Origin of the sequence: Inquilinus sp., from assembly GCF_039594555.1 — a bacterium.
In the GTDB taxonomy this organism is placed as follows: domain Bacteria; phylum Pseudomonadota; class Alphaproteobacteria; order DSM-16000; family Inquilinaceae; genus Inquilinus.
The window spans coordinates 1-49,537 of sequence record NZ_JBCNNF010000002.1 but is presented as its reverse complement, the minus strand read 5'-3'; the positions used below and the strand labels follow the sequence as shown (position 1 = coordinate 49,537).

At 71.3% G+C, this 49,537-nt stretch carries 53 protein-coding genes and 1 pseudogene; 25 read left to right on the top strand and 29 right to left on the bottom strand.

Annotation, left to right across the window (positions count from 1 at the left end; translation table 11 throughout):
* Positions 1-813: pseudogene (locus tag ABDW35_RS00525) on the bottom strand (hypothetical protein); the annotation flags it as partial.
* Positions 814-946: 133 nt separating this feature from the next.
* Here ABDW35_RS00525 and ABDW35_RS00520 point away from each other — a divergent pair.
* Positions 947-1,603 carry a sulfite oxidase-like oxidoreductase gene (locus tag ABDW35_RS00520; protein ID WP_343711880.1) on the top strand — a complete coding sequence of 219 codons (657 nt, stop codon included), beginning with the start codon at positions 947-949 and terminating at the stop codon, positions 1,601-1,603.
* A 122-nt stretch (positions 1,604-1,725) separates the two neighbouring features.
* Here ABDW35_RS00520 and ABDW35_RS00515 read toward each other — a convergent pair whose 3' ends face one another.
* From ABDW35_RS00515 to ABDW35_RS00500, 4 genes are all read right to left on the bottom strand, one after another.
* The gene (locus tag ABDW35_RS00515; RefSeq protein ID WP_343711879.1) at positions 1,726-2,421 is read right to left on the bottom strand and encodes a lipid-binding SYLF domain-containing protein; all 696 of its coding nucleotides are present in this window, start codon (positions 2,419-2,421) and stop codon (positions 1,726-1,728) included.
* Between the two features lie 54 nt (positions 2,422-2,475).
* A complete protein-coding gene (locus ABDW35_RS00510) occupies positions 2,476-3,105 on the bottom strand; it encodes a histidine phosphatase family protein (RefSeq protein ID WP_343711878.1) in 630 nt (209 codons plus the stop codon).
* Positions 3,102-3,854 carry an adenosylcobinamide-GDP ribazoletransferase gene (cobS, locus tag ABDW35_RS00505; RefSeq protein WP_343711877.1) on the bottom strand — a complete coding sequence of 251 codons (753 nt, stop codon included), beginning with the start codon at positions 3,852-3,854 and terminating at the stop codon, positions 3,102-3,104. The genes ABDW35_RS00510 and cobS overlap by 4 nt, the downstream gene beginning before the upstream one ends.
* A gap of 161 nt (positions 3,855-4,015) precedes the next feature.
* The gene (locus tag ABDW35_RS00500; RefSeq protein ID WP_343711876.1) at positions 4,016-5,419 is read right to left on the bottom strand and encodes an MATE family efflux transporter; all 1,404 of its coding nucleotides are present in this window, start codon (positions 5,417-5,419) and stop codon (positions 4,016-4,018) included.
* Between the two features lie 160 nt (positions 5,420-5,579).
* Here ABDW35_RS00500 and ABDW35_RS00495 point away from each other — a divergent pair, with 160 nt between their 5' ends.
* Positions 5,580-6,197, top strand: a complete 618-nt coding sequence (locus ABDW35_RS00495; RefSeq protein ID WP_343711875.1) for a helix-turn-helix domain-containing protein — start codon at positions 5,580-5,582, stop codon at positions 6,195-6,197.
* A gap of 147 nt (positions 6,198-6,344) precedes the next feature.
* On the opposite strand, the gene ABDW35_RS00490 is transcribed toward ABDW35_RS00495, so the two are convergent.
* Both ABDW35_RS00490 and ABDW35_RS00485 read right to left on the bottom strand, forming a co-directional pair.
* Positions 6,345-7,184, bottom strand: a complete 840-nt coding sequence (locus ABDW35_RS00490) for a carbon-nitrogen hydrolase family protein (RefSeq protein ID WP_343711874.1) — start codon at positions 7,182-7,184, stop codon at positions 6,345-6,347.
* A 4-nt stretch (positions 7,185-7,188) separates the two neighbouring features.
* Complete coding sequence (locus ABDW35_RS00485; protein ID WP_343711873.1) at positions 7,189-8,862, bottom strand: Na/Pi cotransporter family protein; 1,674 nt, start codon at positions 8,860-8,862, stop codon at positions 7,189-7,191.
* Positions 8,863-9,011: 149 nt separating this feature from the next.
* Here ABDW35_RS00485 and ABDW35_RS00480 point away from each other — a divergent pair, with 149 nt between their 5' ends.
* The 4 genes from ABDW35_RS00480 (at position 9,012) to ABDW35_RS00465 (ending at position 13,031) form a co-directional block, all read left to right on the top strand.
* Positions 9,012-9,464, top strand: coding sequence for an NUDIX hydrolase (locus ABDW35_RS00480; RefSeq protein ID WP_343711872.1), 453 nt, complete (start codon positions 9,012-9,014; stop codon positions 9,462-9,464).
* Between the two features lie 76 nt (positions 9,465-9,540).
* Complete coding sequence (gene cobT, locus ABDW35_RS00475) at positions 9,541-10,575, top strand: nicotinate-nucleotide--dimethylbenzimidazole phosphoribosyltransferase (protein WP_343711871.1); 1,035 nt, start codon at positions 9,541-9,543, stop codon at positions 10,573-10,575.
* 282 nt (positions 10,576-10,857) lie between these two features.
* Positions 10,858-12,621: a tetratricopeptide repeat protein gene (locus tag ABDW35_RS00470; RefSeq protein ID WP_343711870.1), complete on the top strand. Its 1,764-nt coding sequence runs from the start codon at positions 10,858-10,860 to the stop codon at positions 12,619-12,621.
* A gap of 59 nt (positions 12,622-12,680) precedes the next feature.
* Positions 12,681-13,031: a YciI family protein gene (locus ABDW35_RS00465; protein WP_343711869.1), complete on the top strand. Its 351-nt coding sequence runs from the start codon at positions 12,681-12,683 to the stop codon at positions 13,029-13,031.
* 26 nt (positions 13,032-13,057) lie between these two features.
* Here ABDW35_RS00465 and ABDW35_RS00460 read toward each other — a convergent pair whose 3' ends face one another.
* Both ABDW35_RS00460 and ABDW35_RS00455 read right to left on the bottom strand, forming a co-directional pair.
* Positions 13,058-13,519: a GNAT family N-acetyltransferase gene (locus ABDW35_RS00460; protein WP_343711881.1), complete on the bottom strand. Its 462-nt coding sequence runs from the start codon at positions 13,517-13,519 to the stop codon at positions 13,058-13,060.
* A gap of 2 nt (positions 13,520-13,521) precedes the next feature.
* A complete protein-coding gene (locus ABDW35_RS00455; protein ID WP_343711868.1) occupies positions 13,522-14,043 on the bottom strand; it encodes a cupin domain-containing protein in 522 nt (173 codons plus the stop codon).
* A 97-nt stretch (positions 14,044-14,140) separates the two neighbouring features.
* Here ABDW35_RS00455 and ABDW35_RS00450 point away from each other — a divergent pair, with 97 nt between their 5' ends.
* Entirely contained in the window at positions 14,141-14,626 is a 486-nt protein-coding gene (locus tag ABDW35_RS00450) for an LEA type 2 family protein (RefSeq protein ID WP_343711867.1), read from the top strand.
* Positions 14,627-14,777: 151 nt separating this feature from the next.
* Here ABDW35_RS00450 and ABDW35_RS00445 read toward each other — a convergent pair whose 3' ends face one another.
* Positions 14,778-16,139, bottom strand: coding sequence for a PLP-dependent aminotransferase family protein (locus ABDW35_RS00445; protein ID WP_343711866.1), 1,362 nt, complete (start codon positions 16,137-16,139; stop codon positions 14,778-14,780).
* 89 nt (positions 16,140-16,228) lie between these two features.
* Here ABDW35_RS00445 and ABDW35_RS00440 point away from each other — a divergent pair, with 89 nt between their 5' ends.
* Positions 16,229-17,185: a threonine dehydratase gene (locus ABDW35_RS00440; protein ID WP_343711865.1), complete on the top strand. Its 957-nt coding sequence runs from the start codon at positions 16,229-16,231 to the stop codon at positions 17,183-17,185.
* Here ABDW35_RS00440 and ABDW35_RS00435 read toward each other — a convergent pair.
* Together ABDW35_RS00435 and ABDW35_RS00430 are read right to left on the bottom strand one after the other, a co-directional pair.
* A complete protein-coding gene (locus tag ABDW35_RS00435) occupies positions 17,182-17,442 on the bottom strand; it encodes a hypothetical protein (protein ID WP_343711864.1) in 261 nt (86 codons plus the stop codon). The genes ABDW35_RS00440 and ABDW35_RS00435 overlap by 4 nt on opposite strands.
* Before the next feature lie 20 nt (positions 17,443-17,462).
* Positions 17,463-17,708 (bottom strand): hypothetical protein, encoded by a 246-nt coding sequence (locus ABDW35_RS00430; protein WP_343711863.1) that lies wholly within the window; start codon positions 17,706-17,708, stop codon positions 17,463-17,465.
* A gap of 337 nt (positions 17,709-18,045) precedes the next feature.
* On the opposite strand from ABDW35_RS00430, the gene ABDW35_RS00425 reads away from it, so the two are divergent.
* A complete protein-coding gene (locus tag ABDW35_RS00425) occupies positions 18,046-18,291 on the top strand; it encodes a hypothetical protein (RefSeq protein WP_343711862.1) in 246 nt (81 codons plus the stop codon).
* A 3-nt stretch (positions 18,292-18,294) separates the two neighbouring features.
* A complete protein-coding gene (locus ABDW35_RS00420) occupies positions 18,295-18,603 on the top strand; it encodes a YkgJ family cysteine cluster protein (RefSeq protein WP_343711861.1) in 309 nt (102 codons plus the stop codon).
* 45 nt (positions 18,604-18,648) lie between these two features.
* Here the strand turns inward: ABDW35_RS00420 and ABDW35_RS00415 are convergent, their stop codons facing one another.
* Positions 18,649-20,781, bottom strand: coding sequence for a tetratricopeptide repeat protein (locus tag ABDW35_RS00415; protein ID WP_343711860.1), 2,133 nt, complete (start codon positions 20,779-20,781; stop codon positions 18,649-18,651).
* A 233-nt stretch (positions 20,782-21,014) separates the two neighbouring features.
* Between ABDW35_RS00415 and ABDW35_RS00410 the strand changes: the two genes are divergently transcribed.
* The gene (locus ABDW35_RS00410) at positions 21,015-21,848 is read left to right on the top strand and encodes a winged helix-turn-helix domain-containing protein (RefSeq protein ID WP_343711859.1); all 834 of its coding nucleotides are present in this window, start codon (positions 21,015-21,017) and stop codon (positions 21,846-21,848) included.
* Between the two features lie 103 nt (positions 21,849-21,951).
* Here ABDW35_RS00410 and ABDW35_RS00405 read toward each other — a convergent pair whose 3' ends face one another.
* The 4 genes from ABDW35_RS00405 to ABDW35_RS00390 are packed head-to-tail and all read right to left on the bottom strand — an operon-like array spanning position 21,952 to position 24,151.
* Positions 21,952-22,233, bottom strand: a complete 282-nt coding sequence (locus tag ABDW35_RS00405; protein ID WP_343711858.1) for a type II toxin-antitoxin system RelE/ParE family toxin — start codon at positions 22,231-22,233, stop codon at positions 21,952-21,954.
* Positions 22,230-22,520 (bottom strand): hypothetical protein, encoded by a 291-nt coding sequence (locus tag ABDW35_RS00400; RefSeq protein WP_343711857.1) that lies wholly within the window; start codon positions 22,518-22,520, stop codon positions 22,230-22,232. The genes ABDW35_RS00405 and ABDW35_RS00400 overlap by 4 nt, the downstream gene beginning before the upstream one ends.
* Before the next feature lie 42 nt (positions 22,521-22,562).
* Entirely contained in the window at positions 22,563-23,393 is an 831-nt protein-coding gene (locus ABDW35_RS00395; RefSeq protein WP_343711856.1) for an ABC transporter permease, read from the bottom strand.
* Entirely contained in the window at positions 23,390-24,151 is a 762-nt protein-coding gene (locus tag ABDW35_RS00390; protein ID WP_343711855.1) for an ABC transporter ATP-binding protein, read from the bottom strand. Before ABDW35_RS00390 ends, ABDW35_RS00395 begins: the two co-directional genes overlap by 4 nt.
* A 9-nt stretch (positions 24,152-24,160) precedes the next feature.
* Between ABDW35_RS00390 and ABDW35_RS00385 the strand changes: the two genes are divergently transcribed.
* Positions 24,161-25,537, top strand: a complete 1,377-nt coding sequence (locus ABDW35_RS00385; RefSeq protein WP_343711854.1) for an ActS/PrrB/RegB family redox-sensitive histidine kinase — start codon at positions 24,161-24,163, stop codon at positions 25,535-25,537.
* Positions 25,534-26,121 carry an ActR/PrrA/RegA family redox response regulator transcription factor gene (locus ABDW35_RS00380; protein WP_343711853.1) on the top strand — a complete coding sequence of 196 codons (588 nt, stop codon included), beginning with the start codon at positions 25,534-25,536 and terminating at the stop codon, positions 26,119-26,121. The genes ABDW35_RS00385 and ABDW35_RS00380 overlap by 4 nt, the downstream gene beginning before the upstream one ends.
* 106 nt (positions 26,122-26,227) lie before the next feature.
* Here ABDW35_RS00380 and ABDW35_RS00375 read toward each other — a convergent pair whose 3' ends face one another.
* From ABDW35_RS00375 to ABDW35_RS00365, 3 genes are all read right to left on the bottom strand, one after another.
* Positions 26,228-27,364 (bottom strand): phosphotransferase, encoded by a 1,137-nt coding sequence (locus tag ABDW35_RS00375; RefSeq protein WP_343711852.1) that lies wholly within the window; start codon positions 27,362-27,364, stop codon positions 26,228-26,230.
* 174 nt (positions 27,365-27,538) lie between these two features.
* On the bottom strand, positions 27,539-27,937 hold the full coding sequence (locus ABDW35_RS00370; RefSeq protein WP_343711851.1) for a RidA family protein: 399 nt from the start codon (positions 27,935-27,937) through the stop codon (positions 27,539-27,541).
* A gap of 21 nt (positions 27,938-27,958) precedes the next feature.
* A complete protein-coding gene (locus tag ABDW35_RS00365) occupies positions 27,959-28,843 on the bottom strand; it encodes a PhzF family phenazine biosynthesis protein (protein WP_343711850.1) in 885 nt (294 codons plus the stop codon).
* A gap of 102 nt (positions 28,844-28,945) precedes the next feature.
* Between ABDW35_RS00365 and ABDW35_RS00360 the strand changes: the two genes are divergently transcribed.
* Positions 28,946-29,824 (top strand): LysR substrate-binding domain-containing protein, encoded by an 879-nt coding sequence (locus ABDW35_RS00360; RefSeq protein ID WP_343711849.1) that lies wholly within the window; start codon positions 28,946-28,948, stop codon positions 29,822-29,824.
* Here the strand turns inward: ABDW35_RS00360 and ABDW35_RS00355 are convergent, their stop codons facing one another.
* Both ABDW35_RS00355 and ABDW35_RS00350 read right to left on the bottom strand, forming a co-directional pair.
* On the bottom strand, positions 29,825-31,297 hold the full coding sequence (locus ABDW35_RS00355) for an FAD-dependent monooxygenase (protein WP_343711848.1): 1,473 nt from the start codon (positions 31,295-31,297) through the stop codon (positions 29,825-29,827). It abuts the gene before it with no gap.
* 361 nt (positions 31,298-31,658) lie between these two features.
* A complete protein-coding gene (locus ABDW35_RS00350) occupies positions 31,659-32,567 on the bottom strand; it encodes a LysR substrate-binding domain-containing protein (RefSeq protein ID WP_343711847.1) in 909 nt (302 codons plus the stop codon).
* Positions 32,568-32,666: 99 nt separating this feature from the next.
* Here ABDW35_RS00350 and pyrF point away from each other — a divergent pair, with 99 nt between their 5' ends.
* On the top strand, positions 32,667-33,506 hold the full coding sequence (pyrF, locus tag ABDW35_RS00345; protein WP_343711846.1) for an orotidine-5'-phosphate decarboxylase: 840 nt from the start codon (positions 32,667-32,669) through the stop codon (positions 33,504-33,506).
* A 15-nt stretch (positions 33,507-33,521) separates the two neighbouring features.
* Here the strand turns inward: pyrF and ABDW35_RS00340 are convergent, their stop codons facing one another.
* The 3 genes from ABDW35_RS00340 to ABDW35_RS00330 all read right to left on the bottom strand — a co-directional run bounded on the left by ABDW35_RS00340 (position 33,522) and on the right by ABDW35_RS00330 (position 35,299).
* Entirely contained in the window at positions 33,522-34,253 is a 732-nt protein-coding gene (locus tag ABDW35_RS00340) for an SDR family oxidoreductase (RefSeq protein ID WP_343711845.1), read from the bottom strand.
* Between the two features lie 71 nt (positions 34,254-34,324).
* Complete coding sequence (locus ABDW35_RS00335) at positions 34,325-34,861, bottom strand: TetR/AcrR family transcriptional regulator (RefSeq protein WP_343711844.1); 537 nt, start codon at positions 34,859-34,861, stop codon at positions 34,325-34,327.
* A gap of 102 nt (positions 34,862-34,963) precedes the next feature.
* Positions 34,964-35,299, bottom strand: coding sequence for a cupin domain-containing protein (locus tag ABDW35_RS00330; protein WP_343711843.1), 336 nt, complete (start codon positions 35,297-35,299; stop codon positions 34,964-34,966).
* Positions 35,300-35,464: 165 nt separating this feature from the next.
* Here ABDW35_RS00330 and ABDW35_RS00325 point away from each other — a divergent pair, with 165 nt between their 5' ends.
* The 4 genes from ABDW35_RS00325 (at position 35,465) to ABDW35_RS00310 (ending at position 39,156) form a co-directional block, all read left to right on the top strand.
* Positions 35,465-36,037, top strand: a complete 573-nt coding sequence (locus ABDW35_RS00325) for a MarR family transcriptional regulator (RefSeq protein WP_343711842.1) — start codon at positions 35,465-35,467, stop codon at positions 36,035-36,037.
* Positions 36,038-36,199: 162 nt separating this feature from the next.
* A complete protein-coding gene (locus tag ABDW35_RS00320) occupies positions 36,200-37,696 on the top strand; it encodes an amino acid permease (RefSeq protein WP_343711841.1) in 1,497 nt (498 codons plus the stop codon).
* Positions 37,697-37,837: 141 nt separating this feature from the next.
* Positions 37,838-38,254 (top strand): Cu(I)-responsive transcriptional regulator, encoded by a 417-nt coding sequence (gene cueR / locus ABDW35_RS00315; protein ID WP_343711840.1) that lies wholly within the window; start codon positions 37,838-37,840, stop codon positions 38,252-38,254.
* On the top strand, positions 38,251-39,156 hold the full coding sequence (locus tag ABDW35_RS00310; protein ID WP_343711839.1) for a lipid kinase: 906 nt from the start codon (positions 38,251-38,253) through the stop codon (positions 39,154-39,156). The genes cueR and ABDW35_RS00310 overlap by 4 nt, the downstream gene beginning before the upstream one ends.
* On the opposite strand, the gene nhaA is transcribed toward ABDW35_RS00310, so the two are convergent.
* The gene (gene nhaA, locus ABDW35_RS00305) at positions 39,122-40,342 is read right to left on the bottom strand and encodes a Na+/H+ antiporter NhaA (RefSeq protein ID WP_343711838.1); all 1,221 of its coding nucleotides are present in this window, start codon (positions 40,340-40,342) and stop codon (positions 39,122-39,124) included. The genes ABDW35_RS00310 and nhaA overlap by 35 nt on opposite strands.
* Before the next feature lie 208 nt (positions 40,343-40,550).
* On the opposite strand from nhaA, the gene ABDW35_RS00300 reads away from it, so the two are divergent.
* From ABDW35_RS00300 to ABDW35_RS00275, 6 genes are all read left to right on the top strand, one after another.
* Entirely contained in the window at positions 40,551-41,114 is a 564-nt protein-coding gene (locus ABDW35_RS00300; RefSeq protein ID WP_343711837.1) for a RecX family transcriptional regulator, read from the top strand.
* Positions 41,115-41,204: 90 nt separating this feature from the next.
* Positions 41,205-42,698, top strand: a complete 1,494-nt coding sequence (gene glpK, locus ABDW35_RS00295) for a glycerol kinase GlpK (protein ID WP_343711836.1) — start codon at positions 41,205-41,207, stop codon at positions 42,696-42,698.
* A gap of 140 nt (positions 42,699-42,838) precedes the next feature.
* Positions 42,839-44,140 carry a sn-glycerol-3-phosphate ABC transporter substrate-binding protein UgpB gene (gene ugpB, locus ABDW35_RS00290; protein ID WP_343711835.1) on the top strand — a complete coding sequence of 434 codons (1,302 nt, stop codon included), beginning with the start codon at positions 42,839-42,841 and terminating at the stop codon, positions 44,138-44,140.
* 149 nt (positions 44,141-44,289) lie between these two features.
* Entirely contained in the window at positions 44,290-45,174 is an 885-nt protein-coding gene (gene ugpA, locus ABDW35_RS00285; RefSeq protein ID WP_343711834.1) for a sn-glycerol-3-phosphate ABC transporter permease UgpA, read from the top strand.
* Positions 45,171-46,019, top strand: coding sequence for a sn-glycerol-3-phosphate ABC transporter permease UgpE (ugpE, locus tag ABDW35_RS00280; protein WP_343711833.1), 849 nt, complete (start codon positions 45,171-45,173; stop codon positions 46,017-46,019). Before ugpA ends, ugpE begins: the two co-directional genes overlap by 4 nt.
* A complete protein-coding gene (locus ABDW35_RS00275) occupies positions 46,019-47,101 on the top strand; it encodes a sn-glycerol-3-phosphate import ATP-binding protein UgpC (protein WP_343711832.1) in 1,083 nt (360 codons plus the stop codon). The genes ugpE and ABDW35_RS00275 overlap by 1 nt, the downstream gene beginning before the upstream one ends.
* A 202-nt stretch (positions 47,102-47,303) precedes the next feature.
* On the opposite strand, the gene ABDW35_RS00270 is transcribed toward ABDW35_RS00275, so the two are convergent.
* The 3 genes from ABDW35_RS00270 to ABDW35_RS00260 all read right to left on the bottom strand — a co-directional run.
* Positions 47,304-48,230, bottom strand: coding sequence for a M28 family peptidase (locus ABDW35_RS00270; protein ID WP_343711831.1), 927 nt, complete (start codon positions 48,228-48,230; stop codon positions 47,304-47,306).
* Positions 48,227-48,898: a PA domain-containing protein gene (locus tag ABDW35_RS00265; protein WP_343711830.1), complete on the bottom strand. Its 672-nt coding sequence runs from the start codon at positions 48,896-48,898 to the stop codon at positions 48,227-48,229. Before ABDW35_RS00265 ends, ABDW35_RS00270 begins: the two co-directional genes overlap by 4 nt.
* Positions 48,899-49,206: 308 nt before the next feature.
* A partial coding sequence (locus ABDW35_RS00260; RefSeq protein ID WP_343711829.1) for a M28 family peptidase occupies positions 49,207-49,537 on the bottom strand: 331 nt, incomplete at its 5' end.

Here is a 49,537-nt window from a genome sequence, read left to right as displayed (position 1 = left end):
GAACACCAGCAGGTAGATCAGCCGCTTGGCCCAGACATAGAGGTAGCCGGCGGTCTCGTCGCCCACCGGCAGCAGCCGCAGATGCGGATGCTCCGGCGTCAGCACCAGCCGGATCAGCATCAGGGTGACGCCGCTGATGATCGCCGCGTTGACCAGCGCCAGCACCACGGTGCGGACGAACCAGGGCGGGTCCAGCACCACCGCCATGGCATAGGCGCCGAGGACGAAGGCGATCAGCGGCAGGAAATCCAGCACCGCCTGGGCCAGCAGCAGCGGGATCTTGCCCCAGATCGAGGCCGGGGTCCTGCCGTCCAGCGCCGCGAAGGGCCGGCGCAGCAGCAGCCGCATCAGCCAGCCGGCGGCGATGCCGGCAAGGATCACGCCGAGGACGTTGAGCAGGACCGTCGCCCAGCGCTGCCGGGCGGCCGGGTCGGACAGCTGGTCTCGGGCCCAGACGGCCAGCTCCGGCAGCCGCGCCAGCGTGGCGCCGATCTCGGCGACGGCGCCGGTGACGTCGCGCACCTTGTCCGAGACCACGACCAGGGCTTGGCTGCCCACCGTCTCCAGCGCGCTGCGCTCCTCCTGCTGCTGCGCCTGGGCCTGCAGCAGCAGCTGCAGCCGGGCGATCAGCTCGGCCCGCTGCTTGTCGTCCTGCAGCGTGGCGATCAGCGCCTTGACCCGCTCGGGGTCGGCCGGCTGGTCGGCCGCGGCGGTTGGCGTCGATGACGCGGATACACCCGGCACCTGGCCGGCGGCGAGGCCGGGCGCGAGCAGGACCAGGAGCAGCAGCAGCGGGCGGAGCAGTCGGATCATCGGCTCGGTCGGGCTGTGGACGGGCGGTGTTCCGGATCGCCCCCCATCCTTCCCCGCCCTGCCCTCTGGATCAACCCGTCCGTCGGGGCCATCTTTGGGGCCTGACAGGAAGCAGCGAGGGAAGGCAGCGGCGATGGCGGATGATCTCGGCTCGGTCCGGCCGAAGCTGGTCGAGAGCAAGAAGCGCTGGGCGCGCGAAGGCCGGCTGCTGACTGGCGATACGGCGGATCCGGAGCGGGACCGGCTGCCGCCGGGTCAGCGCCTGGTGGAGAACTGGCCGGTGCTCGACCTCGGCGTGCAGCCGGAGATCCCGCTCGACAAATGGCGGCTGACCATCGACGGGCTGGTCGAGGCCCCGGCGGTGTGGCGCTGGGATGACATCCTGGCCCAGCCGGAGTTCGAGGACGTCTCGGACATCCATTGCGTCACGTCCTGGTCGCGCTACGACAACCGCTGGCGCGGCGTGTCGGCCCGGCACCTGCTGTCGGTGGTGCGGCCGAAGCCCGAGGCCAGGCACGTCGTCTTCCACAGCTACGACACCTACACCACCAACGTCGCCCTCGACGCCTTCGCCGAGGAGGATGTGCTGCTGGCGACCCATCACGACGGCGAGGCGATCCCGGTCGAGCATGGCGGGCCGCTGCGCGTGATCATGCCCCGCTGGTACTTCTGGAAGAGCGCCAAATGGGTGAAGCGGATCGAGTTCGTCGCCGCCGACCGCCCGGGCTTCTGGGAGGAGCGCGGCTATCACAACGAAGGCGACCCCTGGCAGGAGCAGCGCTACGGCTGAGGCCCCGGGCCATGCCTTCCCTTGTCATTGCCGGGCTTGACCCGGCAATCCAGAAGGCGTCGACGCTCTCTGGATGCCCGGGTCAAGCCCGGGCATGACAGATGGGGAGCAGGGCCAAGTCCCTACCTCGGCATCAGGTTGCGCAGCGGGTCCGCGCCCGGGTTGCTCTTCTGGCCCAGGAAGATGGTCCGGGCGGCGGTGCCGAAGCCGTAATAGGCATCGTTCCGGCCCTGGTCCTCGCTGATCACCGTGCCGTCCAGCGTGCCGCCGGCGAACAGGCCCTTGTTCTGCGAGAAGGCGTACATGTCGGCGTTGGTGTTGAGGCCGGTCGAGGCGCCGACGCCGGCGCCCAGGGTGAACAGCGCGCCGGTCAGGTCGGCGCCGACGGTGAAACTGCTCTGCTCCACGGCCCGCAGGCCCTTGTCGGTCATGATGGTCAGCACGAGCTGCGACACCTGCCCGCCGATCTGCAGGCCGAAGGAGCCGCCGCCGACGCCGTAGAAGGCCGGGTAGCTCCAGTTGCCGTCCGGCAGCCGCACCAGCATCACGGCATTGCCGCCGCGGCCGCCGAAGATGAAACCCCCGCGCAGCAGCTCCGGCGCGATCAGCACCGCCTTGGCACCCCGGATGTAGCGCGGCAGCTGCGTCAGCTCCGGTGAGGCCAGCAGCGTCTGCAGCGCGCCGCGGCTCTCATCGACCAGGAGCTGCGCGTCGCTCGGCGTGGAGGTGTTGGAGCCACAGGCGGAAAGGGTGCCCGACAAGGCCAGCCCTGCGGCCGACGCGCCTGTCAGGCGAAAGAAGTTGCGGCGGTCGATCATGGGCGGGCCCTTCTTCAGATTCCACATGAAGAATCGTGGTGTAGCGCTAAACGATCAATACATCTTTTCCGTTCCAAATGGCAGATTCAGGGCGACGACTCGCCAGCTTTCGGGGCCGGAGCGCGACCGGATGAAGTCCATCCGGGTCAGCGACAGCGTGTCCACTACCAAGCGCAGCGCCCGTTCGCCGTCGAGGTCCAGCGCCAGCGCCGCCGCGGCGCGGATGGTGCCGGCATGGGCGACGGCGACGATGTCGCGGCCGACATGGGCGCCGGACAGGGCCTGGACCGCCGGCTGCACCCGGCGCATCACCGTGTCGAAGCTCTCGCCACCGGGTGCGGCATGGGCGGAGGGGTGCGACCAGAACGGGTCGTGGCGCGGCAGCGCGTCATAGACCTCGCGGCTCGGCCGGCCCTGCCAGGCGCCGAAATCCTGCTCGATCAGCGCCGGCTCGACCACCGGCATGGCGGCCTCGCCCATCGCCGCCAGCAGCGCCGCCGCGGTCTCGGCCGTGCGGCGCAGCGGCGACTGCAGCCACATGGCGCCGCGCGGCAGCTTGGCGGCGAGCGCCGCGACCGCAGCCGCGTCGGAGGTGTCGGCCGCAAGGTCGAGCCGGCCGTAGAGCAGCTTGTCCGGGTTGATCGCCGGGGCATGGCGGACCCACCACCAGCGGGTCGTGCTCATGATGCCGCCGCGGCGCACAGCACCGCGACCTCCGCCAGCTGCTGGGCGGCGCCGAGCACGTCGCCGGTCTGCCCGCCGATGCGCCGCCGCGCCAGCCCGGCCAAGGCCCAGGCGGCGAGCGCCGCCAGCGCCAGCGCCGCCAGCCCGTGCCGCAGCCCGAGCAGCAGCAGGGCAAGGCAGAGGGCGAGACCGAGCGCGGTGAACACGGCCTCGGACCGCGGCCGGCCGGCGCCGGCGCCCAGCCCGTCGGGCCGCGCCGGAGGCAGCCAGGCCAACAGCGCCGGGCAGGTCGCCCGCGACACCGCGCCGGCGGCGGCCAGGGCGGCGACCCCGGTCCGTGGATCCCAGGCCAGCGCCGCCAGGGCCGCGGCGCGCAGCCCGACCGACAGCACCAGGGTCAGGGTGCCGTAGCTGCCGATGCGGCTGTCGCGCATGATCTCCAGCGCCCGCTCGCGGCTGCGGCCGCCGCCGAAGCCGTCGGCGACATCGGCCAGCCCGTCCTCGTGCAGCGCCCCGGTCAAGAGCGCCTGCGCCGCCAGCGCCAGCAGCGCCGCGACCAAGGCCGGGGCGCCGAGCCACAGCGCCAGCGCCCAGACCAGCCCGGCGGCGAGGCCGATGCCGGCCCCGGCCAGCGGGAACAGCCGCATCGACCGCGCCAGCGCATCGGCCGGCGCGTCCGGCGGCCAGGGCACCGGCAGCCGGGTCAGGAAACAGGCGGCGACGCGCAGATCGCGCAGCAGGTCGTCCATGGCACCCCGGTTAGTCGATCAGAGACCGTTTGGAAATGCGCTGGCGTGAGTCGGCTGGCGGTGGTTTCGAGAACCGGAGCGCAGCGGACGTTAAGTCCGTGAGCACCGGAAGCGGAGAAACCGCCGTCAGACGGCCACACCAGTAGCATTACCAAATGGTCTCAGATCATCCGGCGGATCGCGCGCTTGCGCCACACCAGCCGGTAGAAGGCGATCTGGCCCAGCGCCATGACGATGAAGGCGACCGGATAGGCGATCCAGATGCCGTCGATGCCGATCTGGCGGCTGAGCAGCCAGGCCACCGGCACCTCGACGCCGAGAATGGCGCAGAGCGAGATTGCGGTCGGCGCCAGCACCGTGCCGCTGGCCCGCATCACCGCCGCGACCACGCCGGCGATGCCGAAGACGATGTAGCTCCACAGCGTGATGTGCAGCAGGTCCTGCGCCAGCTCGATCACCGGCTCGCTGGTCAGGAACAGGCCCATCAGCGTGCGCGACAGCAGGGTGCAGATCGCCACCAGCCCGCCGGTGACGGCGAGGTTGAGCAGGATGCCGGTGCGGGTGATGGCGCCCAGCCGGTCGACATGTCCTGCGCCGATCGCCTGGGCGCCGAAGATCGAGGCGGTGATGGCGATCGAGATCGCCGGGAACTGGACGTAGCTGATCACCTGGTTGACCGCGCCATAGGCGGCGGTGGCATCCGAGCCGAAGCCGTTGACGAAGGACAGCACCGCCACCTCGGCCAACGACACCAGGACGAGCTGAACGCCGGAGGGCAGGCCGATGCGCAGCACCGAGCGGAGGATGCGCGGGTCGATCCGGAGATAGCGCAGCAGCACGGCATCCGGCGCCAGGGCATGGCCGCGGCGGCGCAGATGGAAGGCCAGCCACACCAGGGCGGCGAGGAAGGAGACGATCGCGGCGTAGGCGCCGCTGAGCACGCCCATCTGCGGCAGCCCGCCCCAGCCGCGGATCAGCGCCGGGGTCAGCACCAGGCCGATCGCAGTCTGGAACGCCAGCACCAGCAGCGGCGTCACCGTGTCGCCGACGCCGCGCATCATCGAGGTCACCAGGATGAAGACGAACAGCCCCGGCATGGCGATCAGCATGATCCGGGCATATTCGGTGGCATCGGCGAGGATGTCGGGCGGGGTGCCGACGGCGGCCAGAAGCGGCCGGGTGAAGGCGCCGCCGAACAGGGCGACGACGATGCCGGCCAGGATCGTGACCGTCAGCGTGGTGCCGGCCACCGCCTTGACCTTGTCCGGCTCGCGCGCCCCCCAGGCCTGGCCGATCAGCACCGCCGAGCCGGCGCCGAGGCCGATGATGAAGGAGATGAAGAAGAACAGGATCGGGAAGAAGGCAGACACCGCGGCCACCGCACCGACGCCGATCATCTGGCCGAGATAGATGTTGTTGACCGTGCCGGACAGCGCCTGCAGCACGTTGCTGAGCATCATCGGCCCGAGGAACAGCAGGAACGCCTTCCACAGCGCCGGCGCGGCCGGCGCCGATCCCGCGGTGGCCGGCGACGCGGCCGCGTCCCGGTCGGTCGCGTCCGACATGGTGTTCCTCCCCTCTGGCGATCGGCAGGGACGTTATCCTAGACGCCCCTGCCCGTCCGCCCCCGATTTCTCGGGGTCGGCGCTGCGCCGCCGGCACGCAACCCCGGGCCTCGATGCGTGTTATATAAACGGCTGTTCATTTACAGCCGATGGCGAGACCGTGCCACGCCCCCGCACCATCCCCGACGAAGCCCTGCTGGACGGCGCCCTGGCGGTGATGCGCCGGGCGGGGCCGCAGGGCATCACCTTCGCCGCGGTGGCGGCCGAGACCGGGCTGTCTGCGGCGACGCTGGTGCAGCGCTTCGGCGGCAAGGCGGCGCTGATGCAGGCGGCGCTGTTGCGGGCCTGGGACCTGCTGGACGCGCGCACGGCGGAGGCCGACGCCGCGGCTCCGCCGGGACCGGCCGGGGCGGTGGCGCTGCTGGTCGCGCTGTCCGGCGACTATGACGCCGCGGCGGACTATGCCGAGGGGCTGCTGGTGCTGCGCGAGGACATGCGCGACCCGGCGCTGCGCGCCCGCGGCGCCGCCTGGGGCGAGACGCTGGCGGCGGCGCTGGGCCGGCGCCTGGCCGATGCCGCCGGCCCGCGGCCCGATCTCGGCCGGCTGATGGCGGCGCAATGGCAGGGCGCCGTGCTGTGGTGGGGCTTCGAGCGCGGCCGCCCGCTGCGCGACGCCGTGACCGCCGGTCTGGAAGAATTCTGCCGGGCGATCGGGATGTCGGTGGACATCGAGCCGGACCGGATGGGCCGGAGCCGCCCCCTCACCCGAAATCGCTGACGCGATTTCGACCTCTCCCCAAGGAGAGGTAAAGGGGCCGCGGCTCGGATTCCCCTCTCCCTGGGGGAGAGGGAGGGGCCCGCCGCTTGCGGCGGGAGGGTGAGGGGGCTTCGGACCGGGCCGTCGAGACGCTCCATCCGACCGCGGTCAGAACGCCGTCCGGTCGCGGCTGCGGGAATCGTCGACCCGGCGCGAGACGTAGATCTCGCCCAGCCTCGCGGTCCGGCGCCAGGGCCGCGCCTTCTCCAGCGCGATCTCGAAGGCCGGGTCGCCGCGGTCGAGCGTGGCGAAGACCAGATCGGACTCGCCGTCCCGATTGCCCTCGGCCAGCACCATACCGTCCGGCCCGACAAGGCAGCTCGGCTGTCCCGGGCTGCACTGCGCCGGGTTGGCCAGACCGATCCACAGGCAGGTCGCCGCCGCATGGCCGCGCGCCAGGACGCCGAAGACCGGGTCGCGGGAATAGGCAGAGACCAGCACGGCGTCGACGCCCAGCGCCTCGTACTCGGCGAACAGCTCGGGGAACACGATCTCGATGCAGATGGAGCAGCCGAAGGTGAAGCCGTCCACGCTGAAGGTCAGCGGCGCCTCGCCGGGCGAATACCAGCCGGTGATCTCGGTGTGGGAGCAGCGCCGCTTGTCATAGCGCCCAGCCAGGGCGCCGGCGTCCGAGATCAGGTAGAGGCTGTTGTGCGGCCGGTGCGGCGCGGTCAGCGGATGGGCGCTGCCCAGCACCACCCACAGGCCGAGGCTGCCGGCCAGGGCCGCCGTCTCTTCCAGCTCCTCGCGCAGCGCCGGCCAGTCGACCTCGTCCCAGCCGGTGAGCTCCGACTTGGCGTAGCCGGAGGCGGCGCCTTCCGGGAACTGCACCAGCCGCGCCCCGCCGGCGGCGGCACGGCGCATCAGCCCGCGGATCTCGCGGCCATTGGCGCGCACGTCGCGATCGACCCGGCTCTGGGCGATGGCGATCCGCAAGGTCCCGGCCATGGTCTCAGCCCTGTCCGTTCGTCTCGCCCTCGGTGACCCGGCTGGGCAGCAGCTCGCCCGAACGCTCGAGCACCGGATAGGCGGCGGCCGCGACGATGTGGCCGTTCACCCGCTTCATGTCGCGCAGCAGGTCGAGATGCAGGGCGCTGGTCTCCGCCGTGTCGCGGCGGCCGGCGCGCAGCCGGTCGAAATGCGACTGGGTGGCGGCCGCCTCGAGGTCGCGGAAGGTCACCTTCTCGTCCACCAGCAGCCGCGCGGCGCGGCGGTCGTCGGTCATGAACAGCGACGCGGCGGTGCGCAGGTTGGTGACCAGCCGGTCCATCATCGCCAGCAGCTCGGCCTCGCCCTCCTTCGAGAACTCCAGCCCGCGCTTCATCCGCTTGGCGCAATGCGGCAGCAGGTTGCGGTCCACGACATCGCCCGCCTGCTCCATGTTCATGGCGAAGTTCAGGATCTCGCCCAGCCGGCGGTGATCCGCGTCGCTGAGCGATTCGGGGTCGAGCGAGGTCAGGTAGGTCTTGATCGCGGTGTTGAGGTGGTCGAGCACGTCGTCCATCCGCCGCGTCTCGGCGATCACCTTGCGGTCGCCCTTGTGCAGCGCGTCGCGGGCGCCGTGCAGCATCGTCTCCAGCACATCGGCCAATCGCATCGCCTCCCGCGCGGCGCCGCCGAGGGCGACGATCGGCGTCTCCCGCGCCGCGGCGTCGAGATACAGCGGCCGCGACGGGTCGGCCGGGTCCACCCGGCGCGGCAGCAGGCGCTGCAGCAGCCTGGAATAGGGCGCCAGCAGCGGGAAGAACACCACCGCCAGCACGACGTTGAACAGGGTATGGAAATCGGCCACCGCGCGGGCATTGTCGGAGTCGATCGTCACCATCCACTCGCCGATCGGCTCCAGCGCCGCCAGCACCAGGACCACGCCGATCGCGCGGGCCAGCAGGTTGCCGACCGGCAGCCGCCGGTTGGCCGGATCGTCGCCCGACGCGCCCTCCAGCACCGGGTTGATGGCGGTGCCGAGATTGGCGCCCAGAACAAGGGCGAAGGCGCTTTCCGGCGGCACCACGCCATTGGCGGCCAGCGACATCACCAGCAGCACGACCGCAACGCTAGAATGCACCGCCCAGGTGAAGGCCGCGGCCAGCACCGCCGCCAGCACCGGGGTGGTGGCGACGGCGCCCAGCATCAGGCGCAGGCTGGGCGCGTCCTCATACGGCACCATCAGCTGCAGCAGCTGGTGCAGCGCCATCAGCATCAGGCCAAGGCCGATGAAGACCCGGCCGAGATCGTGCGTCTGGGTGGTGGTGTCGCGCCGGAACAGCACGAAGCCGATCAGGATCAGGGCCGGCGCCGCGGCCGCGACGTCGAAAGACAGCACCTGGACGATCAGCGTGGTGCCGACATTGGCGCCGAGCATCACCGCCAGGGCCGGCACCAGCTCGACCAGCCCGCCGGCGGCGAATCCCGCGACCATCAGCCCGGTGGCCGTGCTGCTCTGCAGCACCGCGGTGACGCCGATGCCGGCCAGCACGGCCAGGAACCGGTTCCGCAGCGCGCCGCCCAGCACGGCGCGCAGCTTCGGCCCGAAGGTGCGCTGGATGCCGGTCTGCACCATATGCGTGCCCCACAGCAGCAGGGCGACGTAGCCGGCGAGGTCGATCAGGGTGATGGAAAAGCTCATTCTCGATTCCGAAAGGCAATCGCCTCCGCCCCCGTCTTCCCATAGGCTTGGAGTCCAACCGGGTGGGCCGGAACGACAATGCCGTCGCGATCGTTCCCGATTTACCCGGGGTGATCAAGGCCGAGGGAGAGAGGGGTAAAAGGCGGGACATGCCGGGCAAGACCAAGGCCGTCCGGGTGCAGCACGGCGCCCTGCCCTACCGCATCCGGCCGGATGGCGGTGTGGAGGTCCTGCTGGTCACGACGCGCGGGACGCGGCGCTGGATCATGCCCAAGGGCTGGCCGATCAAGGGGCTGAAGCCGGCGAAATCGGCGGCGCGCGAGGCCTTTGAGGAGGCCGGGGTGCGGGGCGCCGTCGGCTCCAAGTCGGTCGGCAGCTACACCTACGACAAATGGCTGGAGGAAGGCGTCAGCGTGCCCTGCGAGGTCAGCGTCTTCCCGCTGCAGGTCGAGCGGCAGCACAAGACCTGGCCGGAGGCGCATGAGCGCGAGACCCGGTGGGCCGACCCGGAAGAGGCGCTGGACCTGCTGGACGATGCGGGCCTGCGCGACGTGGTCGCCGCCTTCGTCCAGCGGCTGGAGGGCCGCAAGGCGGCGGAATGAAGGCGGGCCCGCGCCGGTTTTGACGCCGCCCCGCTTTGATGGCAGGGTCCGCGCTTCCGCAACCGGACGCGCTGCCATGGCCCAGACCCAGACGCCCTTGCCCGACACCCTCGACGAGATCCGCGCCCTGCTGCGCCACCTGCCGGGCCCCGATTTGGAGGCCGGGACGGCGGTGCGCGAGCGCGACCGGCAGCTGACCAAGCCGCCCGGGTCGCTGGGCCGGCTGGAGGATCTGGCGGAGTGGATGGCGGTGTGGCAGGGCCGGCACCCGCCGCAGCTGCGCCGGCCGCGCGTCGCCGTCTTCGCCGGCAATCACGGCGTCGCCGTGGCCCAGGGCGTCTCGGCCTATCCGGTGGCGGTGACGGCGCAGATGGTGAAGAACTTCGTCGCCGGCGGCGCCGCGGTGAACCAGCTGTGCCAGGCCGCCGACAGCGACCTGCGCGTCTATGAGCTGGACCTGGAGCACCCGACCGCCGACTTCACCATCGCCCCGGCGATGACCGAGGCGGAATGCGTCCGCGCCATGGCCTACGGCATGATGGCGGTGGAACCGGGCATCGACCTGCTGTGCCTGGGCGAGATGGGCATCGGCAACACCACATCCGGCGCAGCGCTGGCGACGGCGCTGTTCGGCGGCGGCGCGGCCGACTGGGTCGGCCCCGGCACCGGCGTGGATGCCGCGGGCGTCAAGCGCAAGGCCGAGGTGGTGGCCAAGGGCATCGCCGCCCACAAGGCCGCGATGACCGACCCGCTGGAGGTGCTGCGCCATCTCGGTGGGCAGGAGCTGGCGGCGATCGTCGGCGCGGTGCTGGCGGCGCGGATGGCGCGCATCCCGGTGCTGCTGGACGGCTACACCTGCACCGCCGCCGCCGCGGTGCTGTGGGCCGTGGACCGGCACGCGCTGGACCATTGCCAGGTCGCCCATGTCTCGGCCGAGCCGGGGCATCGCCGCCTGCTGGACAAGCTGGGCCGCACGGCGCTGCTGGACCTCGGCATGCGCCTCGGCGAGGGCTCCGGCGCCGCCCTGGCCATCGGCCTGGTCCGCGGCGCCCTGGCCTGCCACGAGGGCATGGCCACCTTCGCCCAGGCCGGCGTCAGCGACAAGGACTGAGGCTGCGCGGACCCGAAGCACGAACGCGTTGCCTCTCCCGCTTGCGAGACCTCTTCAAAACGGCCTCCCAATCCTTTTTGTCATTCCCGCGAAAGCGGGAATCTCTTTCCGGTCAGAGCGTTGCGAGATCCCCGCTTTCGCGGGGATGACGGGTTTGGGGCTTCTGAAAAGGTCCCGCTTGCGGGAGAGGCCACGCTGATGGCCATCGAGGGCCGCGACGGGGTGGCGGATTAGCTAACCGGGCGGTAAGGTTCCGGCGGCGCGCAACAGGCTGGAGCCCCCGTGAGCACCGACCGCGTGACCCGCCGGCTGGCCGCGATCCTGGCGATCGACATGGTGGGCTATTCCCGCCATGTCGAGGCCGACGAGGCCGGCACCATCGCCCGGCAGAAGGCGCATCGCCGCGACCTGATCGAGCCGGCGCTGCACGGCCATGGCGGCCGCGTCGTGAAGACCACCGGCGACGGCATGCTGGTCGAGTTCGGCAGCGTGGTCGACGCGCTGGACGCGGCCGTGCGGATCCAGCGCGCGGTGGCGGAGGCCGAGGCCGGGCAGCCGCCCGACCGGCGCATCCAGTACCGCGCCGGCATCAATCTCGGCGACATCGTCATCGACGGCGACGACATCCTGGGCGACGGCGTCAACATCGCCGCCCGGCTGGAGGGCATGGCCGAGCCGGGCGGCATCTCGGTCACCGCCAGCGTGTTCGACCAGGTGATCGGCAAGCTGGATCTGGGCTTCGACGATCTCGGCCAGCAGCAGCTGAAGAACATCCGCAAGCCGGTGCGGGTGTACCGGGTGCGGTTGGAGCCCGCCGGCGGCGCCGAGCCGGCGCCTGGCACCGCCGCGGCGCCGGCCAGACCGTCGATCGCGGTGCTGCCGTTCCAGGACATGAGCGCGGAGAAGGACCAGGAGTATTTCGCCGACGGCATCGCCGAGGACATCATCACCGGCCTGTCGAAGCACAACGGCTTCCTGGTGATCGCCCGCAACTCCTCCTTCACCTACAAGGGCCGGCCGGTCGACATCAAGCAGGCGGGGGCCGAGCTGGGCGTGCGCTATGTGCTGGAGGGCAGCGTGCGGCGCGGCGGCGACCGGGTGCGGATCACCGGCCAGCTGATCGACGCGGCGACCGGCGCCCATGTGTGGGCCGAGCGCTACGACCGCCGGATCGACGACCTGTTCGCGGTGCAGGACGAGATCACCGACAGCATCGTCGGCGTGGTGGCGCCGGAGCTGCTGGGCGCCGAGATGCGCCGCGCCCGGCGGCTGGACCCAGCCGGGATGGACGCTTGGGACTGCGTCATGCGCGCCGGCTGGCACGCCTGGCGCCTGACGCCGGAGGACGGCGCCCAGGCCCGCACCTTCGCCGCCCAGGCGATGGCGCTGGACCCCGGCCTGGCCCGCGCCCGCGTGGTGCACGCCATGTGCGACGTCTGGGACGTGCTGTTCGGGCGCAGCGCCGACCCCGCCCGGTCCCTGGCCTCGGCCGACGCCATGGCCCGCCAGGCGGTGGACCTGGACCCGCGCGACGCCGAGGCGCAGACGGTGCTGGGCATGGTCGCCCTGTTCCTGCGCCGCTTCGACGAATCCGGCCGGCGGCTGGACACGGCGCTGGCGATCAACCCGAACCTGGCCTTCGCCCATATGCTGGGCGGCGGCTACCACGCCCTGTCGGGCCAGGCCGGAGAGGCGCGAGAGATGCTGGAGACGGCGCTGCGGCTGAGCCCGCGCGATCCCGCCAACCACTGGTGCCACGCCTTCCTGGGCCTCGCCGCCTTCGCCGAGGGCGACGATGCAGCGGCGGCCGAGGCGGCGCGCCGGGCGATCCACCTGTACCCGGCCTTCCCGGTGGCGCACCGGCTGCTGGCGGCGGCGCTGTCGGCGGCGGGCCAGGTGGAGAAGGCCAAAGCGGCGCTGGCCGGCCTGCTGGCGGTGGCGCCCGGCGCCACCATCGCCAACACCCGCGCCGGCGTGCCCTGGAAACAACCCGAGGTGATGGAGCGCTACCTCGACGCCCTGCGCCGCGCGGGGCTGCCGGAATAGATGACTGTCGAATCCGGCGCCGGCCGGACGACCAGGGGCGGAACCGAAGGAGGCCCGCGATGCGCTATCTGCTGATCGTCCATGTCGACCGCGCCCTAACCGGGCGGCTGTCGCCCGAGGAGAGCCGCGACCTGACGCTCCGCTGCATGGTCGAGGACGACGCGCTGCGCCGCAGCGGTCATCTCGTCGCCTGCGGCCCGGTGGCGGAGCCGGAGACGGCCCGGATCGTGCGCCGCCGCGGCGATGCGACCTCGGTCACCGACGGGCCTTATGCCGAGACCAAGGAGCATCTCGGCGGCTTCGTCCTGATCGAGGCGCGCGACATGGAGGAGGCGGTGGCGATCGCCGCCCGGTCGCCGATGGCGGCGATGGGCGCGATCGAGGTGCGCGAGCAGCCGCCGCTGGAATGAGGACAGGCACCGCCGACGGGCTCGGCTCAGGGCGCACGCGGCGGCAGATCCTTGAAGTGGAAGCCGCTGATGCGGTAGCCCTGGCGGAAGTAGAAGCGGTGGGCGCGCTCGCGCTGGCAGGAGGAGTTCAGCCCGACGCCCGGACAGCCCAGCGCCAGCGCCCGCCGTTCCAGCCAGTCGAGCAGCGTGCGGCCATGCCCGCGCGACCGGCGGGCCTCGTCGGTCACCAGATCGTCGACCTCGAAGCGCCGGCCGCCATAGGTGGTGGGATAAGTGCGCCAGACCGCGATCGCCGCCACCGCGCCGTCATCGACCAGCTGGGCCATGGCGACGCCCTCGGCGAACATCCGCTCGATCGTGCCGGCATAATCCGCCGGCAGCTTCGGGCGCAGCTGGCGGTGCAGCGCCTCCCCCGCCAGCAGCCAGGCGCGGCGGTCGGGCGGCGGCGGCAGCTCCGCCCCCGCGGCATCGATCCGCTGCAGCGCCATGGTCACGCCTTTCCGGTCCGGCGGGCGCGCACCTGGTCCGGCAGGCCGTCATGGTCGCCCATCGGCCGCGCCGGCACGTCGTCCCACCAGTCGGTCCGCATCGGCTTCCGCTCCGGGTTGCGCGGATAGTAGATCCGGTTGTCGGCGCGCGGCGTCTCGCCCACCACCAGCAGCCGGACCTCCGAATCCGTGTTGTTGAGGAAGCTGTGGCACTGGCCGGTGCCGGCCGGGAAGCCGACCGAGTCGCCCGGCTTCAGCCGGTGCAGCACCCCGTCCAGCCAGACATCCGGCGTGCCCTCGATGACATAGACGAACTCCTCCTCCGTGCTCTCGGCATGCGGGTAGGAGGTGCGGCGGCCGGGCAGCAGCCGCTCGTGATGGATGCCGATGCGCGTCAGCCCGAAATGCCGGCCGAGCGGCGCGCCGATGCTCATCAGCTCGTCATCGCCCTTGTAGTGACTGTCGTCCGGCCCCTCGATCTCGGTCCAATGCGCGATGCAGGACGGGCGGTCCGTCGGTGCCATGCTCGTCTCCCCGGGCGGCGTCGTGGCCGGGGAGGCTAGCCGAGCGCCGCTGCCGACGCCATGTCGCTGACAGATTTGCCACCGAGCCTCGGGGACCATGAGCCGACCACCGATCGACCGCCGCCGCCTCCTCGCTTTGCTGCCCGCCGGCTTGCTCGCCGCCTGCGCCGGGTCGTTCGGGCCGCCCCCGCCGCGGGTCCGCATCGTCGACCTGCGGCCGCTGGACGCCACCATGTTCGAGCAACGCTGGGAGGTGCTGCTGCGGGTCGAGGAGCAGGCCGGCATCGGGCTGCAGGTCGACGCCATGACCGCCGCGATCGAGCTGAACGGCCGGGAGTTCGGCACCGGCCGCATTGACCGGCCATTCCTGCTGCCGGCCCGTGGCGAGCAGCAGCTGTCGATGCCGCTGCGCGGCTCCGGCCTCGGCCTGGTCGACCAGCTGGCGACGATCGGCCGCCGCGGCGAGCTGAAATGGCGGATCGAGGGCGTGTTCCTGAGCGCCGGCCGCCAGATCCCCTATCAGGACGAGGGCACGGTGTTCTCGCTGCGGGATACGCTGAGGGACTCTTTGCTCCCATTCTGAGCCTGTTGGAGACTGTCTCCCGATCGCTGTCATCCCGTGCGCGCTGCGGCGCGCAGTGCCGCTGCGCAGACACGGGATCCCGCACCATCCGGCGACAGATCCCGGGTCTGCAGCGCACCACTTCGTGCTGCGCCGCACCCGGGATGACGAGTCAGGTGCTGGCGTGAGAACCGACCAGCACGCCGCGCAGCCGGGCCAGCGCCTCGGCCAGCTCGGCCCGGCTGCTGGCGGCGGCGAGACTGAGGCGCAGGCCCTGCGGCGCCTCCCGCGTCACCGCGAACAAGTCGCCGGCCACCACCTCCACCCCGGCGGCCCGGCAGCGGGCGGCCAGCGCGTCCGCATCGCCGTCCCGCGGCAGCCAGAGATGCGGGCTGGCCGGCTGGCCCGGGGCCACCAACCCGGGCAAGGCGCGGCGGGCCTGGGCGTGGCGGGCCGCGATCTCCGCCCGCTGCCAGGCCAGGCGCCGGGCGGCGGTGCCGTCCTCGATCCAGCGGCAGGCGACCTCGGCCAGCAGCGGCGCCATCGGCCAGCTGGTGGCGTGGATCTGCCCCGCCAGCTCGCGCACCGGGGCGCAGGCGCCGGCGACCAGGGCGAAGCGCAGCCCCGCCGCCACGGTCTTGGACAGGCTGGTGACCAGCACGCCGCGCTCCGGCACCAGCGCCGCCAGCGGCGGCCGGTCGGTCAGCGCGCCATAGACGTCGTCCTCGACCAGCCACAGACCGTGGCGGCGGAGGACATCTGCGACCTCGGCCTGCCGCGCCGGCCCCATCACCGCGCCGGTCGGGTTCTGCAGGTTCGGCACCAGCACCGCGACCCGGGCGCCGGTGGCACGGACGGCGCGGTCCAGCGCCTCGGGCAGCACGCCCTCGCCGTCCATGGCGACGCCGTGCAGCGGCAGGCGCAGCCAGCGCGCCGCCGCCTTCAGGCCGGGAAAGGCCAGGTCCTCGACCAGCACCGGCTCGCCGGGGGCGCAGAGCTGGACCAGCACCGCGGTCAGCGCCGCCTGGGCCCCGGCGCAGGGCACCAAATCGGCGGGGCGAAGATGCAGGCGCCGCGCCGCCAGCCAGGCGGCCCCGGCGATGCCCGCCCGCCGCAGCAGCGCCGGCGAATGATAGGCCAGGGCCGCGTCGACCCGGCCCTCGGCGGCGACCGCGGCCAGGGTGGCGGCGAGGTCGGCGGCCTCGGGATCCACCGCCGGGACGTTGGTCGACAGGTCGATCGGGGCCGCCCCCCCGTCCGGCGCCGCCTTGAGACCGAACAGCGCCGCCTCGCGGCTGGCGGCCAGGACATAGGTGCCGCGCCCGACCTCGCCGGAGACCAGGTGCCGCCGCGCCGCCTCGCGATAGGCCTGGGTCACGGTGCTGACGTTCAGCCCCAGCCGCCAGGCCAGGTCGCGATGGGTCGGCAGCCGCTCGCCCGGCCGCAGGTCGCCGGCGGCGATGGCGTCGGCCAGCGCCTCGACGATGGCGAGGTAGCGCACCGGGCTGCGCCCGTCGAGGCTCGGGACCCACATTCTTGTCTGCCAGACAATATCTTCGTTGACCCACACAATCCGCGCCGCCGATGCTGGGGTCAACACCATCCAGACCCGGACCGCCGACCATGTTCGACCTGACCGCCCTCGAGGACGCCGCCCGCACCGTGCACGCCGCCATGGCGCCGACCCCGCTGCTGGCCTGGCCGCTGCTGGCCGCGCGCACCGGCTGCGAGGCCTGGGTGAAGCACGAGAACCACACCCCGATCGGCGCCTACAAGGCGCGCAACGGCATCGTCTTCATCGACGCGCTGCGCCGACGCCGGCCGGAGCTGCGCGGCATCGTCACCGCCACCCGTGGCAATCACGGCCAGAGCCTGCCCTTCGCCGCGCGCGGCACAGGCCTGGCCGTCACGGTGGTGGTGCCCGAGGGCAATTCGGTGGAGAAGAACGCCGCCATGCGCGCCTTCGGGGCCGAACTGGTGGAGCATGGCGCCGATTTCGACGAGGCCTATGCCCATGCCCGGCACCTCTCGGAAGAGCGCGGGCTGGAGATGGCGCCCGCCTTCCATCCCGATCTGATGCGCGGCGCCGCCACCTATGCGCTGGAGCTGTTCCGGGCGCGGCCCGACCTCGACACCGTCTATGTGCCGATCGGCATGGGGTCGGGCATCTGCGGCCTGATCCGCACCCGCGACCTGCTGGGGCTGAGGACGAAGATCGTCGGCGTGGTCTCGACCGAGGCGCCGGCGATGGCGCTGTCCTTCGAGGCCGGGCGGGTGGTGACGACCGAGACCGCCCGCACCTTCGCCGACGGCATGGCCTGCCGGGTGCCGGACCCGGAGGCCTTCGCCATCATCCGGGCAGGCGTCGACCGGATCGTGCGGGTGACCGACGACGAGATCGCCGCCGCCCTGCGCGCCTATTGGACCGACACGCACAACCTGGCCGAGGGCGCCGGCGCGGCCGGCCTGGCAGCGTTGCTGCAGGAGCGGGAGCGGATGCGGGGCAAGCGCGTCGGCCTGGTCCTGACCGGCGGCAACATCGACCTGCCGGTGGCCCGGCGGGTGCTGGCCGAGGGCTAGGAGGGCGGGCGCCGCCGGCCGGCGAGGAAGACCTCGGGCCGGCCGTCGGCGTCCAGCTCCAGGCATCGGGTGACGTCGGGCGAGGTCCAGCGACGCGCCCATTCCGCCTGCTCGGCATGGTCGGACGGCCGATCCCAACTGCTGGCCAGGGTCCGCGCCTCCGCCTCGCTTCCGGCTCGGACGATCAGCACCGACCGGGACTCGCCGCGCCAGATCTCGTCATTCCAGTCGCAGGGATACAGCTTGTAGAACGCCATCCGTCTCCCTCGGCCGTCCGTCAGCCCCGCGCCTTCGGCGCCGGAATGCGATGGGTGGCGGCCGCGGCCTCGAGCACCTTGGCGGCCTGCAGCGAGATCGCATGCATGGTCATGTTGCCGCGGCGCGCATAGCGCTCGGCATCCTGGCGCGCCTCGCGGGCCTGACGCTCCGCCGCCTTCGCGGTCCCCGGATCCGTGCCATAGGCCGGAAGCCGGATTTCACCTGCCGTCATGTCGGGATGTCCTCGTCGATTCGCGGTCAGCATGGCCCGGCCGCCCGATCATGGCCAGATAATATTTCGAAATGATCTGCCCTGGCCCCGGTCACCGCGAATTTCCAGCGCACGCCGGGAAAAGCAGATTCCCACCGCGGCCGATGACGTCTTGGGATATACCTGCGACTCTCGGCAAGGACGATTTTTGCAGACACGATCCCGGATTCGATCTAATCTGGATTTCTCGGAATTTATTGAGAGCCCGATACGCAGAGTGCCCGTCGTAGCGGCGCGCACCTGCGATCGCATGTGTGTCGCCGGTTCCGGCCGTGGCGCGCTGGAACGGGCCGCCCCTGACCGCGCCCCCGCCGGGCGCAGAAATGCAGGAATGAGCGACAACCGATACGCCGTGGGCAGCACCGTCTATATCTGGCGGCGGCCCGGCCCCGGCACCGCGACCTCCGGCGCCTATGCCGTGGTGGCGCATTATCCGAGCGAATCCTCCGGCCGGCTGTACCGGGTGCGCAGCGTGCTCGGAACCGAGGAGCGCATGGTACCCGAGGCTGAACTCTCCGCCGTGCCGCGCAGCGCCGACGCTATCGCGCGCACCCCGCACAAGCGGCGCAGCGCCTGAGCGATGGCCGAGACGGTCCCCGACCCCGCTGCGGCGTTCGACTGCCAGGCCTGCGGTGCCTGCTGCGCCTATTCCCGCGAGTGGCCGCGGTTCTGGACCGAGAGCCAGGCCGAGATCGACCGCATCCCCAGCCGCTATCGCGGCGATGTGGGGATGCGCTGCGATGGCGACCGCTGCAGCGCCCTGGAAGGCGAGGTCGGCCGCGCTACGCGCTGCGCGGTCTATGCCGACCGGCCGGTGGTCTGCCGGGACTGCATGCCCGGCGACGACGCCTGCCGCATCGCCCGGGCCGGCCTGGGCCTCGCGATCTGAGCGCACCGGCCTGATCCTGACCGCCGGCGCAGCCGGAGCCGCCGGTCAGCCCGCGCCGGACACCGTGTCGTGGCCGGTCCGGGTGCCCTGCACATCCGCCTCCAGCCGGGCCAGGAAGCCCTGGAACCGCGGCAGGCCGCGCAGGCTGTCGAGCTGGACGTCGTGCTGCACGATGCCGAGCAGCCAGGACCGCACCCGCGGCGTGCGCGACGCGATGTGCTCCAGCCGGTCCAGCGCCGCGTCGGGCCGTCCGGCCTCGGCATAGGTGCAGGCGGCGTTGTAGTGCACGACATAATCCTCGGGGTTGAGCGCCAGGGCCCGGCCGGCCCAGCGCACGGCGCGGCCATGGTCGCCCAGCGAGACCAGCGTCGCCGCACCGGCACACAGCGCCATGGCGTCGTCGGGCCGCCGCGCCAGCTGCGCCTCGACCCGGGCGAAGGCCCGCCAGGCCGCCGCCACCGCCTCCTCGGCGCGGCCGAGCGACCCGTAGCAGTCCCGCAGCAGCACCAGGGAGATGTAGTCGGTGTCGCGCAGATCCGCCGCGCGCTCGAACAGCGCCGCGGCCTCGGCATAGCGGCCGCTGTTCCGGCACATCTCGCCGTACCATTCATGCGCCTCGAACAGCTCGGGGTCGAGCGCCAGGGCCCGCTCGAACGCCGCCGTCGCCTCCCCGGCCCGGCCGGCCAGGAACAGCGCCAGCCCGCGCGAGGCATGGGCCTCGGCCAGGTTCGGCGCGAAGCGCAGCGCCGTGTCGCTGTTGCGCAGGATCTCCTCGTAGGAGATCTCGGTGCTGCCGCCCAGCCACAGCAGCACGTCGCAGGCCGCGACGCCGGCATAGGCCCGGGCATAGCCCGGATCGATCGCGATCGCCTGCAGGAACATCTCCCGCGCCCCGGCCAGGGCGGGCTTGCTGCCGAAGCTGATGAACAGGGCCGAACGGCCCTGCAGGTAGCACTCATAGGCGTCGGCGCTGGTTGTCGGCCGGACCTCTATCGACCGCCGCTCCTCCGGCAGCAGGGTCACCCGGAGCGCGTCGACGACGCTGCGCGAGATGTCGTCCTGCAGCGCGAAGATGTCGTCGAAGTCGCGGTCGTAGCGTTCCGACCACAGATGGTCGCCGGTGGCGCCATCGATCAGCTGGACGTTGATCCGCACCCGGTGCGCCGCCCGGCGAACGCTGCCCTGCAGCACGTATCCGACATCCAGCCGCCGCGCCACCTCGGTCACCTCCACCGCCTGGCCGCGGAAGGTGAAGGCGGTGTTGCGGGCGACCACGAACAGGGCGGAGACCCGGGACAGGTCGGTGATGATGTCCTCGGTAATGCCGTCGGCGAAATACCCCTGCTCCGCATCCCCGCCCATGCTGGTGAAGGGCAGCACCGCGACATGCGGGCGGCCGGGATCCGCCCCGCGCCGCGGCGGAGCCGCGACGGCCTCCGGCGTCCGGGAGCCGGCGAGCGACCGCCAGGCCCAGGCCAGCCGCTCCGCCGCGTCGCTGTCCGCGCCGCCCAGCAGCCGGGCCGAGACGTCGCGCTGTTCCTCCGCCTCCCGGTGATGGCCGCCGGCGACCAGCACGCGCAGCAGCGCGACATGGGCCGAGACGTCGCCGACATCGGCGGAGACCAGGGCGCGGGCATGCGGCAGCGCCGCCGCCGGGTCCTCGGCGTGGCGGTCCACGAGCGCGTGCAGCACCTGCAGACGCAGCCGCCGCACCTCCTGCCGCTCGGCCACGCACCAGACCTGGAAGTCCGGGCAGCCGGGCAGGTCCAGCCCCTCGGCAAACTCGCCCTGGACCGCGGCGGCGGCTCGCTCCAGCGCCTCGGTCGGGGCCGCCTCGACCCCGGCGGCGAGGGTCCGGCGGAGGGTGAGCAGGTCGATCCCCGCCCCCGCGACATCGAGGCGCACCGTGTCGCGATCGGCCAGGATGCGGGGCCGGCCGGGCGTGTCGACGACGCGGCGCAGCAGGCTGAGGCTCGATCGCAGGGCGCCGCGCGGATCGTCGGGAAGGTCCCAGAAGATGGTGCAGAGGCGGTCGCGGCGGTGCGGCCGTTCCGTCGCCGCGAGATAGACCAGCAGGGCCCGCGCCTTGCGGGAGGACGGCAGGACCACGGGCGTGCCGCCCAGGGTGACCTCGACCCCGCCCAGCAGGCGCATCATCAGCTGTGGCTCGTCAGGCATCGCTCTGATCCAGGGAAGGCCTCTGCGGGGAGCCTGGAGGCGGCCGCCTTCCCACCGCAGCGCACCCTATCGGCGTCATCGGTCGATTGCCACCGTGCAGTTTCAACGCTTTCTGAAACGGTCGCTGGGACGCCACCCCCCTAGATGAGGCCCTGGAGCCCCGTCCGACCCGCGCCTGTGGCCCGGCTGGCGGGCGCCAAAGCCGCCATCACCCCGTCCTTGCTGGAGCTTGTATGGCTACCGGATCTTTGGCCCATCCGATCATGGAACCCGACTGGTCGCCGCCACGGCCCCGTCCCACCCCGGCGGCGCCGTGGGCGGCTGGGCGGCCCGGCCCCGCAGGCCACGGCGGCGGCCGGCAGGCCCGCATCCTGGTGGTCGGCGACGACCCCGACCTGAAACAGACGGTGTCCAACTTCTTCGAGCAGCACAGCATGCAAGTCGTGCCGGTGTCCGGGCGGCAGGGCGTGGCGAGCCAGCTCGCAGCCGACGCCCCCACCCTGGTGATCCTCGACATGGACCAGGACCTGGCGGGCGGGCTGGACCTGCTGCGCGAGATCCAGTCGCGGTCCGACGCGCCGGTGATCATCACCGGCAGCCATCGCAGCCATGAGGCCGACCGGGTCATCGGGCTCGAGCTCGGGGCCGACGACTATGTCAGCCGGCCGTTCGGCCCGCGTGAGCTGCTGGCCCGGGTGCGGGCGGTGCTGCGCCGCCGCGGCCATGGCGGCGCGGCGCCGGAACCCCGGCGCGGGCGCTGCCGGTTCGGCGGCTGGCAGCTCGACCGCCGGCTGCGGCGGCTGACCGATCCCGAAGGCCGCGCTGTGGCCCTGACCAAGGGCGAATACGCCCTGCTGGTCGCCTTCCTCGACGCGCCGCAGCGCCCGCTGTCGCGCGAGCAGCTGCTGCAGGCGACGCGGGTGCATGAAGATGTCTATGACCGCAGCATCGACGTCCAGATCCTGCGGCTGCGCCGCAAGCTGGAAACCGCCCCAGGCGCGCGCCGGCTGATCCAGACCGAGCGCGGCGTCGGCTACGTCTTCGCCCTCCCGGTCGAGCAGGCCTGACCGGCGACGCTGGTTTTTCCGGCTGCAGCAACGAGCCGCGATCCGGGCGATGCGGAGGCCCGGGAGGAACGCGACGCAGCCGAGACCGGGACCGGCTTTGACACTATGTCTGCGGCGGCCATCGTCTGGCGGCATGCAGGACGCCCAGGACCCGCACCAGGTCGCCTGCCACGTCGTAGACCAGAATGTAGTTCGGGTGCACCACCAGTTCGCGGGTTCCAACCACGCGACCGGGCCGGCCAAGGCCGGGATGACTGGCCAGACGGCCAGCTCTTTCCGAGAACAGCTCGTCAAGCGCCAAAGCCGCCGACGGGTTGTCGCGAGCGATGTAGTCTCGAATGCTTTTTCGATCGAGATTGGCTGGTTTCGTCCAGACCAGCTTCACGATCCGGAGTCGGCCAGCTTCCGCCGGATCTCGCGGCGCCACTCGGCCGCCTCAGCCTCAACCGTCTCGTTCGGCACCAGATCGCCTGCGGCGGCTGCATCAAGACCTGCCTGCACCCGCTGGCGGAACCAAGCGTCATGCTCTGCGGAGTTCTGCTGTTGCCGGACGAAATCGCGCATGAAGTCGCGCAGAAGCTGAGCGCCGGTGCGGTCGCGAGCCTTCGCGGCTGCGGCAAACTCGTTCTTCAGGGCCTCATCGACGCGGAAGGTAAACGTGGCCTCGGTCATGCCCGGCCTTCATGTGTTACATTGCAAGTGCATCGTAGCACATTATTCCCCCTGCTGCAGCAGCGAGCCGCGGTCGCGGGCGATGCGGAAGCCCCAGAGGAAGGCGGCGCAGCCGACGCCGAGCCAGAGGATGTTGAGGCCGACCGCGGCGCCGAAATGGCCCAGGTCGAAACCCTGGCCGTGCAGCAGGCCGCGCATGCCCTCGAACACATGGGCCGGCGGCAGCGCCAGGGCCACCCATTGCAGCCAGCCCGGCAACACCGAGACGGGGTAGTAGATCGCACTGATCGGCGAGATGGCGAAGACGATCGCCCAGGCCAGCCCCTCCGCCCCCATGCCGTAGCGCAGGATCAGCGCCAGCACCACCAGCGCCACCGCCCAGCCGGTGACGATCAGGTTGACGAAGAAGGCCAGCAGCGGCAAGCCGAGCGAGAAGATGTTCCAGTGATAGAGCAGGATCGCCAGCACGGCCGCCGGCACCACCCCCGCCAGGGTGCGGATCAGGCTCATCGCCATCAGCGACGCCACCCATTCCCAGGGCCGCAGGGGGCTGACGAAGAGGTGGCCGAGATTGCGGCTCCACATCTCCTCGAGGAAGGAGATCGACATGCCGAGCTGGGCCCGGAACAGCAGGTCCCACAGCAGCACGGCGGAGATCAGCACGCCCGCCGCCTGGGCCTGCCAGTTCATCGCGGGCGCCAGGCTTTCGGTGATCAGGCCCCAGACCACCATCTGCACCGTCGGCCAGTAGGCGAGCTCGACCAGCCGGGGCATCGAGCCGCGCAGGATGTAGAGGTGGCGCAGCATCACCGCCAGGATGCGGCCGGTGGCGGAGGCGCGCAGGGCGGGCGGGTTGGCGAGGGTCCCGCTCATTGCGCAGCCTGTCCCAGCGCGCCGCGGCTGCGGGCGATGTCGAGGAACACCTCCTCCAGGTCCGTCCGGCCGTATTTGGCGATCAGGTGGTCGGGCGAGCCCTGGTCGACGATCCTGCCGGCCTTCAGCATCAGCACCTGGTCGCTCAGCCGCTCGACCTCGTCCATGTTGTGGCTGGCCAGGAGGATGGTGGCGCCGCGCTCGGCCTTGTACCTTTCCAGCATGCCGCGCACCCAGTCGCCGGTGTCGGGGTCGAGCGAGGCCGTCGGCTCGTCCAGCAGCAGCAGCTCCGGCGCGTTGACCAGCGCCTTGGCCAAAGCCACCCGGGTCTTCTGCCCCGCCGACAGCTTGCCGGAGGGCCGGTCGAGGAACGCGGTCAAATCCAGCATCTCCGCCAGCTCGGCGATGCGGCGGCGGCGGTCGCGCACGCCGTAGAGCCGGGCATAGACCGCCAGATTCTCGCGCACCGTCAGCCGGTGCGGCAGATCGACATAGGGACTCGAGAAGTTCATCCGGGGCAGCACGGCCCAGCGATCGCGGGCCATGTCATGGCCGAGCACGGTGATGCGGCCGCCCGACGGCAGCAGCAGGCCGAGCAGCATCGAGATCGTGGTGGTCTTGCCGGCGCCGTTGCCGCCCAACAGGGCGACGGTCGAGCCGCGCGGCACGACGAAGGAGATGCCGTCGACCGCGGGCGCGGCGCCGGGATGGAAGCGCTTGGTCAGGCGCTCCGCTATGATGACGCCGTCGGAGAGCATGGAGCGAGAATGGACGGACAAGCCGAGAATGACCAGGGGGCCGGCATCGGACCGGCGGCGGAGGCCGGGCCGGCCGTGCTGCGCCGGCCGCTGGACGCGCCGGAGGCGGTGCCCGGCCGGCGGATGCGGGCGCGGATCAGCCAGATCACCCTGATCAAGATCCGCTGGGTCGCCGTGGCCGGCCAGGCCGTCTCGATCCTGTTCGTGCATTACTGGATGGACTACGCCCTGCCGCTGTGGCCGGCGCTGGCCATCGTCGGCATCTCGGTGGCGCTGAACGTCGCCGCCGTGGTCCAGGGCAAGTGGCGGCTGCGGCTGGTGGAGCGCGACGCCGCCCTCTATCTCGGCTACGACATGTGCCAGCTGGTGGCGCTGCTGTTCCTCACCGGCGGACTGTTGAACCCCTTCGTGGTGCTGCTGCTGGCGCCGCTGACGGTGTCGGCCACGCTGCTGAGCTATCGCAGCACCGTGACGCTGACCGGCCTGGCCCTGGCCGGCATCGCCCTGCTGGCCTTCTGGCACTACCCGCTGCCGGGCGGCATGCCCTCCAGCGGGTCGCCCTATCATCTCGGTGTCGGGCTGGCGATGGCGATCGCCATCCTGTTCATCTCCAACTATGTCTGGCAGGTGGCGGCCGATTCCCGCCAGGTGTCGGACGCGCTGGGCGCCACCCAGCTGGCGCTGGAGCGCGAACAGCGCATCTCGCTGCTGGGCGGCCTCGCCGCGGCGGCGGCGCACCAGCTGGGCACGCCGCTCGGCACCATCACCCTGATCGCGCGCGAGATGCGGCGCGACGTTCCGGCCGACAGCCCGATGGCTGAGGACATCGCCCTGCTGGAGCAGGAGGTCGGCCGCTGCCGCGACATTCTGACCGAACTGGCGCGGCGGCCGGAGCCGGATGACGGCGACCCGTTCCGGCTGATGACCCTGCCGGCGCTGGCCGGGGCCGCGGCCGAAAGCTACCTGCACAGCGAGAATCGCCGCCTGTTCATCACCGCCGCCGACGGCCCGCCGGGCCAGCCGCTGATGCTGCGGCGGACGCCGGAGCTGATCCACGGCCTGGGCAACCTGATCCAGAACGCGCTGCAATTCGCGCGAAACCGGGTCGAGATCAGCGCCGAATATGGACCGAAGACCGTGGTGCTGAAGATCACCGATGACGGCCCCGGCTTCCCGCTGGCCCTGCTGGGCCGGCTCGGCGAGCCCTATGTCTCCGGCCGCGGCGAGGACAGCGACCATATGGGGCTCGGCATCTTCATCGCGGCCACGCTGCTCGAGCACAGCGGGGCCCAATTGTCCTTCTCGAATGGCCCGCAAGGGGGCGCGGTCATTGCAGTTGCGTGGCCGCGACACAAATTTGAGAGGAAAGAAAGGACCTGGGCATGACCATCTCCCCTGCCACCCTCACCCCCGAACAGCCGGCGCCGCTGCCGGCGCGCGACGCGGCCAAGAGCCTGCTGATCGTCGATGACGATATCGCCTTCCGCACCCGCCTGGCCCGCGCCATGGAGAAACGGGGTTTCGAGGTGGTGACCGCCGACGGCCTGGCCACCGGCATCGACCTGGCCCGCCGCGTCGCCCCCGCCTTCGCGGTGCTGGACCTGCGGCTGGGTGACGGCAACGGCCTGGACATCGTGCCGGTGCTGCATGAGGCGCGGCCCGACAGCCGGGTGATCATGCTGACCGGCTACGGCAACATCGCCACCGCCGTGGCCGCGGTGAAGGCCGGCGCCGTCGACTACCTGGCCAAGCCGACCGATGCCGACCAGATCGAGGCGGCGCTGCTGAACCCCGACGAGAAGCTGCCGCCGCCGCCGGAAAACCCGATGTCGGCCGACCGCGTGCGGTGGGAGCATATCCAGCGCGTGTTCGAGCAGTGCGACCGCAACGTGTCGGAGACGGCGCGCCGGCTGAAGATGCACCGCCGCACCCTGCAGCGCATCCTGAACAAGCACGCCCCGCGGGCGTAGCGCAACGCCGTCATTGCGAGCGCAGCGAAGCAATTCATGCCGCCGCTTGTGCGGGACGGTGGATTGCTTCGTCGGCTTCGCCTCCTCGCAATGACGATGAAGGCTGCTACCCGCCGAGGATCGCCGCCGTCCGGGCCAGCCATTCGGCCGGGTCGGGGCGGTGATAGACCTGCTCCGCCGGCTCGATCCGGTCGAGGAAGCTCTGGTAGATCACCGCCTGGCGCGCGGCAGCGATGGGCGCCAGCAGCGCCGCGGCCCGATCCGGGTCCGCGCCCGGCACCGCCGCGCGCCAGAGGTCGTGCCAATGCCGCCGGATCGGATCGACCGCATCGGCCGGCACCCGGGTCAGGAAGGCCGGCTGATCCAGCAGCGGGTGGCCGACGCCGCTGTCGCCCCAGTCCAGCAGCGTGACCGTGTCGCTGTCGCCGCGCAGGTTGCCGGGGTGGAAATCGCCATGCACCAGCGTGTCGTCCAGCCCGCAGGCGGCGATATCGGCGAAGCGGCCCGGCAGGCCGCTCACGAAATCGGCCAGGACCATGCGGTCGGCGGCGGGCAGCGCGTCGGCCGCCCTGTCCACCACCGCGGCGATCGCCGCCGCCAGCGCCGGGACGCGCCAGTCCGGCAGCCCCAGCGCCAGCAGCTCCGCCGTCCGCCCCTGCCAGTCGCGCTGCAGGCCGATCAGCAGCTCGACCATGCGCAGCAGTAGCGGCCGGCCGGCCTCGTACAAATCCTCACCCGGGATCTCGGCCAGCAGCACCCGGCCCTCCGCCCGGCCGAGCAACCGCGGCACCCGCCCGCCGGTCAGGCGCTCGAGCAGACGGCCCTCATGCGCGAAGAAGGGTGGCACCGACTTCAGCCACACCGTCTGGCCCTCGACCGGGATCCGCCACAGGCTGGACAGGTTCCAGCTGCGGATCTGCTCCGGCGGGCCCGACGGGCGCAGGCCCTGCGCTTCCAGCACCTGCCGGGCCCAGGCCAGATCAGCGGCCGGCCCGCCGGGCCGGGCATAGGGCAGCCGCAGGGGATGCTCGTCGAGCGTTCCGGCCCAGGGCTCGACGGGCGCCGGATCTTCGGTCTCGGCCAGATAGGTCACCTCGCCGCCATGCGGCCGGTCGAGCTCCGTCTCCAGCAGCCGCAGGATGGTGACGTCGATGCCGAAGCGGTCGCGCACCGCCCGCACCACAAGCTCGGCCTCCTGCCACCACGGTGTTGCCACGACGACTGGCGGCAGGATGCCGAGCACGCGTCCGTCCGGCGCGGCGAGAACAAGGCGGGCGGTCCGCGGCGGGATCCCGGGAAAGTCTGACGGCATCGATCGGTCCGGCGCAGCCCGCCCGATCACCGCCGGGCTGCGGGCGAAGATACACGGCCACGCCGATTCAAGTCCTATGGATTCAAACAGCCCTACGCGACGCCCTCAGGCTGACGCCGTAGCCGCCGGCAGCCGGGCCGTCGCCTCGATCTCGACCCGCATATGCGGCTGCACCAGCTGGGCGAAGACGGTGGTGTTGGCCGGCCGCGCCGCGTCGCAATGGCGGCGGATGATTGGCACGATACGCTCGAACTCGGCCTGGCTGGTCACATAGATCACCACCCGCACCAGATGCTCCAGCCCTGCCCCGGCCTGGCCGAGCGCCCAGGCGACGTTGCGGAAGCAGTTCTCGCACTGGCTTTCGACATCCTCGGGGAAGGAGAAGTCCGTGGCGTCGAATCCGGTGGTGCCGGAGACGAAGACCCAGCCATCGGCCACCACGGCGCGGGCATAACCGGCGCGGTCCTCATAGGGCGAGCCGGTGAAGATGCGGGTTCCGATCATGGTCTGTCCTTTCAGTGAATGTCAGAGATGGAAAGCGCCGTCGGCGACGGTGACGCAGCGGCCGCGCAGCTCAACCCGGCCATCCTGCAGCCGCACTGCGATGCGGCTGGGCCGGCCGAGCGAATGGCCCTGCTCGATCGCGACCTCGCCGGACGAGGGCACGAGGCCGCGTTCGGCGAGAAGCCAGGCCAGCGGGCCGGCGGCGCTGCCGGTCGCCGGATCCTCCCACAGCCCGACGGTCGGGTTGAAGAAGCGGGCATGGGCGGCGGCCGAGGGGTCGATCGGATCGAGGCTGTAGAGGTAGCAGCCCTGGGCCCCGGCCCGGCGCAGCTGCGCCAGCAGCCGGGAGGCGTCCGGATTGGCGCCCGCCACCGCCGCCCGGTCGCGGGCCTGGACCATGAGATGCGCCGCGCCGGTCGAGACCACGCGGGCGCCGGGCAGCAGATCGTCACGGCCCAGGCCCAGCGCCGCCGCCAGGGCGGCCGGGTCGGAATGCTCCGCCAGGGCCTGCGGCTCGCCTTGGGTCAGGCCGATCGACAGCAGCCGGCCGGCCTGCGCCTCGATCGCCACCGGCAGCACCCGGCCGCCGAGCTCCTGCGCCAGCGCCAGCCCGTCGCCGAGCGGGCCGAGCCACCCCGATTCCGCCAGCCACCACCACGCGCCGAGGGAATTGTGTCCGGCGCCCGACACCTCCGCCCCGGCCGGGGTGAAGGAGCGCAGCCGGGCCGCCGCGCCGGGCATGGCCGGGTCCAGCAGGAAGGTCGTCTCCGACTGGTTCAGCTCACGCGCGATCCGGCGCAGCAGGGTCTCGTCCAGCCCGTTCGCATCCGGCACCACGGCCAGCGGATTGCCGGCCAGGGGCTCGTCGGCGAAGACATCGACCAGATGGAAGGGGATGGCGGGCATCGGGCGGCCTTGAGGCAGTCTCAGCATCTGGCTGCATCATTTCGTTGCAATGCCTGCCGATCCAAGAGAGATGTACTCAAGACGTGTTGAGGAAACTTCAAGGTGTCCCTCCCCTCCCTGAACGCGCTGCAGGCGGCCGAGGCGGTGGGCCGCCTCGGCTCCCTCTCCCGCGCCGCCGACGCGCTGGGCGTGACGGCGAGTGCCGTGAGCCACCGGCTGCGCGGGCTGGAGCAGCAGCTGGGGCTGGGCCTGTTCGAGCGCAGCGAGGCAGGACTCACCCCGACCGCGGCCGGCCGGCGCCTGCTGCCGGGGCTGAGCGAGGGTTTCCAGCGCATCGCCGCCGCGGTGGCCGAGGCGACGGCGCAGGAGCGTGGCACAGTGACCGTCACCTGCGGCCTGGCCTTCGCTGCGAAATGGCTGGTGCCGCGGCTGGTCGGGCTGGCCGCCCGCCATCCGGAGCTGGAGGTGCGGCTGGTGACCACCAGCCGGCTGGTCGAGTTCGACCGCGAGGACATCGACCTGGGCATCCGCTTCGGCCGCGGCCGCTGGCCCGGGCTGAAGGCCGAGCCGATGGCACCGCAGCCGCTGATCCCGGTCGCATCGCCTGAGGTCGCCGCCGCCCTGGCCGACCCGTCGGCCGGAGCAGCGGTGCCGCTGATCGAGGATGAGCAGAGCCTGTTCGGCTGGGACGCCTGGCTGGCCGCGGGCGGCCCCGCGGCCCTGGCCGCCCATCCGCGCCGCCGCTTCCCCGATGCGTCGCTGGCGGTGGAGGCCGCTTTGGCCGGGCACGGAATCTGGCTGGCCTGGCCGCTGCTGGTCGACGACGCGCTGCAATCCGGCCGGCTGGTCCGCGCCTTCCCGGACAGCACCGACGCCGGCCTCGGCTATTGGCTGGTCTCCACCCCCGCCCGCTGGCGCCGCCCGGAGGTCGCCCGCTTCCGCGGCTGGCTCACCGGCACCTTGGGCGGCGAGGGCGGGTGATCATCCGGCCGCGGCCGGCGGCCCGAACCACGCGGCCAGGGCCTCCTCGGGTCCCAGCCCGCCCGGCTCGCCCACCCAGGCGACATGGCCGTCGGGCCGGACCAGCACGGCAGAGGGGGCGGGGACCGCGCCGATCACCGGCAGCTCCCACGGTCCCGCCGTGGCGGCGTCGACCGACCGGACGCGGTCCGACCAGCACCCGGCATCGAGGCTGCCCGGCGCGCCGAGATTGAGCAGCACGGGCCGGGCCCGGTGCAGCAGGGCGAAGACCCGCACCGGCCCGTCCGCCGTGACCAGGTCAAGATCGGGCATGCGGCGCCCCAGCAGCGGATGTCCCGGGCCGAGATCGTAGTGGATGTCCAGGCCCGACATCATGCCGGCCCAGCGCCGGCGCGGCCCGTCCATGCCCACGAGCTCGGCCACGACCTCGCCCAGCGCCTTGGTGCGGTCGTCGGTGCGGCGCAGCGCGACCTCCGCCATGGTGTTGCGCAGCACGCGCGCGGCGACCGGGTGGCGCTCGGCCTGGTAGGTGTCGAGCAGGCTGTCCGGCGATGTTCCGCGGATCACCTGGGCCAGCTTCCATCCCAGGTTCACGGCGTCCTGCAGGCCGATATTCAGGCCCTGGCCGCCCATCGGCGGATGCACATGCGCGGCATCGCCGGCCAGCAGCACACGCCGCTCGCGATAAGCCTCGGCCTGGCGGGTCATGTCGGTGAAGCGCGAGATCCAGCTCGGGCTGTGAACTCCGAAATCAGTGCCATAGACGGCGATCAGCGCCTCGCTCAGGTCGCGCAGCGTGGGTTCGCCGGCCGGCGCCAGCTGCCGTTCGGTCAGCACCACCCGCACCGGCCCCTCCTGCAGCCGGATCAGCCCATGGATGCCGACATCGTCGCGGCGTGGGCCCCAGGGCGGCTCCACCGCCATCTCGACCTCGGCGATCAGCCAGCTCATGGTCGGATCCCAGCCGGGAAAGCCGATGCCGGCGGCCTTGCGCACCAGGCTGCGCCCGCCGTCGCAGCCGACGAGGTACCGCGCCCGGAGCGACCGGCCGTCGGACAGGGCGACGTCGACGCCGCTGCCGTCCTGCACGACGCCCATCACCTCGCAGGACCGATGCATCGTCACCGGCAGCTCGCCGACCCAGCCGGCCAGGATGCGCTCGATATGGGTCTGCCACAGCGCCAGGCCGTAATTGTGCCGGGTGGGAAAGTCGCTGATGTCCAGGGACACCGAGCCGAAGCCCGCGACCTGCGCCGTCCGCCCCTGCGCCAGAAACCGGTCGGCGATGCCGCGCTGGTCCAGCACCTCGATGCTGCGCGCATGCAGGCCGCCGGCGCGCGTGCCGGCCAGGTCCTGGCTGGCCCGCCGTTCGACGATGGCGACGTCGATGCCGGCCAGAGCCAGCTCCCCCGCCAGCATCAGCCCGGTCGGGCCGCCGCCGGCGATCACCACCTCATGCGCGGTTATCGCCACGCTCCGATCCGCATCCGCGGCAGCATCACCCGGAATGGCCATGTCGCGACTCCTCCGTCCCGTGGGGTCCGTCATCGGCCGGGGATGCTGCAACACGGCCGGGGCCTTCCCGCAACCCGCCCGGATGCGATACAGTTCTGACATGCAGGGGAGAGGGCATCGTCTCGTCCTCCTGCTGTTCCCGACGGCTGCCCTCTGATTGTCCCGCGATGCGGCGGCGCACATGGTGTGCGGCGCGGCCGCCGGCCCGGGATCGCCTCCGCCGAATCACGGATGCGGCCGCGGCTTCCGCCTCACCCGTCGCCCTCTCCCGCGGGACCGACTCGGCCCCCTGGATCGCGATCCCCTCTTTTTTAGGCCCTCAGACGGGCGGGATCAGCGGCGCCGGCGGCGGCTTGGCCTTGCGGCCTTCCGCCACCAGCCAGCGGGCCAGCCGGTCCGCCGCCGCGTGGCCGGCGAGCGCCGGCCGCAGGAAGGTGAAGCGGGTGGGCAGGCGGCGGAAGCCCCAGGGCGCGACCAGCCGCCCGGCCTCGATATCTGCCTGGGCGAAGGCCCAGGCGGTGACCGCGATGCCGAGGCCGGCGGCCGCCGCCTCCAGCATGTAGGAATTGTGCTCGAAGGACCGCTCGGCCGCCGGCCGCGGCAGGTCGATGCCGGCATCCGCCGCCCAGCGGGCCCAGCTTTCGGCGAAGGTCTCACTGTGCAGCCGTGGCAGTTTCAGCACCTGCGACGCTGCGCGGCCCGCCTTGTCGAACAGGCCGGGCGACAGCACCGCGCCGAAGGCATGGGCCAGGAACGGCGTCGCCGCCATGCCGGGCGGCGCCGGGCCGCGATGCGGCCGGATCGCCGCCTGCACGCTGCCGCGGCCGAATTCCACCGGGCCGCCATCCTCGATGATCCGGACCTGCAGGCCTGGATTGGCCTCGATGAAGCCGGCGAGGCGCGGGATCAGCCACTTCATGGCGAAGGTGCCGGGCGAGGAGACCACCAGCGCCTCCCCCGCCTCCGCCCCCGGCAGGCCAGCGGCGATCTGGTCGAAGGCCGAGGCCAGGCAGGCCGCGAGCTCCCGCCCCGCCGGGGTGAAGGCCAGCGCGTGCCGCGGGCCGGCCAGCAGCGTCGCGCCCAGCTGCCGCTCCAACGCCTTGATCTGGCGGCTGACGGCGCCGTGGGTGACGCACAGCTCCTCTGCCGCGCGCACCATCGAGCCCGCGCGGGCGAAAGCCTCGAAGGCCTGGAGGGCCTTCAGCGAGGGCAGCCGCCGCCTGACCATGTGACCTCAACTCACATCCCCGACCGGCATAGTCGATGGACGCGGAAAGGCCAAGGCCCGATCACATCCGGGTCCCTTCTCCCAGCAGGAGCCGCAGTGATGGCCAGCTTCGCCGAGCGTTTCGCCGACCTCTCGATCCACCGATCGCCGCTGTGCCTCGGCCTCGACCCGTCGCCGGAGCTGCTGCGGCACTGGGACTTGGCGGACGACCCGGAGGGACTGCGCACCTTCTGCGGCCGGGTGCTGGAGGCCGCGGACGGCCTCATGGCCGTGATCAAGCCGCAATCCGGCTTCTTCGAGCGCTTCGGCCCGGCCGGCATGGCCGAGCTGGCGGCGGTGACCGCGCAGATCCGGGACCGCGGGGCGCTGTGCCTGATCGACGCCAAGCGCGGCGACCTGGCCGGGACCATGGTCGGCTATGCCGATGCCATGCTGGGCGCCGGCAGCGGCTTCGGCGGCGATGCGCTGACCGTCAGCCCCTATCTCGGCCTCGACGCGCTGCGGCCGGTCTTCGACCGGGCCGCGGCGACCGGGACCGGCGTGTTCGTGGTTGTCCAGTCCTCGAACCCGGAGGGCCGGGCGCTGCAGGCCGCCCGCCACCCCGACGGCCGCACGGTGGCCGAGGCCCTGGCCGACGGCATCAGCGCCTGGAATGCCGCCCTGGGGCCGGGCACCGGCCCGCTGGGCGCCGTGGTCGGGGCGACGATCGATCCGGCTTCGACCGGACTGGTCGACCGCCTGCCGCAATCCCTCATCCTGGCGCCGGGCATCGGCCCGCAGGGCGCGGCGATGGCCGATGTGGCGGCGAAGTTCGGGTCGGCGCGCGGCCGGGTGCTGCCGCTGGTCTCGCGCGCCGTCCTCCGCGCCGGTCCTGCGCCCGCCGCCCTGCGCGACGCGATCAGGCGGTACCAGGAGGAGGCCTGGTCGCTGTGGCGCTAGGACGGCCCGCCGGCGTCAGAGCATGAAGCCGCCGTCGATGGTCAGGCTGGCGCCGGTCATGTAGCCGGACTCGGGGCCGGCGAGGTAGGAGACCAGTGTCGCCACCTCGCGCGGCTGCCCGACCCGGCCGATCGGCACCATCTCCGTCAGCGCCGGGATGTGCCCCTCGTTCATGTCGGTGTCCGTCGGGCCCGGCTGGATGTTGTTGACCGTGATCCGGCGCGGCGCCAGGTCGAGGGCGATGCCCTTGACCATCATCGCCACCGCCGCCTTGGTCATGGCGTAGACGCTGGCGCCCGCCACCACCGGTCGCTCCGCCGTGTTGCTGCCGATGGTGATCACGCGGCCGCCGTCACGCATCTGCGCCGTCGCGGCCTGGATCGCCAGGAACACGCCGCGGATGTTGATGTCGAGCATCCGGTCCAGATCCTCCAGCGCGAAGGCGTCGACCGTCGCCAGGCGCAGGATGCCGGCATTGACCACCACGGCGTCGATCGGGCCAAATTGCTCCACCGTGCGAGCCACCGCGGCGCGGATCGCCGCCGGCTCGGCGCTGTCGGCCGCGATCGCCAGCGCCCGGCCGCCGCCGGCCTCGATCGCCCGCACCACCTCCTCCGCCTTGTCCGGCCGGGAGACATAGGTCAGGGCCACCGCGAAGCCGTCCTTGGCCAGCCGCGCCGCCGCCGCGGCGCCGATGCCGCGCGACCCGCCGAACACCAGCGCCACCTTCTGCATCCTGTCGCTCATCTTCATTTCCATTCTTGACTGATCGATCCATAACTGACCACGGCAAAGCCGGCTCATCCCGGCCGGCCGCCTTACCGTGCCTTCAGCCGATCGACGGCGAAGGCCGCCATCCGGTGCAGGTCCCCGATCCCGGCGCCGCCGCGCGCGGCGAGCTGGAGACCGGTCATCGTCATCTGAATGAAGTCGGCGGCATCCCCGGCCTCCAGGCCCGGGGCGATCTCCCCCGCCGCCTGGCCCTCGCGGATGCGCTCGACCAGCCGGGCCCGCAGCGGCGCCGCCGCCTTCGCCCGCAGCGCCGCGACCTCCGCATCGCTCACGCCGAACTCGCCGACCGAGCCGACGCCCATGCAGCCCAGGGCCCGCAGCCCGTCATCGTCGGCCGCGAGGCCGGCGAGCAGGTCGCGCAGCCCGGCCAGCGGCGAGGCCGGCGCGGTGAGCCGCCGCAGATGGCCGGCCACGCTGCCCTGCTGATAGGCGTCGAGCGCCTCGAGATACAGCCGCTTCTTGTCGCCGAAGGCGTTGTAGAGGCTCTGCCGGCCGATCCCCATCGCCTGGACGAGATCGTCGGTCGAGGTGGCGGCGAAGCCCTTGGCCCAAAACACCCGCATCGCCCGCTGCAGGGCCTCGCCGCGATCGAATTCCCGTGGTCTCACCATGCGCCACGGATACCGGTTATGGACTGATCGGTCAATAATCTTTCCGACGTCGCCTCACACTACTTCCTGCAGGATCGTGTCGCTGGGATGGATGCCGATCAGCTCCAGCCGCCCGGTGCCGACATTCTCGAAGCGGTGCGGCACGTTGGCGGCGGCGACGACGATATCGCCGGCATATCCGCGGATTATCTCGCCGCCCACGGTGAACTCGGCCTCTCCCTTCCGCACGACCCAGGTCTCGGAATAGGGGTGGACATGCATGTCCGAGCCCCGGCCGGGTTCGGCGTCGACCAGGAAGAGCGACACCGCGCCGCCATAGTCGCGGCCCTCGAAGCGGACGGTGCGGCTCTGGCCCGGCAGCGGCTCCTGATGGCGGCGAATCTGGAACATCCCCGATCCCTCCCTGCATGCCGCCGAGGCGGCAGATTATCTTCGCGAGAAGATATATTAGCCAAATATTTTCTCGTCAAGATATTTATCTTCGCACCAAGACACCTTGGCCGGGAGCGGCAGGAGGCGTAGGTATCGCCGTCGGGACGATCATGCGGGGCTGGGATGACAGGCGAAGCGGACAGGACCGGGGCGGAGGAAGACCGGATCGACCGGCTGGGCCGGCAATGGGCGCGGGAGCTGCCCGACCTCGACACCGAGCCGATGACCATCCTCGGGCGGGCCTACCGGCTGTCGAACCTGGTGCGCCCCAGCATCGAGGCGACCTTTGCCGGCTTCGGCCTGGACCGCGGCGAGTTCGACGTGATCGGCACTCTGCGCCGGTCCGGCCCGCCCTACCGGTTGACGCCGACCGAGCTGTACACGGCGCTGATGATCTCCTCCGGTGGCCTGACCCACCGGCTGGTCCGGCTGGAGAAAGCAGGGCTGATCCGGCGCGAGAAGTCGCCCAGCGACGGGCGCAGCGTGCTGGTGGCCCTGACCGAAGAGGGTGCGGCCCGTGCCGAAGCCGCCTTCCGCGCCGACATGGCGAACGAGGCCCGCTTCCTGGAAAGCCTGGACGCGGAGGAGCGCGCGGCGCTGGCCAGCCTGCTGCGCAAGCTGCTCGCCGGCATCGAGCACGCCCCGCCCCCGGGCGAAGCCGTTGATTCGAGTCCGGACGTTTCGAGACAAAATTGAGGTTTCGCCGCGAAGGCCGGCGGAATCCGGGGGCTTCCCTAAACGAATGGCAGAGTCCACGGCCTCGACTTTGACAATCGCTTCCGCCGCGTCCTAGCGTCCGCGTCCCCTGCGGACAGCCGCGGCACGAACAAAGCCCAAGAAACAAGCGTGGACATCAGAGTGACCCAGATCGACTCGTCGTCCCCTGTCACCCCCGGCCCCGCCGCCGACCGGCGCGCCTGGCTCGAATCCCACGAACACGGCTACCACAAGGGCCTGAGATCCCGGCAGGTGCAGATGATCGCCATCGGCGGCGCCATCGGCACCGGGCTGTTCCTCGGCGCCGGCGGCCGGCTGCAGCTGGCCGGCCCGGCCCTGGCCCTGGTCTACCTGGTCTGCGGCTTCTTCTCCTTCCTGATCCTGCGGGCGCTGGGCGAGCTGGTGATGCACCGCCCCAGCTCCGGCAGCTTCGTCTCCTACACCCGCGAATTCCTGGGCGAGCGTGCCGCCTTCGTCGCCGGCTGGATGTTCTTCCTGAACTGGGCGATGACCGGCATCGTCGATACCACCGCCGCGGCCCTGTACATGCAGTACTGGTCGATGTTCTCCGACATCCCGCAATGGCTGTTCGCGCTGATCGCCATCGGCCTGATCACGGTGATGAACCTGATCGGCGTGAAGTGGTTCGGCGAGATGGAGTTCTGGTTCTCGCTGATCAAGGTCGCGGCGCTGGCGCTGTTCCTGGTGATCGGCGTGGTCGTGCTGGGCAGCGGCATGGAGGTGGGCGGCCACGCCACCGGGCCGCAGCTGGTCTCCGCCAATGGCGGCATCTTCCCGCACGGGCTGCTGCCCGCCGTGGTCATCGTCCAGGGCGTGGTCTTCGCCTATGCCGGGATCGAGCTGATCGGCACCGCCGCGGGGGAGACTGAGGATGCACGCAAGATCCTGCCGCGGGCGATCAACAGCGTGATCTGGCGCATCGCCCTGTTCTATGTCGGCTCGGTGGCGCTGCTGGTGCTGCTGCTGCCCTGGACAGCCTACAAGGCCGGGGAGAGCCCGTTCGTCACCTTCTTCACCGCGCTGGGCGTGCCGGGCATCGGCACGATCATGAACATCGTGGTGCTGACCGCGGCGCTCTCCAGCCTGAACTCCGGCCTCTACTCCACCGGCCGGGTGCTGCGGTCGCTGGCGATGGGCGGGTCGGCGCCCGACTTCGTGGCCCGGATGAACGCCCGCAAGGTGCCCTATGGCGGCATCCTGGTGACGGTCGGCATCTACTGCATCGGCGTGGTGCTGAACTACGTCGTGCCGTCGCAGGTGTTCGAGATCGTGCTGAACATCGCCTCGCTCGGCATCATCAGCACCTGGGCCTTCATCCTGGTCTGCCAGCTGATGCTGCGCCGGGCGGTGCGGCGCGGCGAGGCGCAGCCGATCACCTTCCGCATGCCGGCCGCCCCGGCCAGCACCTGGCTGACGCTGCTGTTCCTGGCCGGCGTGGTGGTGCTGATGGCGCTGGACTACCCGGTCGGGTCCTTCACCGTGGCGTCGCTGCCGGTGATCGCGGTCATCCTCGCCATCGGCTGGGCACTCGCGCGGAAGAAGGTGATGGCCCGGCGCCCGGACAGCCCGATGGCGCAGCACGAGCCGCTGGTGGCGCAGGGCAAGGCGGCCTCCTGATCCAGGCCCCGCACCGCGGGCACGGAACCCGCGGCCGCCGCGCTTGTTCTCCCCTCGCCCGCTGCCGGCCGCCCCATCGGGCGCTTGGCAGCAGGCTCCCGATTTGATCCACTGCGGCGGGGCGAGGGAGAGAGCACGGCGATGAATATCGGCGAGGCAGCGCGGCATTCGGGCCTGCCGGCGAAGACGATCCGGTATTACGAGGAGATCGGGCTGGTCCGGCCGGACCGGCGCGGCAACAACTACCGCGACTACTGCGCCCACACGCTGGAGGTGCTGCGCTTCCTGCGCCGGTCGCGCGAGTTCGGCTTCACCATCGAGCAGTGCCGCGCCCTGCTGTCGCTGTATGAGGACCCGACCCGCTGCTCCTCCGAAGTCAAGGCCCTGGCCTCGGCCCGGATCGGCGAGATCGACGCCAAGATCCGCGAGCTGGAGGCGCTGCGCGAGAGCCTGGGCGCGCTGGTGTGCCAGTGCCCGGGCGACGCCGCCCCCGCCTGCCCGATCATCGACGAGCTGGCCGGCGCCCCGCGCCCCGCTGCGACCGCCGAGATGCAATGACGCCGCGCCGCGCGCTGTTCCTGGTCAATCCGAAGGCCAGCCGGGCCGAGACCGGCCTCGACGCCGTGATCCGCACCCTGACCGATGGCGGGGTCGAGCCGGTGCGGCCGCTGAACGACGATGTCGACACGCTGATCCGGCGCCATGCCCGGGCGGTCGAATGCGTCATCGTCGGCGGCGGCGACGGCACGCTGAACCGGGCCGCGCCGGCGCTGATGGAGACCGGGCTGCCGCTCGGCATCCTGCCGCTGGGCACCGCCAACGACCTGGCGCGGACCCTGGAGCTGCCGGCCGACCCGGTGGCGGCGGCCCAGGTCATCGTCGACGGCCGGCTGCGCAGCATCGACCTAGGCGAGGTCAATGGCCGGCCCTTCTTCAACGTCGCCAGCCTGGGCATGAGCGTGGAGCTGGCGAAGTCGCTGGACGGCGACACCAAGAGGCGCTGGGGCCGCTTCGGCTACGCCCTCGCCGCGCTGCGGCTGGTGCGGCGGCTGGAGCGGTTCTCGGCCGAGATCCGGATCGATGACGGCAAGGTCATCCGCGGCAAGAGCATCCAGATCGCGGTCGGCAACGGCCGCTACTATGGCGGCGGCATGAGCATCGCCGAGGATGCGGCGCCGGATGACGGCATGCTGGACGTCTATTCGATCGAGGTCGACCACTGGATGTGGCTGGCGCTGATGTACCCGTCCTTCCGCGCCGGGCGGCACGGCCGCTGGAACGAGGTGCACGCCTTCCGCTGCCGGTCGGTCGAGGTGCGCACCCGCCGGCCGCGCGACGTCAACACCGACGGCGAGGTGACGACGCAGACCCCGGCCAAATTCCGGGTGCTGCCGAAGGCGATCCGGGTCTACACCCCGATGCCGGTCATCCCGCAGCCGGAACCGCTGGTCGCCGGCTGACCGCGACCAGCCACAGGCTGCCCAGCACCGCAGCCACCAGCGACCCGGCCAGCACGCCCATCTTGGTGGCCGCCTGCAGCGCCGGGTCGTCGAAGGCCAGCGCGCCGATGAACAGGCTCATGGTAAAGCCGATGCCGGCCAGCACCGAGACGCCGGCCAGCTGCGGCGTGGTGGCCCCGGCCGGCAGCGCCGCGACGCCGAGGCGGATCGACGCCCAGGCGGCGACGCCGACGCCGAGCGACTTGCCGACCACCAGCCCGGCGGCGATGCCGAGCGGCACCGGCTCCAGGAAGCTCGACAGGCTGGCGCCGGCGAAGGAGACCCCGGCATTGGCGAAGCCGAACACCGGCACCACCAGGAAGGCGACGACGTCGTGCAGGCTGTGCTCCAGCCGCAGCAGCGGCGGCTCGTCCTCATCCTCCGCGGTGCGGTCCAGCGGCACCAGGAAGGCCAGCACCACCCCGGCCAGCGTGGCGTGCAGGCCGGATTTCAGCACGAACAGCCAGACCACGGCGCCGACCACCAGATAGGGCCACAGCGCCTGCACCCTGAGCCAGTTGAACAGGCCCAGCACGGCGACGCCGGCCACGGCCCAGGCCAGGAAGGGCAGCGAGATGTCGCCGGTGTAGAACAGGGCGATGATCACCACGGCGGCGACGTCGTCGATGATCGCCAGCGCGGTCAGGAACACCTTCAGCGACACCGGCACCCGGCTGCCCAGCAGCGACAGCACGCCGAGGGCGAAGGCGATGTCGGTTGCGGCCGGAATCGCCCAGCCACGCAGCGCCACCGGGTCGCCGACATTGATCACGGCATAGATCAGGGCGGGCAGGATGACGCCGCCGGCCGCGGCGATACCGGGCAGCATCAGCGTCTCGCGCGACGACAGCTCGCCCTGCAGGATCTCACGCTTGATCTCGAGCCCGACCAGCAGGAAGAACACCGCCATCAGCCCGTCATTGACCCAGTGCAGCAGCGTCTTCTCGAGCACCAAGCTGCCGAAGCGCAGCCCGATCGGCAGGTGCAGCAGGTCGTCATAAGCGCCGGCCAGCGGCGAGTTGGCGACGATCAGAGCGAGGACCGCGACGGCCATCAGCACGATGCCGCCCGCCGCCTCGATCTCGAGGAAGGAGCGGATGGCCGAGATCGGCTTGCGCACCAGCCAGGCCTTCACGGTCTCGGGCATCGGCTGTTCTCCGGCGTCGGTGTCGGGGACCACAAATTGAGCGATAGGCAGAGCTGGCTCAATCGGAATCGGGTGGCGGCTCACCTGTCCGCATTGCCGCAACGCCCTGTTTTATCCTCCCCCTCCCGCGAGGGGAGGGGGAGGTTGGAAAGGGCAGGACGGTTCAAGCAGCCCTTGGCACCGCCCCTCCCGCGCGGCACTGTCGCGCATGGACCGACCGCCCCGCCGACCGCCCGCGCTCGACGACGCCGCCCTGGAACGGGCGGCGCTGGACTATCTCGGCCGCTACGCCGCCTCCACCGGCCAGCTGCGCCGGGTGCTGCAGCGCCGGATCCGCCGCGCCCTGCAGGCCGGGGCCGAGGTCGATGTCGAGGCGGTGGAGGCGCGGATCACGGCGCTGCTGGATCGCATGGTCCGGTCGAAGCTGCTGGACGACGCGCAATTCGCGGAGATGCGGATCGCCGGACTGGCCCGGCGCGGCCGGTCGGCCCGGGCGATCCGGGTCAAGCTGCGCGAGGCCGGGGTCGACGAGACAGTTGCGGACGCGGCCCTGTCCCTGTATGGCGGCGCGCCCGGGGCCGATCCGGACCGGGTGGCGGCGATCCGGCTGGCGCGACGGCGCCGGCTGGGACCGTTCCGGGCCGAGGCGGACCGGGCCGCGCACCGGATGCGCGACCTGGCGGCGCTGGCCCGGGCCGGCTTCGCCCCCGGCCTGTGCCGGGCGGTGGTCGACGCGCCGGACGCGGAGTCGCTGGAGGCGTCGGAAGACTGACGCTTCCGGTGTCAGTGTGGTGGCATTGACGTTCGGAAACGCGCTTCGGATAGTGCTTTCCCGAACATTGGTCGAGGCAGGAGAGAAAAGATGCGGCGACGCACATATGTCCTGGCGATCGACCAGGGGACGACATCGACCCGGGCGATCGTGTTCGACCCCCAGGGCCGGCCGGTGGCCAGCGCGCAGCGCGAGCTGCGCCAGATCTACCCGGCCGATGGCTGGGTCGAGCACGACCCGGAGGGGATCTGGTCCGACACCGTCTCGGCCTGCCGCGACGCCATCGCCCGGGCCCGGCTAACCGCCGACCACATCGCCGCGATCGGCATCACCAACCAGCGCGAGACCACGGTGCTGTGGGACCGCCAGACCGGCCGGGCGCTGCACTACGCCATCGTCTGGCAGGACCGGCGCGCCGCCGCCTTCTGCCGCGAGCTCGCCGCCGCCGGGCACGAGAATGCGGTGCAGACCAGGACCGGGCTGGTCATCGACGCCTATTTCTCGGCCAGCAAGCTGACCTGGCTCCTGGAGAATGTCCCGGATGCGCGGCGGCGGGCCGAGGCCGGGGAGCTGGCCTTCGGCACCATCGACAGCTTCCTGCTGTGGCGGCTGACCGGCGGGCGGGTGCATGCCACCGACGCCACCAATGCCAGCCGCACCATGCTGTTCAACATCCGGACCCAGGCCTGGGACGACGACCTGCTGGCCCTGTTCCGGGTCCCGCGCGCGATCCTGCCGGAGGTGCACGACAACGCACACCACTTCGGCACCACCGACAAGATCTTGTTCGGCGCCGCCATCCCGATCACCGGCATGGCCGGCGACCAGCAGGCCGCGACCTTCGGCCAGGCCTGCTTCAAGCCGGGCATGATCAAGTCGACCTACGGCACCGGCTGCTTCGCCCTCTTGAACATCGGCGACAAGCCGAAGACCTCGAAGCACCGCCTGCTGACCACCACCGCCTACCGCCTGGACGGCAAGCCGACCTATGCCATCGAGGGCGCGATCTTCAGCGCCGGCGCCACCATCCAGTGGCTGCGCGACGGGCTGAAGGTGATCAAGAGCGCGGCCGAGAGCGAGACCCTGGCCCGGTCGGTCGAGGATTCCGCCGGGGTCTACCTGGTGCCCGCCTTCACCGGCCTGGGCGCGCCGCATTGGGACCCGGAGGCGCGCGGCACCATCCTGGGGCTGACGCGGGATTCGACCTCGGCCCACATCGCCCGCGCGGCGCTGGAGGCCGTGGCCTTCCAGACCCGCGACCTGATGGAGGCGATGGCCGCCGATGGCGGCGCCCGGCCGCGCGAGCTGCGGGTCGATGGCGGCATGGTGGCCAATGACTGGCTGTGCCAGATGCTCGCCGACATGCTGGATACCCCGGTCGAGCGGCCGAAGGTGATCGAGACCACGGCGCTGGGCGCCGCCTATCTGGCCGGGCTGACCGCCGGGGTCTACCCCTCGGTCGACGCGGTGGCCGAGGCTTGGCAGCGCGACCGGCTGTTCGAGCCGTCGATGCCGGCCGGCACCCGCAGCAGGCTGTATGAGGGCTGGCAAAAGGCGGTCAGGCGGGCGCGCGGCGTGAGATAATTCCTGCGCCGGGCGCGCGGAAACGCACGCCTGTGCGCGATTGCGAAAACAGTCGCAAAAGTCGCGCGCCGCTGTCATGTTGCGAAAATGTGGCGCCTGCAAGAGCGCCCAACGTCACAACCATCCGGGGGGACTCCGCCATGAGATTTCGCCTTGCCACGACCGCCGCCGCCGCGGCCCTGACCCTCAGCCTGCCCGCGCTGGCCGCCACCGAGATCCAGTGGTGGCACGCCATGACCGGGGCGAACAACGAGGTGGTCGAGACCCTGGCCAAGGAATTCAACGAGAGCCAGTCCGACTACAAGGTCGTGCCCGTGTTCAAGGGCACCTATCCGGAGACGCTGAACGCCGGCATCGCCGCCTTCCGCGCCGGCCAGCCGCCGCACATCCTGCAGGTGTTCGACGCCGGCACCGGCACCATGATGGCCGCGTCCAAGGCCATCGTCCCGGTGGCCAAGGTGCTGCAGGCCGACGGCGTGGCCTTCGACAAGTCGCAGTATCTCGGCGGCGTGGTCAGCTACTACAGCACCGCCGATGGCGAGCTGCTGTCCTTCCCCTACAACAGCTCCTCGCCGATCCTCTATTACAACAAGGACGCCTTCAAGAAGGCGGGGCTGGACGAGAATGCGCCGCCCAAGACCTGGCCGGAGCTGTTCGACGCCGCCAAGAAGATCAAGGCGGCCGGCTGGCCCTGCGGCTTCACCTCGACCTGGCTGACCTGGATCCAGCAGGAGAATTTCGCCGCCTGGAACAACGTGCCCTACGCCACCGAGCAGAACGGCCTGGCCGGGCTGGACCCGGAGCTGCTGATCAACAGCGACCTCTATGTCCGCCACTTCCAGACCCTGGCCGACCTGCAGAAGGCCGGCGTGTTCTCCTATGGCGGCCGCACCTCCGAGGCCAAGATCAAGTTCACCAGCGGCGAATGCGCCATGATGACGGAGTCCTCGGGCGGGCTCGGCGACGTGGTGAAGTCCGGTATCAATTTCGGCACCAGCACCCTGCCCTATTACCCGGAGGCCGCCGGCGCGCCGCAGAACACCATCCCGGGCGGCGCCAGCCTGTGGGTCCTGGCCGGCCATCCGGACGCCGAATACAAGGGCGTGGCCAAGTTCTTCGAGTTCCTGTCGCAGACCCCGATCCAGGAGCGGCTGCACGAGAAGTCGGGCTATCTGCCGGTCACCATGGCCGCGTATGAGGCGGCGAAGAAGTCCGGCTTCTACGACAAGAACCCGGCCCGCGAGATCCCGATCCTGCAGATGATGGGCAAGGCGCCGACCGACAATTCGAAGGGCGTGCGGGTGATCAACCTGCCGCAGGTGCGCGACATCATCAATGAGGAGCTGGAGACGATGCTGAACGGCCAGCAGGACGCCAAGACGGCGCTCGACAAGGCCGTGCAGCGCGCCAACGCCGCGATCAAGGAAGCGGCGGAGCAATAAGGCCGCGGAGGGGGAGGCCCGCCGCCCCTTCTCACATCGTCATCCCCGCGAAAGCGGGGATCTCTTCCCGTCTTCGCACCGACGAGATTCCCGCTTTCGCGGGAATGACGGCAAAGGGGGGAGACGAGCACCGGAATGACCCGCCCCGCATGAACCGCCGCGCGATCTTCCCGAACACGGTCCTGCCCTATCTGCTGGTGGCGCCGCAGATCGCGATCACCGTGATCTTCTTCTTCTGGCCGGCCGCCCAGGCGGTGCGCCAGTCGATGCTGCGCGAGGACCCGTTCGGCCTCAAGACCCGCATCGTCTGGCTGGACAATTTCGGCCGGGTGCTGGGCGACCCGGCCTATCTGAACTCGCTGCAGGTGACGGCCGTGTTCTCGATCGCGGTCGCGGTCTCGGCCCTGGTGGTGGCGCTGCTGCTGGCGGTGATGGCCGACCGGGTGGTGCGCGGCCAGGGCCTGTACCGCACCCTGCTGCTGTCGCCCTACGCCATCGCCCCGGCGATCGCCGGCATGCTGTGGCTGTTCCTGTTCAACCCGTCAATGGGCACGCTGGCGGTGCTGCTGCGCCAGGCCGGCTTCGACTGGAACCCGCTCTTGAACGGCGGCCAGGCGATGACGCTGGTGGTGGCCGCGGCCGCCTGGAAGCAGATCAGCTACAACTTCCTGTTCTTCCTGGCCGGGCTGCAGGCGATCCCGAAAAGCCTGATCGAGGCCGCGGCGATCGACGGCGCCGGGCCGGCCCACCGCTTCCGCACCATCATCTTCCCGCTGATCTCGCCGGTGTCGTTCTTCCTCTTGGTCGTCAACACCGTCTACGCCTTCTTCGACACGTTCGGCATCATCCATGCCGTGACCTCGGGGGGCCCGGGTAAGTCGACCGAGATCCTGGTCTACAAGGTCTACAATGACGGGTTCGTGAATCAGCAGATGGGCGTCTCCGCCGCCCAGTCGGTGATCCTGATGGTGCTGGTGATCGCGCTGACCTTCGTCCAGTTCCGCTATGTCGAGCGCCGGGTGCATTACGCATGATCGAGAACCGGCCGCTGGGCACGCTGATCGCCCATTTCGTCCTGATCGTCGGGATCGTGCTGGTCGCCTTCCCGGTCTACTACACCTTCATCGCCTCGACCTACCCGACCCAGGCGATCCTGTCGCCGCCGCTGCCGCTGCTGCCGGGCGACCGGTTCCTGGAGAACTATGGCGGCGCCCTGTTCGTCGGGTCGGGCCGGATCGGCGGCGTCGACATGCTGCGGGTGCTGTGGAACACAACGGTGGTGGCGCTGGCGATCGCGGTCGGCAAGATCGCGATCTCGCTGCTCTCCGCCTACGCCATCGTGTTCTTCCGCTTCCCGCTGCGGCTGGTGTTCTTCTGGATGATCTTCGTCACGCTGATGCTGCCGGTCGAGGTGCGCATCGTGCCGACCTACCAGGTCATCGTGAATCTCGGCCTGATCGACACCTATGCCGGGCTGACCATCCCGCTGATGGCGTCGGCCACCGCCACCTTCCTGTTCCGCCAGTTCTTCCTGACCGTGCCGGACGAGCTGGTGGAGGCGGCGCGGATCGACGGCGCCGGGCCGCTGCGCTTCCTGCGCGACATCCTGCTGCCGCTGTCGCGCACCAACATCGCCGCCCTGTTCGTGATCACCTTCATCTATGGCTGGACCCAGTATCTCTGGCCGCTCCTGGTGACCAACGACAATTCGATGAACACGATCATCATCGCCCTGCGGAAGATGATCTCCTTCGCCGATGCCGACACCGAATGGAACCTGGTGATGGCGACCACGATCCTGGCCATCATCCCGCCGGTGGTGGTCGTCCTCGTCATGCAGCGCTGGTTCGTGAAGGGCCTGATCGAGAGCGAGAAATAATGGCGACAGTCGAGATCCGACGGGTCCGCAAGACCTATCCCGGCGCCGCGCAGGAAACCATCAAGGGCATCGACTGCGCCATCGCCGATGGCGAGTTCCTGGTCATGCTGGGCCCGTCCGGCTGCGGCAAGTCCACCCTGCTGCGCATGGTGGCGGGGCTGGAGAGCATCGGCGGCGGCGAGATCGCCATCGGCGGCCGGGTCGTGAACAAGCTGGAGCCGAAGGACCGGAACATCGCCATGGTGTTCCAGAACTACGCCCTGTACCCGCATATGTCGGTCTACGACAACATGGCGTATGGGCTGCGCATCCAGGGCCTGTCCAAGGCCGAGATCGACCAGCGCGTGCGCGCGGCGGCCGGGACGCTGGAGCTGTCGGCCCTGCTGGAGCGCAAGCCGCGGCAGCTGTCGGGCGGCCAGCGCCAGCGCGTCGCCATGGGCCGCGCCATCGTGCGCGAGCCCGCCGTGTTCCTGTTCGACGAGCCGCTGTCGAACCTGGACGCCAAGCTGCGCACCCAGATGCGGATCGAGATCAAGAAGCTGCAGTCGCGCCTCGGCGTCACCAGCCTGTACGTCACCCATGACCAGGTCGAGGCCATGACCCTGGCCGACCGGATCATGGTGATGAATGGCGGCGCGGCCGAGCAGATCGCCCCGCCGCTGGACATCTATCTGAAGCCGGCCTCGGTCTTCGTCGCCGGCTTCATCGGCTCGCCGGCGATGAATTTTTTGCCGGCCGAGGTCGCGCGGGACGGCAGCAGCGTGGTGCTGCCCGGCGGCCAGCGCGTCGCCACCGGCCGGGCGGCAGGGCTGGGCGGGCGGAAGGTCCTGGCCGGCATCCGGCCGGAGCATCTGACGCTGGACAGCCCGGCCGACCCGGAGCATCGGCTGGAGGTCGCGGTCGAGCTGGTCGAGGCGCTGGGCGCCGACACGGTGGTGCATGGCCGGCTGGGCGACGGCACGACGCTGCTGGCCCGGCTGCCCGGCGTGGTCGCGGCCCGCACCGGCGACCGCCTGGCCTTCGCCGTGCCCGAGGACCAGTTGCACCTGTTCGACCCGGAGACCGGGCGGGCGCTGGGGTAGAGCCGGTCGCGTGACCGCTCCCGCTTGCGGGATCTTTTTACAGGTCCCACCACCGTCATTGCGAGCGCAGCGAAGCAATCCATGCAGCCGCTCGTGCGGGACGATGGATTGCTTCGTCGGCTTCGCCTCCTCGCAATGACGGCGAGGGGTTAGAAAGAGGGGCCGGATACCAGGCCCGGCCCCCATCGTCATCCCCCGACCGTCAGCGGATGGTCAGGCCGCCCTTGAACAGCGGGCTGCGCTTGGCCGCCGTGCGCTTGGCGGCCGTGGCCGCGAACTCCGCGGTGTCGGTCACCGGGTCGCGCCGCATCGCGAACACGATCACCGCATTCGCCACCGCGTCGGAGAACTGGTCCAGCGCCTTGTCGCTGATATTGGCGATGCTGTCGCAGGGCGCGTGGTAGCAGGCATCGTAGGGCTGGCCCGCCGTGCCGCCATAGATCCGCGCCTCGGCCTCGGACTTGACGTTCTCGGCGCCGCTGAACAGGCCGCCGGCCGGGATGCCGTTCTCGATGAACGGGCCGTAATCGGATCGGCCGTCGAAGGCGGTGGGCGCCGTCGCCAGGTTCTTGCGGGCGAAATGCGCCAGGAACACGTTCTCGATCAGCCCCGACCCGTCCGGCCCGGCATCCGGCGTGTCCGACCCGTTGCCGTCATAGACGAAGCGCACGAAGTTGGGCGACGCCAGCATGTCGAAGTTCAGGTTCAGCAGGATCTTCTTCTTCTCGGCATCGCTGAGCGACGCGACATAGTGGGTGGAGCCGAGCAGCCCCAGCTCCTCCCCGCCCCAGAAGGCGAAGCGCACCTTGTTGCGCAGCAGCAGCTGGCGGCGGCCGACCTGCTCCGCCACCTCGAGATTGGTCGCGGTGCCGCTGCCATTGTCGTTGATGCCCGGGCCGGCCTGCACGGAATCGAGATGCGCCCCGACCGTGACGACCTTGTTCGGGTCGCCGGACCAGGTGTCGGCGATGACGTTCCAGTTGGTTCGCTTCTCGTTGATCGCCTGGACCTTGAGGCGGACGGTCACCGGGCCGGACTGGGCCTGGGTGTACAGCTCGTTGCCGACCTCGAAGGTGGTGAACACGCCCGGGAACGGCCGCGGCGCGCCGAGGCCGACGCCCTCGATCACGTCGGTGCGGCCGGCTGGCCCTCATTCATGATGATGACGCCGATGGCGCCCGCCGCCTCCGCCATCGCCGCCTTCTGGGCGAAGGGGCAGGTGCCGCGCTGGATCAGCGCGATCGCGCCCGCCGTCTCCGGCGGATAATCGGCGGCCTCGCAGCCGCTGGCCGAGCTCGGCGTCGGCGAGGGCGGCAGGACGATGTTGCTGGTCGGCACCACCCGGCCGGTGACCTCGCGCGAGGCGGAGTAGAGCGTGGTGGCGAAGTCGCTGTGCGCCGCGTAGGTCCGCGGCGACGGCGACACCCGGCCGAATTCCGGCGTCCCGGTCTCCTGGAAGAAGTCGAACGGGAAGGGCTGGACGGTGACCCGGTAGCCGGCCCGCTGCAGCCGCTGCTTCACGTAGTCGACCGAGGCCTTGTAGCCCGGCAGCCCGTCGGCGCGGTTGCCGCCATTGGCGGTGGCGATCGCCTGCAGCGCGGTCAGGTGCTGGCGGATGCCGCTGACCGTGACCGCGCGCTGCAGGTCGGCGCTGATCAGCGCCGTGATCAGGTCGCCCACCAGGTCGCGCTGGGCGGCCGCCGACGGGGCGGCGTTGGTGGTGGCGGCCAGGGCCGAGGACGCAGGCAGGGCCAGGGCGGTCGCCAGCAGGGCGGCCGCCAGATGACGCAGTTTCACGATGGTCCCCCTTCAAATCGTTGCGGTGGGGCTTGTGGCCGCCCTGATCGCAATCGAACGGCCTTGGATCGGCCAGCCCCCACTTGCGCAGCACTGTCCGGCACCGCCGCGAACAACGTCAACAGGATTTTCGACCCTGCTTTTGATCTATATTTGACAGAATTTGAGAATTGCCGAACGCTAGTTTGATCATCTCCGCATCCCGTAAAGTCATTTGAGATTTTGCCCGACAATTACTGTAGGCTTGGAAATAGAAAAGGGTCCGGACGTCGCCGTCCGGACCCTAAGAAGCCGCTCGCCGACCCGCGTCAGCGGATCATCAGCGGGCCCTTGTACAGCGCGCCGCGCGTCGCGTTCCGGGCGACCCGCTTGGTCGCGGCCGAGGCGGCCAGGCCGACCGGGTCGACCACCGGGTCACGCCGCTGGGCAAACACCACCACCGAGTTCGCCACCGCGTCCGAGAACTGGTCGAGCACGGTGTTGTTGATGTTGGCGATGGTGTCGCAGGCCTGGTGGTAGCAGGGATCGTAGGCGATGCCGGCGGTGCCGCCGTAGATCCGGGCTTGGGCCTCGGTCTTGATCACCTCGGCGCCGGTGAAGATGCCGCCGGCCGGGATGCCGGCCTCGGTGAAGGCGGCA

Coding starts and splice junctions, on each gene's coding strand:
- ABDW35_RS00520 (WP_343711880.1), top strand. CDS start 947: ATGGCGGATGATCTCGGCTCGGTCCGGCCGAAGCTGGTCGAGAGCAAG.
- ABDW35_RS00515 (WP_343711879.1), bottom strand. CDS start 2,421: ATGATCGACCGCCGCAACTTCTTTCGCCTGACAGGCGCGTCGGCCGCA.
- ABDW35_RS00510 (WP_343711878.1), bottom strand. CDS start 3,105: ATGAGCACGACCCGCTGGTGGTGGGTCCGCCATGCCCCGGCGATCAAC.
- cobS (WP_343711877.1), bottom strand. CDS start 3,854: ATGGACGACCTGCTGCGCGATCTGCGCGTCGCCGCCTGTTTCCTGACC.
- ABDW35_RS00500 (WP_343711876.1), bottom strand. CDS start 5,419: ATGTCGGACGCGACCGACCGGGACGCGGCCGCGTCGCCGGCCACCGCG.
- ABDW35_RS00490 (WP_343711874.1), bottom strand. CDS start 7,184: ATGGCCGGGACCTTGCGGATCGCCATCGCCCAGAGCCGGGTCGATCGC.
- ABDW35_RS00485 (WP_343711873.1), bottom strand. CDS start 8,862: ATGAGCTTTTCCATCACCCTGATCGACCTCGCCGGCTACGTCGCCCTG.
- ABDW35_RS00480 (WP_343711872.1), top strand. CDS start 9,012: ATGCCGGGCAAGACCAAGGCCGTCCGGGTGCAGCACGGCGCCCTGCCC.
- cobT (WP_343711871.1), top strand. CDS start 9,541: ATGGCCCAGACCCAGACGCCCTTGCCCGACACCCTCGACGAGATCCGC.
- ABDW35_RS00465 (WP_343711869.1), top strand. CDS start 12,681: ATGCGCTATCTGCTGATCGTCCATGTCGACCGCGCCCTAACCGGGCGG.
- ABDW35_RS00460 (WP_343711881.1), bottom strand. CDS start 13,519: ATGGCGCTGCAGCGGATCGATGCCGCGGGGGCGGAGCTGCCGCCGCCG.
- ABDW35_RS00455 (WP_343711868.1), bottom strand. CDS start 14,043: ATGGCACCGACGGACCGCCCGTCCTGCATCGCGCATTGGACCGAGATC.
- ABDW35_RS00450 (WP_343711867.1), top strand. CDS start 14,141: ATGAGCCGACCACCGATCGACCGCCGCCGCCTCCTCGCTTTGCTGCCC.
- ABDW35_RS00445 (WP_343711866.1), bottom strand. CDS start 16,139: ATGTGGGTCCCGAGCCTCGACGGGCGCAGCCCGGTGCGCTACCTCGCC.
- ABDW35_RS00440 (WP_343711865.1), top strand. CDS start 16,229: ATGTTCGACCTGACCGCCCTCGAGGACGCCGCCCGCACCGTGCACGCC.
- ABDW35_RS00435 (WP_343711864.1), bottom strand. CDS start 17,442: ATGGCGTTCTACAAGCTGTATCCCTGCGACTGGAATGACGAGATCTGG.
- ABDW35_RS00430 (WP_343711863.1), bottom strand. CDS start 17,708: ATGCTGACCGCGAATCGACGAGGACATCCCGACATGACGGCAGGTGAA.
- ABDW35_RS00425 (WP_343711862.1), top strand. CDS start 18,046: ATGAGCGACAACCGATACGCCGTGGGCAGCACCGTCTATATCTGGCGG.
- ABDW35_RS00420 (WP_343711861.1), top strand. CDS start 18,295: ATGGCCGAGACGGTCCCCGACCCCGCTGCGGCGTTCGACTGCCAGGCC.
- ABDW35_RS00415 (WP_343711860.1), bottom strand. CDS start 20,781: ATGCCTGACGAGCCACAGCTGATGATGCGCCTGCTGGGCGGGGTCGAG.
- ABDW35_RS00410 (WP_343711859.1), top strand. CDS start 21,015: ATGGCTACCGGATCTTTGGCCCATCCGATCATGGAACCCGACTGGTCG.
- ABDW35_RS00400 (WP_343711857.1), bottom strand. CDS start 22,520: ATGACCGAGGCCACGTTTACCTTCCGCGTCGATGAGGCCCTGAAGAAC.
- ABDW35_RS00395 (WP_343711856.1), bottom strand. CDS start 23,393: ATGAGCGGGACCCTCGCCAACCCGCCCGCCCTGCGCGCCTCCGCCACC.
- ABDW35_RS00390 (WP_343711855.1), bottom strand. CDS start 24,151: ATGCTCTCCGACGGCGTCATCATAGCGGAGCGCCTGACCAAGCGCTTC.
- ABDW35_RS00385 (WP_343711854.1), top strand. CDS start 24,161: ATGGACGGACAAGCCGAGAATGACCAGGGGGCCGGCATCGGACCGGCG.
- ABDW35_RS00380 (WP_343711853.1), top strand. CDS start 25,534: ATGACCATCTCCCCTGCCACCCTCACCCCCGAACAGCCGGCGCCGCTG.
- ABDW35_RS00370 (WP_343711851.1), bottom strand. CDS start 27,937: ATGATCGGAACCCGCATCTTCACCGGCTCGCCCTATGAGGACCGCGCC.
- ABDW35_RS00365 (WP_343711850.1), bottom strand. CDS start 28,843: ATGCCCGCCATCCCCTTCCATCTGGTCGATGTCTTCGCCGACGAGCCC.
- ABDW35_RS00350 (WP_343711847.1), bottom strand. CDS start 32,567: ATGGTCAGGCGGCGGCTGCCCTCGCTGAAGGCCCTCCAGGCCTTCGAG.
- pyrF (WP_343711846.1), top strand. CDS start 32,667: ATGGCCAGCTTCGCCGAGCGTTTCGCCGACCTCTCGATCCACCGATCG.
- ABDW35_RS00340 (WP_343711845.1), bottom strand. CDS start 34,253: ATGAGCGACAGGATGCAGAAGGTGGCGCTGGTGTTCGGCGGGTCGCGC.
- ABDW35_RS00335 (WP_343711844.1), bottom strand. CDS start 34,861: ATGCGGGTGTTTTGGGCCAAGGGCTTCGCCGCCACCTCGACCGACGAT.
- ABDW35_RS00330 (WP_343711843.1), bottom strand. CDS start 35,299: ATGTTCCAGATTCGCCGCCATCAGGAGCCGCTGCCGGGCCAGAGCCGC.
- ABDW35_RS00325 (WP_343711842.1), top strand. CDS start 35,465: ATGACAGGCGAAGCGGACAGGACCGGGGCGGAGGAAGACCGGATCGAC.
- cueR (WP_343711840.1), top strand. CDS start 37,838: ATGAATATCGGCGAGGCAGCGCGGCATTCGGGCCTGCCGGCGAAGACG.
- ABDW35_RS00310 (WP_343711839.1), top strand. CDS start 38,251: ATGACGCCGCGCCGCGCGCTGTTCCTGGTCAATCCGAAGGCCAGCCGG.
- nhaA (WP_343711838.1), bottom strand. CDS start 40,342: ATGCCCGAGACCGTGAAGGCCTGGCTGGTGCGCAAGCCGATCTCGGCC.
- ABDW35_RS00300 (WP_343711837.1), top strand. CDS start 40,551: ATGGACCGACCGCCCCGCCGACCGCCCGCGCTCGACGACGCCGCCCTG.
- glpK (WP_343711836.1), top strand. CDS start 41,205: ATGCGGCGACGCACATATGTCCTGGCGATCGACCAGGGGACGACATCG.
- ugpB (WP_343711835.1), top strand. CDS start 42,839: ATGAGATTTCGCCTTGCCACGACCGCCGCCGCCGCGGCCCTGACCCTC.
- ugpA (WP_343711834.1), top strand. CDS start 44,290: ATGAACCGCCGCGCGATCTTCCCGAACACGGTCCTGCCCTATCTGCTG.
- ugpE (WP_343711833.1), top strand. CDS start 45,171: ATGATCGAGAACCGGCCGCTGGGCACGCTGATCGCCCATTTCGTCCTG.
- ABDW35_RS00275 (WP_343711832.1), top strand. CDS start 46,019: ATGGCGACAGTCGAGATCCGACGGGTCCGCAAGACCTATCCCGGCGCC.